At 60.6% G+C, this 57,486-nt stretch carries 55 protein-coding genes (1 of these 55 cut by a window edge); 15 read left to right on the top strand and 40 right to left on the bottom strand.

Translation table 11 applies throughout. The features are described 5' to 3' along the window. Positions 1-163: 163 nt before the first annotated feature. Both GT590_RS02290 and ptcA (GT590_RS02285) read right to left on the bottom strand, forming a co-directional pair. Complete coding sequence (locus GT590_RS02290; RefSeq protein WP_009306488.1) at positions 164-1,666, bottom strand: APC family permease; 1,503 nt, start codon at positions 1,664-1,666, stop codon at positions 164-166. 133 nt (positions 1,667-1,799) lie between these two features. Next, positions 1,800-2,840, bottom strand: coding sequence for a putrescine carbamoyltransferase (gene ptcA / locus GT590_RS02285; protein ID WP_009306489.1), 1,041 nt, complete (start codon positions 2,838-2,840; stop codon positions 1,800-1,802). Between the two features lie 286 nt (positions 2,841-3,126). On the opposite strand from ptcA (GT590_RS02285), the gene GT590_RS02280 reads away from it, so the two are divergent. Next, complete coding sequence (locus GT590_RS02280; protein WP_009306490.1) at positions 3,127-4,086, top strand: helix-turn-helix transcriptional regulator; 960 nt, start codon at positions 3,127-3,129, stop codon at positions 4,084-4,086. A 459-nt stretch (positions 4,087-4,545) separates the two neighbouring features. Beyond that, on the top strand, positions 4,546-5,967 hold the full coding sequence (locus tag GT590_RS02275; protein ID WP_015760089.1) for an MATE family efflux transporter: 1,422 nt from the start codon (positions 4,546-4,548) through the stop codon (positions 5,965-5,967). A 364-nt stretch (positions 5,968-6,331) separates the two neighbouring features. On the opposite strand, the gene arcC is transcribed toward GT590_RS02275, so the two are convergent. The 4 genes from arcC to ptcA (GT590_RS02255) form a co-directional block, all read right to left on the bottom strand. Continuing rightward, positions 6,332-7,285, bottom strand: coding sequence for a carbamate kinase (arcC, locus tag GT590_RS02270; RefSeq protein ID WP_161170872.1), 954 nt, complete (start codon positions 7,283-7,285; stop codon positions 6,332-6,334). A 31-nt stretch (positions 7,286-7,316) separates the two neighbouring features. Next, positions 7,317-8,432 (bottom strand): agmatine deiminase, encoded by a 1,116-nt coding sequence (aguA, locus tag GT590_RS02265; RefSeq protein ID WP_161170871.1) that lies wholly within the window; start codon positions 8,430-8,432, stop codon positions 7,317-7,319. Between the two features lie 154 nt (positions 8,433-8,586). Then, positions 8,587-10,086, bottom strand: coding sequence for an APC family permease (locus GT590_RS02260; RefSeq protein ID WP_021409852.1), 1,500 nt, complete (start codon positions 10,084-10,086; stop codon positions 8,587-8,589). A gap of 27 nt (positions 10,087-10,113) precedes the next feature. Further along, the gene (gene ptcA, locus GT590_RS02255; protein ID WP_161170870.1) at positions 10,114-11,139 is read right to left on the bottom strand and encodes a putrescine carbamoyltransferase; all 1,026 of its coding nucleotides are present in this window, start codon (positions 11,137-11,139) and stop codon (positions 10,114-10,116) included. 211 nt (positions 11,140-11,350) lie between these two features. Here ptcA (GT590_RS02255) and GT590_RS02250 point away from each other — a divergent pair, with 211 nt between their 5' ends. The 4 genes from GT590_RS02250 (at position 11,351) to GT590_RS02235 (ending at position 15,432) form a co-directional block, all read left to right on the top strand. Then, a complete protein-coding gene (locus tag GT590_RS02250; RefSeq protein WP_021409846.1) occupies positions 11,351-12,016 on the top strand; it encodes a hypothetical protein in 666 nt (221 codons plus the stop codon). A gap of 23 nt (positions 12,017-12,039) precedes the next feature. Then, the gene (locus GT590_RS02245) at positions 12,040-12,873 is read left to right on the top strand and encodes a MerR family transcriptional regulator (protein WP_021409847.1); all 834 of its coding nucleotides are present in this window, start codon (positions 12,040-12,042) and stop codon (positions 12,871-12,873) included. Between the two features lie 86 nt (positions 12,874-12,959). Further along, complete coding sequence (locus GT590_RS02240; RefSeq protein ID WP_021409844.1) at positions 12,960-14,252, top strand: MFS transporter; 1,293 nt, start codon at positions 12,960-12,962, stop codon at positions 14,250-14,252. A gap of 148 nt (positions 14,253-14,400) precedes the next feature. Further along, on the top strand, positions 14,401-15,432 hold the full coding sequence (locus GT590_RS02235) for an SDR family oxidoreductase (protein ID WP_161170869.1): 1,032 nt from the start codon (positions 14,401-14,403) through the stop codon (positions 15,430-15,432). Between the two features lie 47 nt (positions 15,433-15,479). On the opposite strand, the gene GT590_RS02230 is transcribed toward GT590_RS02235, so the two are convergent. The 16 genes from GT590_RS02230 to GT590_RS02160 form a co-directional block, all read right to left on the bottom strand. After that, a complete protein-coding gene (locus tag GT590_RS02230; RefSeq protein WP_009306503.1) occupies positions 15,480-16,172 on the bottom strand; it encodes a histidine phosphatase family protein in 693 nt (230 codons plus the stop codon). Next, positions 16,172-16,639 (bottom strand): YbaK/EbsC family protein, encoded by a 468-nt coding sequence (locus GT590_RS02225; protein ID WP_114554841.1) that lies wholly within the window; start codon positions 16,637-16,639, stop codon positions 16,172-16,174. Before GT590_RS02225 ends, GT590_RS02230 begins: the two co-directional genes overlap by 1 nt. A gap of 133 nt (positions 16,640-16,772) precedes the next feature. Next, the gene (locus GT590_RS02220; RefSeq protein ID WP_009306505.1) at positions 16,773-17,549 is read right to left on the bottom strand and encodes an amino acid ABC transporter ATP-binding protein; all 777 of its coding nucleotides are present in this window, start codon (positions 17,547-17,549) and stop codon (positions 16,773-16,775) included. Between the two features lie 88 nt (positions 17,550-17,637). Then, complete coding sequence (locus GT590_RS02215; RefSeq protein WP_009306506.1) at positions 17,638-18,291, bottom strand: amino acid ABC transporter permease; 654 nt, start codon at positions 18,289-18,291, stop codon at positions 17,638-17,640. A gap of 186 nt (positions 18,292-18,477) precedes the next feature. Further along, a complete protein-coding gene (locus tag GT590_RS02210; RefSeq protein ID WP_114526399.1) occupies positions 18,478-19,314 on the bottom strand; it encodes a transporter substrate-binding domain-containing protein in 837 nt (278 codons plus the stop codon). 508 nt (positions 19,315-19,822) lie between these two features. Then, entirely contained in the window at positions 19,823-20,602 is a 780-nt protein-coding gene (locus GT590_RS02205; RefSeq protein ID WP_227110646.1) for a tyrosine-protein phosphatase, read from the bottom strand. After that, positions 20,599-20,874 carry a hypothetical protein gene (locus GT590_RS14450; protein WP_035577904.1) on the bottom strand — a complete coding sequence of 92 codons (276 nt, stop codon included), beginning with the start codon at positions 20,872-20,874 and terminating at the stop codon, positions 20,599-20,601. The genes GT590_RS02205 and GT590_RS14450 overlap by 4 nt, the downstream gene beginning before the upstream one ends. Positions 20,875-21,068: 194 nt before the next feature. Continuing rightward, entirely contained in the window at positions 21,069-22,061 is a 993-nt protein-coding gene (nrfD, locus tag GT590_RS02200) for an NrfD/PsrC family molybdoenzyme membrane anchor subunit (protein WP_114526397.1), read from the bottom strand. 1 nt (position 22,062) lies between these two features. Then, a complete protein-coding gene (locus tag GT590_RS02195) occupies positions 22,063-22,722 on the bottom strand; it encodes a 4Fe-4S dicluster domain-containing protein (protein ID WP_114526395.1) in 660 nt (219 codons plus the stop codon). A gap of 38 nt (positions 22,723-22,760) precedes the next feature. Next, complete coding sequence (locus GT590_RS02190) at positions 22,761-23,768, bottom strand: molybdopterin-dependent oxidoreductase (protein WP_226844143.1); 1,008 nt, start codon at positions 23,766-23,768, stop codon at positions 22,761-22,763. Between the two features lie 25 nt (positions 23,769-23,793). Continuing rightward, positions 23,794-25,413, bottom strand: coding sequence for a molybdopterin-dependent oxidoreductase (locus GT590_RS02185; RefSeq protein ID WP_114526391.1), 1,620 nt, complete (start codon positions 25,411-25,413; stop codon positions 23,794-23,796). A 362-nt stretch (positions 25,414-25,775) separates the two neighbouring features. Further along, the gene (locus GT590_RS02180; protein WP_114526389.1) at positions 25,776-26,711 is read right to left on the bottom strand and encodes a slipin family protein; all 936 of its coding nucleotides are present in this window, start codon (positions 26,709-26,711) and stop codon (positions 25,776-25,778) included. A gap of 9 nt (positions 26,712-26,720) precedes the next feature. Next, positions 26,721-27,107 (bottom strand): GntR family transcriptional regulator, encoded by a 387-nt coding sequence (locus GT590_RS02175; protein ID WP_009306515.1) that lies wholly within the window; start codon positions 27,105-27,107, stop codon positions 26,721-26,723. 238 nt (positions 27,108-27,345) lie between these two features. Beyond that, the gene (locus GT590_RS02170; RefSeq protein WP_035585798.1) at positions 27,346-28,896 is read right to left on the bottom strand and encodes a hydantoinase/oxoprolinase family protein; all 1,551 of its coding nucleotides are present in this window, start codon (positions 28,894-28,896) and stop codon (positions 27,346-27,348) included. After that, a complete protein-coding gene (locus GT590_RS02165; protein WP_035585796.1) occupies positions 28,897-30,000 on the bottom strand; it encodes a DUF917 domain-containing protein in 1,104 nt (367 codons plus the stop codon). Continuing rightward, entirely contained in the window at positions 29,997-31,409 is a 1,413-nt protein-coding gene (locus GT590_RS02160; RefSeq protein WP_035585795.1) for a cytosine permease, read from the bottom strand. The genes GT590_RS02165 and GT590_RS02160 overlap by 4 nt, the downstream gene beginning before the upstream one ends. Before the next feature lie 212 nt (positions 31,410-31,621). Between GT590_RS02160 and GT590_RS02155 the strand changes: the two genes are divergently transcribed. After that, positions 31,622-33,277: an FAD-dependent oxidoreductase gene (locus GT590_RS02155; protein WP_161170868.1), complete on the top strand. Its 1,656-nt coding sequence runs from the start codon at positions 31,622-31,624 to the stop codon at positions 33,275-33,277. A gap of 89 nt (positions 33,278-33,366) precedes the next feature. On the opposite strand, the gene GT590_RS14795 is transcribed toward GT590_RS02155, so the two are convergent. After that, positions 33,367-34,782 carry a helix-turn-helix transcriptional regulator gene (locus tag GT590_RS14795; RefSeq protein ID WP_035585793.1) on the bottom strand — a complete coding sequence of 472 codons (1,416 nt, stop codon included), beginning with the start codon at positions 34,780-34,782 and terminating at the stop codon, positions 33,367-33,369. A 117-nt stretch (positions 34,783-34,899) separates the two neighbouring features. Here GT590_RS14795 and GT590_RS02145 point away from each other — a divergent pair, with 117 nt between their 5' ends. After that, on the top strand, positions 34,900-35,583 hold the full coding sequence (locus tag GT590_RS02145; RefSeq protein WP_035585792.1) for an alpha/beta fold hydrolase: 684 nt from the start codon (positions 34,900-34,902) through the stop codon (positions 35,581-35,583). 1,049 nt (positions 35,584-36,632) lie between these two features. On the opposite strand, the gene GT590_RS02140 is transcribed toward GT590_RS02145, so the two are convergent. From GT590_RS02140 to GT590_RS02075, 14 genes are all read right to left on the bottom strand, one after another. After that, complete coding sequence (locus GT590_RS02140; RefSeq protein ID WP_035585790.1) at positions 36,633-37,844, bottom strand: acetyl-CoA carboxylase biotin carboxylase subunit family protein; 1,212 nt, start codon at positions 37,842-37,844, stop codon at positions 36,633-36,635. Beyond that, positions 37,841-38,917, bottom strand: coding sequence for a hypothetical protein (locus GT590_RS02135; protein WP_035585789.1), 1,077 nt, complete (start codon positions 38,915-38,917; stop codon positions 37,841-37,843). The genes GT590_RS02140 and GT590_RS02135 overlap by 4 nt, the downstream gene beginning before the upstream one ends. Beyond that, positions 38,914-39,576 carry a hypothetical protein gene (locus GT590_RS14735; protein ID WP_035585788.1) on the bottom strand — a complete coding sequence of 221 codons (663 nt, stop codon included), beginning with the start codon at positions 39,574-39,576 and terminating at the stop codon, positions 38,914-38,916. Before GT590_RS14735 ends, GT590_RS02135 begins: the two co-directional genes overlap by 4 nt. Further along, complete coding sequence (locus tag GT590_RS02125; protein WP_147271451.1) at positions 39,573-40,562, bottom strand: hypothetical protein; 990 nt, start codon at positions 40,560-40,562, stop codon at positions 39,573-39,575. Before GT590_RS02125 ends, GT590_RS14735 begins: the two co-directional genes overlap by 4 nt. A gap of 79 nt (positions 40,563-40,641) precedes the next feature. Next, positions 40,642-41,676 carry a pseudaminic acid synthase gene (gene pseI / locus GT590_RS02120; protein ID WP_035585786.1) on the bottom strand — a complete coding sequence of 345 codons (1,035 nt, stop codon included), beginning with the start codon at positions 41,674-41,676 and terminating at the stop codon, positions 40,642-40,644. Then, complete coding sequence (gene pseF / locus GT590_RS02115; protein WP_035585785.1) at positions 41,663-42,376, bottom strand: pseudaminic acid cytidylyltransferase; 714 nt, start codon at positions 42,374-42,376, stop codon at positions 41,663-41,665. Before pseF ends, pseI begins: the two co-directional genes overlap by 14 nt. Beyond that, positions 42,369-43,034 carry a transferase gene (locus GT590_RS02110; protein WP_232330183.1) on the bottom strand — a complete coding sequence of 222 codons (666 nt, stop codon included), beginning with the start codon at positions 43,032-43,034 and terminating at the stop codon, positions 42,369-42,371. The genes pseF and GT590_RS02110 overlap by 8 nt, the downstream gene beginning before the upstream one ends. Positions 43,035-43,048: 14 nt before the next feature. Next, the gene (gene pseC, locus GT590_RS02105) at positions 43,049-44,248 is read right to left on the bottom strand and encodes a UDP-4-amino-4,6-dideoxy-N-acetyl-beta-L-altrosamine transaminase (RefSeq protein ID WP_035585784.1); all 1,200 of its coding nucleotides are present in this window, start codon (positions 44,246-44,248) and stop codon (positions 43,049-43,051) included. Between the two features lie 9 nt (positions 44,249-44,257). Further along, positions 44,258-45,280, bottom strand: coding sequence for a UDP-N-acetylglucosamine 4,6-dehydratase (inverting) (gene pseB, locus GT590_RS02100; protein ID WP_035585783.1), 1,023 nt, complete (start codon positions 45,278-45,280; stop codon positions 44,258-44,260). Positions 45,281-45,318: 38 nt separating this feature from the next. Beyond that, the gene (locus tag GT590_RS02095; protein ID WP_035585782.1) at positions 45,319-46,734 is read right to left on the bottom strand and encodes a lipopolysaccharide biosynthesis protein; all 1,416 of its coding nucleotides are present in this window, start codon (positions 46,732-46,734) and stop codon (positions 45,319-45,321) included. After that, positions 46,734-47,972, bottom strand: coding sequence for a hypothetical protein (locus tag GT590_RS02090; RefSeq protein ID WP_114518647.1), 1,239 nt, complete (start codon positions 47,970-47,972; stop codon positions 46,734-46,736). The genes GT590_RS02095 and GT590_RS02090 overlap by 1 nt, the downstream gene beginning before the upstream one ends. 1 nt (position 47,973) lies before the next feature. Then, positions 47,974-49,374, bottom strand: coding sequence for a hypothetical protein (locus GT590_RS02085; protein WP_035585779.1), 1,401 nt, complete (start codon positions 49,372-49,374; stop codon positions 47,974-47,976). Further along, positions 49,371-50,555, bottom strand: coding sequence for a beta 1-4 rhamnosyltransferase Cps2T (gene cps2T, locus GT590_RS02080; RefSeq protein ID WP_035585778.1), 1,185 nt, complete (start codon positions 50,553-50,555; stop codon positions 49,371-49,373). The genes GT590_RS02085 and cps2T overlap by 4 nt, the downstream gene beginning before the upstream one ends. Continuing rightward, positions 50,556-50,849: a sugar transferase gene (locus GT590_RS02075; protein ID WP_205289521.1), complete on the bottom strand. Its 294-nt coding sequence runs from the start codon at positions 50,847-50,849 to the stop codon at positions 50,556-50,558. Between the two features lie 372 nt (positions 50,850-51,221). On the opposite strand from GT590_RS02075, the gene GT590_RS02070 reads away from it, so the two are divergent. The 3 genes from GT590_RS02070 (at position 51,222) to GT590_RS02060 (ending at position 52,528) form a co-directional block, all read left to right on the top strand. Continuing rightward, a complete protein-coding gene (locus GT590_RS02070) occupies positions 51,222-51,629 on the top strand; it encodes a type II toxin-antitoxin system RelB/DinJ family antitoxin (RefSeq protein ID WP_161170867.1) in 408 nt (135 codons plus the stop codon). Positions 51,630-51,640: 11 nt separating this feature from the next. After that, positions 51,641-52,033 carry a hypothetical protein gene (locus GT590_RS02065; protein ID WP_161170866.1) on the top strand — a complete coding sequence of 131 codons (393 nt, stop codon included), beginning with the start codon at positions 51,641-51,643 and terminating at the stop codon, positions 52,031-52,033. A gap of 102 nt (positions 52,034-52,135) precedes the next feature. Beyond that, a complete protein-coding gene (locus tag GT590_RS02060; protein WP_161170865.1) occupies positions 52,136-52,528 on the top strand; it encodes a type II toxin-antitoxin system RelB/DinJ family antitoxin in 393 nt (130 codons plus the stop codon). A gap of 131 nt (positions 52,529-52,659) precedes the next feature. Here GT590_RS02060 and GT590_RS02055 read toward each other — a convergent pair whose 3' ends face one another. Next, a complete protein-coding gene (locus tag GT590_RS02055; protein WP_161170864.1) occupies positions 52,660-52,935 on the bottom strand; it encodes a type II toxin-antitoxin system YafQ family toxin in 276 nt (91 codons plus the stop codon). Positions 52,936-52,938: 3 nt separating this feature from the next. Next, a complete protein-coding gene (locus tag GT590_RS02050) occupies positions 52,939-53,217 on the bottom strand; it encodes a type II toxin-antitoxin system RelB/DinJ family antitoxin (protein ID WP_192925268.1) in 279 nt (92 codons plus the stop codon). Positions 53,218-53,747: 530 nt separating this feature from the next. Here GT590_RS02050 and GT590_RS02045 point away from each other — a divergent pair. From GT590_RS02045 to GT590_RS02035, 3 genes are all read left to right on the top strand, one after another. Next, a complete protein-coding gene (locus GT590_RS02045) occupies positions 53,748-54,143 on the top strand; it encodes a type II toxin-antitoxin system RelB/DinJ family antitoxin (RefSeq protein WP_161170863.1) in 396 nt (131 codons plus the stop codon). A 311-nt stretch (positions 54,144-54,454) separates the two neighbouring features. Beyond that, the gene (locus GT590_RS02040; RefSeq protein ID WP_161170862.1) at positions 54,455-54,958 is read left to right on the top strand and encodes a Pycsar system effector family protein; all 504 of its coding nucleotides are present in this window, start codon (positions 54,455-54,457) and stop codon (positions 54,956-54,958) included. A 2-nt stretch (positions 54,959-54,960) separates the two neighbouring features. Then, positions 54,961-55,701, top strand: a complete 741-nt coding sequence (locus GT590_RS02035; protein ID WP_161170861.1) for an adenylate cyclase — start codon at positions 54,961-54,963, stop codon at positions 55,699-55,701. A gap of 180 nt (positions 55,702-55,881) precedes the next feature. On the opposite strand, the gene GT590_RS02030 is transcribed toward GT590_RS02035, so the two are convergent. Continuing rightward, on the bottom strand, positions 55,882-56,688 hold the full coding sequence (locus GT590_RS02030; RefSeq protein ID WP_161170860.1) for a sigma-70 family RNA polymerase sigma factor: 807 nt from the start codon (positions 56,686-56,688) through the stop codon (positions 55,882-55,884). 488 nt (positions 56,689-57,176) lie between these two features. Between GT590_RS02030 and GT590_RS02025 the strand changes: the two genes are divergently transcribed. Further along, a protein-coding gene (locus GT590_RS02025; RefSeq protein ID WP_161170859.1) for a hypothetical protein crosses the window boundary here: on the top strand, positions 57,177-57,486 show its 5' end (the start). The gene runs 1,331 nt beyond the window's last position; only the first 310 of its 1,641 coding nucleotides appear in the window; it begins with the start codon at positions 57,177-57,179; the stop codon falls past the right edge of the window.

The following is a 57,486-nucleotide window of genomic DNA, read 5'->3' as shown; positions in this document are numbered from 1 at the left end:
ATGCACACCTTTCTGTTTTGGTTTGCAGTACTTGCTTCAAGCGTTGTTTGTTACTCTGCTGGCGCCGCGCCGGATCCTTCCCTAAAGGACTAGCTTCGCGTCGCGACTCCGCTCAGGATGACAGCCGGGATGACGACCTGCGCGGCGCCAGCTTGGTTCTTGCTTACGCGACCGGCACCGCTTCGGGTTCCGCGTCGCCCTTCGCCTCGGGGGCCTCGGCCTCGTCGGCGGCCTCTTCGGCGGCTTCCTCAGCCAAGCGCTCGGCGGCCAAGGCGGGCGTCAGGCCCTTGTACTCTTCCGTGCGGCCGCGCTTCGACCAGATGCGCACCACTTCGCCCAGCACCACGAACACGATGACGCCGATGAGCATGGGGATCTTCGAAAGCTCTTCCTCCGAGCCGTTCAGCGGCACGATGGTGGCGATAATGGCCAGCACCAGCTCGATGGCGGGAATGGCCAGCATCACGTACATGAGCTTGCCCTTGAAGGGGAACGTGAACACGCGCTTGCGGTTCGGGTCCACCTTGCGCATCTTCAAAAACGCCGGGAACATCGGAATGTAGCTGATCAGCAGGAACACGACGTTCATCGAGAACAGCATCCAGAAGATGCCCTCGGAGATGGCCGGAATCGGGATCAGCTGCAGCATGAGGGCCAGCGAAGCCACCACGCCGTTCACGATAGCCGCGCCGGTGGGCATCTCGGTCTTCGCGTTCTCATGCGAGAACACCTTTGGCATGTTGCCGTGCTTGGCGGCGTAGTCGGCCACGAAGTTCACGCCGAACGACCAGGAGGCCATGTTCGCGAACAGGGTGACCAGGAAGATGATGCAGATGAGCATGAAGATGGGAGACGCCTCGCCCACCATGGTCATCACGGCGTAGATCATGCCGAAGTCCGGGTCGATCTGGTCGGCCGGGATGGCCGCGCCGATGCCGAACGAGCAGAACAGGTAGATGGCGCCGATGGCCAGGCCGCCCAGCACGATGGCCTTGGGGATGTCCTTCGAGGGGTTCTTCATGGCGCCGGCGAAGGTGCAGATGACCTCGAAGCCCATGAAGTTGAACAGGATGATGGACAAGTACGTCAGCGCGTTGGTGTTGGTGAGGTCGGGCATGAACGTGGCCGGCGACATGTCGCTGGCGAAGCCGTTGTTCACGGCGTACCAGATGCCGAGGCCGCCCACGGACACCGCGATGAGCACCTTGAGGACGGCGCCTCCGTTGAGGATCCAAGCGGAGTCCGACACCTTCGAGAAGCTCATGAACACGACGATCCACACGAACGCCAGCTCGATGAGCAGCACGGGAGCCAGCTCGAACTCCACGCCGAACACCATCCCCAGGATGTCGGGGAACAGCGTGGCCAGAGAGGCGATCCACAGCGGGAAGTTGATCCAGTAGTACCACGCCACGCGGCTGCCCCAGCGGTCGCCGAACGCCTCGCGGATCCAGTCGTACAGGCCGCCGTCGGAATCGTAGGTGGTTCCCAGCTCGGCGACGACCATGCCGTAGGGAAGTAGAAACGTGATGATGAGGAAGATCCACCAGAAGAACTGCTGGTTGCCGATGGCGGCAGCGGGGGCGGCGGCCTCGGCCACGAACACCACGCAGATCACGGACAGAATAACGCTGATGAATGAGAACTTCTTGACTTTATTACCCATTGGTTGTCCCCTTTCAGGGGTTCAGCCCCACCGGGCCGCGTCAGCTAACGTCGCGGGCCCGGCCCGGTGGAGCGTTCGATCAGTGCAGGCATCCTGGAGAAGGCCGTCCCCCTCCAGGATGCGCAATCCCCAACTAGGCGATCTTGTTGAGCACCGCGTTCATGCGAGCCTCGGCGGCGTCGGCGGCGTCGGCATCCTCCTTCGTCTTCGGGCAGAGGTAGGCCAGGATGGCACGGATGGAGTGCTTGCGGTTCTCGGCCTCGACCCAGCACAGGCTGCGCTCGGGATGGTCCATGACCTCGTCGGTCACTTCCTCGCCGCGGGTGGCCGGCAGGCAGTGCATGAACTTGGAGTCCGGGCCGGCGAAGTCCATCATCTCCATGGTCACCTGGTACTTGGGATAGAAGACGTCCATGTAGCTCTCGCCGCCCTCTTCCTCGTCGTACAGGCCGTACCACACGTCGGTGTAGACGAAGTCGGCGCCCTTGATGCACTCGATGTCGTCGGACACGGTGACGGTGCCGCCGGACACCTTGCAGTTCTCCTCGGCGATGGCCATGATGTCCACGTCGGAGTCGACCACGAGGCCGCCGTCGGTCACCTGCTTGCCCTTGGGGCCGAAGTGCACGAAGTCCATGCCCATCTTCGAGGCGATGAACATGAGGGAGACGCACACCTGCGTGGCGTCGCCGATGAAGGCGAGCTTGCAGTCCTCGATCTTCTTGCCCTCGGGCAGGTTCTCGATCATGGTCAAGAGGTCGCCCAGCTCCTGCGTGGGATGGTTGAAGTCGGACATGCCGTTGATGACCGGCGCGGCGGAGTGCTTCGCCAGGTTCACCACGTCGGGATGGCGGTTCACGCGGGCCATGAGGATGTCGACGAGCGAGCCCATGACGCGGGCGGTGTCCTCGAGGGTCTCGTGGCCGCCGAGCTGGATGGTGCCCGGGCCGAAGAACTGCGCATGGCCGCCCAGGTCGGTCATGGCCGTCTCGAAGGAGATGCGGGTGCGGGTGGACACCTGCTGGAAGATCATGCCGAGCGTCTGGTTCTTGAGGATCAGCGGGTAGCGGCCGCCCTCCTTGATCATAGCCTTCATGGACTGCGCCAGCTCGATCATGTCGAGCAGCTCTTCCTTGGTGAAGTCGTTGGTGTCGATGTAGTCCTTCACTGCCATGGTTCCTCCTATGGAATCGGTGGTCCGCGACATGCCGTCGGCAGCCGCATCTCTTGGCGCCCACTATGCGACCGGCACCCCGCGTTGTGAAGGAATAATGAAGATTATTTTCACGAAAAGAAATCTATAACCGAAATAATCCCCCGTAACCCATCCTCTGAACAGGCACTATAGTCTCAGTTTACAAAAGCTCTACAACCCCGATACGACTCGCTAAACCCACGAGGTAGAATGGCCGCATGAAGAACGGCCGACCCGCAAACGGGAAAGCGAGGGGGACTAAACCTTGGAGATCGCCTTCTACTTCTACACGATCCTCGTCATGCTCGTCTGTATCGCGGCGGGAACGATCTCCCTTTCCGCGTACTTCGTCTGCCGTAAACGAAGCCATCTGTACATGGTGGCGTTCTTCCTGTTCTACTTCCTCGATCTGGCGCTCATTTTCCAGAACGAATACCTCGGACAGAACACCGAGTTCCCCCTCGAAGTGTTCTACGCCATCGACCAGCCGGCCCTGAGGATATTCTTCGCCCTCGGCATCTTGGAAGCCCTGTGGCTGATCGCCTTGGATTTCCTCGGCGAGAAACGGATGTCGATGCGCATCGCTCCAGCCGTGGGCTTCGTCGTGCTCAGCACCGTCGTGATCGTCGCCCTGCCCGAAGGGCAGTACAAGCAATGGCTGTTCTACAGCATGCGCCAGGTGTTCCTGCTGTGGTGCCTCGGCTACGTGCTCATGCGCTACCGCACCACCAAAAGCGAGATCGAGAAGACGAGACTGCGCCGTCACGAGCCTTTGTTCCTGATCACGTTGGTGCTGACCATGTGCATCATCCTGGAAGACACGTTCATGATGCTAGTGTGGGACCCCACGTCGGTCTCTATGCTGCCCCTCTACATATCCGAGCGCAACTTCTCCGAGAACTTCCTCATGCTGGCGTTCGCGTTCTTCAGCCTGCGCGAAGCCGGAGCCACGTTGCGGCTGCGGTTCAAGGAGCCGCCCGCATCCGAGAACCCCGAGGTGCGACGGCAGATCGACGACCTGCTGCCCGCGTACTGCGAACGCCACGGCATGACCGCACGCGAGCGGGAGATCCTCGCCCTCGTGCTGCAGGGCAAGGACAATCAGAACATCGCGAGCGAGCTGCAGCTGGCGCTGGGAACCGTGAAGGCGCACGTGCACAACATCTTGAAGAAGACCGACCACGCAAGCCGCCAGGATCTCACGCGCGACTTCTGGAAAGAGTGAGACAAAGGGACAGGGTCAATGACTCATCCATCTTTTTTCGCCATCCTGAGGCATCTGTTCCCAGCCAACGCGCCGCTATCGGTTCGCCGCGCATGAACCCACTGCGCGGCGAACCGCAGCAGAATCGGCCCGTTGCGGACAAAAACCCCCGACGTGCGGATTTCGAGACCATTGGCAAACACCTTCGGGACGCCCATCGGAGCCCTTAGCCGCGCGCTGCAACAAACCCATGATCCTGACCAGGCACTTTTCGAACCGTTTAGATCCGTGAAGGACGGCGACGAAAACCAGGGTCCGCACGTCGCGGATTTTTGTCCCCAAACGCCTCACGTGGCGCGCTAATCCCATATAATCCCGCGCTCCCTCGAAACGCGACCGGTATAATCCCCCGCTCGCGTCGGCTTCGCGATAAGGTCGTCACGACGAAAACCGCCACCAGGCTCAAGGAGGCCGACGGCAATGGACGAGCTGCTCATCGAACCCGAACCCACCGAACGCGAGCTGCGCACCGCTCCCATCAAGCCGCTGTTCGCCCGCTACGCCGCCATCACGTTCGCCGGTATGCTGGCGCAGATGGTGATGGTGGTGCTGGAGGGCCTCATCATCGGCAACGGCCTGGGGCCGCTCGGCCTGGCCGCCGTCACCGTCATCCTTCCGCTGGAGCTGCTGAACTTGGCGCTGGGCGGGGCGCTGGGCATGGGTACCGCCGCCGCAGCCGGCCAGCGCCTGGGCAGCGGCGACACGGCGGGCGCGCAGAAGGTGTTCAACCAGGGGTTCTGGCTGGCCGCCTACCTGCTGGTGGCGCTTTCCGCGGCCATCGCCCTGTTCGCGCCGCAGATAGCCACGATGCTGGGCGCCACGCCCGACATCCACGACGACGTGACGGCGTTCATCCGCCTGCTCATGTGCTTCTACCCGTTCTGCACGCTGGGACAGCTGCTGTGCTCGCTGTTGCGCACCGACGAGAAGCCTTCGCTGGCCTCGGCGCTTGCCGTCATCGCCTCCGCCACGTCGCTGCTATGGCTGTATCTGTGCGTGTACGTGCTCGACCTGGGCTTCGCCGCCGCGGGCGCGTACTACGGCATGAGCACGGGGCTGTGGTTCCTCGCCATTCTGTACTTCCAGCTCAACAAGCAGTCCACCTTCAAGTTGACGTTCGGAGGCATGAAGCTGGATCCTGCGATATGCCGCGCGATCCTCTGGCAGGGCTTGCCGCTGTTCCTGGTGCAGGCAGCCAGCCTCGTGTACACCATCGCGATCAACAACTATCTGGGATCGCTGGGCGGCGATGCCGACCTCGCCGCGTTCGCCGTGATCAACGGCTACGTCGTCTACCTCCTGGACATCCTGTGCCTCAGCGCAACCTACGGCCTGCAGCCCATCGCCAGCTTCAACTGCGGCGCGCGCCGCTTCGACCGCCTGAGCGAGCTGGTGAAGGTCAGCCTGGGCGGAACGCTTGCCGTGCTGGCCGTCGTGTGCGGGCTGGTCATCGCGTTCGCTGAGCCCATTTCGGCTTTCTTCATCGGCGACGATCCCCAGCTGATCGAGCTGACCGCCTCGCACTTCCTGCCGCTGCTGGCGTGCGCGCCGTTCGGGTTCCTGGCGCAGGTGGCCTCGGCGTACTTCCAGGCCGTGGGACAGGAGCGCATCTCCATTCTGCTGGGAGTGTGCCGCTACCTGCTGTTCGCCATCCCCATGATCGTGGTGCTGGCGGCCGTCGAGGGCCTGACCGGCGTCTGGTGGTCGCAGCCCCCCGCCGATCTCATGGCCGCCGCCCTGGCCGTGGCGCTGGCCGCGCGGGAATGCGGGAAGCTGAGGCGGGCGGGGGCAGCGCAAACAAAACCCGCACCCGAATCCGAACCGCTGCTCGAAGCGGAGTAAGAACCTCTCACGATGCGGGCGTCGTCTCGCCTTCGGCGCCCGCATCGTACACAATGTCGAGCACCTCCTGACGAGAGCTTACGCCCATGTTGAGCCGCTCCCGCTTGTCACGATTAGCATCGGTTTGTTGGGTTGCGGCTTGAACGTGGGGTGCCTGTTTTTGGCACAAATTTACGGGTAGGGGAATTTGGTTCGGATTGTGGACGATTTCGACCTGAGGTTTCTTGTTTTTCACCCCTATCGTACATGCGAAACAGCGCCGAATCGCTCCCCTACCCGTTATTTTGTGCCAGAATTTCGACTCGCGCCTTCACGATGGAGAAGCGCGTGGCCCGCGCGTCGACGGGCCGCACGCTTTCGGCGCTTACGCCACGATCAGGGTGCCGGGCTCGCCCTCGATGGCTTCGGCGGCGTTCTCGAGGCTGGTGATGATGGCCTTGCCCTCGGGGTAGGCTTGCAGGTACGCGATGCAGGCCTCCACCTTCGGCAGCATGGAGCCGGAAGCGAACTGGCCTTCCTCGATATACTGCGCGGCCTCGGCCACGGTCAGCACGTCGAGGTCCTGCTGGTCCGGCGTGTTGAAGTTGATGGCCACCTTCGGCACCGCGGTGAGGATGACCAGCATGTCGGCCTTGAAGTCGGCCGCCAGCTTGGCGCTGGAACGGTCCTTGTCGATGACGGCCGGCACACCGCGATACCCGCCGTCCTCCTCAATGACGGGCACGCCGCCGCCTCCCGTGGAAACCACGAGGTAGCCGTCGTCCACGAGGTCCTTGATGGCATCGAACTCCACGATGCGCACCGGCGCGGGCGATGCGACCACCTGGCGCCAGCCGCGGCCGGCGTCCTCCTTGAACGTGGCGCCCGTCTCGTTCGCAAGACGCACGGCCTCGTCTTCAGTCAGAAACGCGCCCACGGGCTTCGTGGGATCCTGGAACGCGGGGTCGTTCGCGTCGACCACCGTCTGGGTGATGAGAGCCACCGACGAGCGCATGATGTCGCGACGCTTGAGCTCGTTCAGGATGGCCTGGGACAGCTGGTAGCCGATGTATCCCTGGCTCATGGCGCCGCACTCGGGCAGCGGCATGGCCGGCGTCTTGCCGTCATGGGCGTTCGCGTAGTCGAACGCGTTTTGGATCATGCCGACCTGCGGCCCGTTGCCATGGGACACGACGACGTTCACGCCCTCGCCCACCATGTCGACGATGTGCGAGGCGGTGTTCTTCACCAGCTCGAGCTGCTCTTGCGGCGTGTTGCCCAAGGCGTTGCCGCCGAGGGCGATGACCACGGTCTGGCCGGGTCCTTTCTGATAGGACATGGGAAATCCTTTCTGATTGGGGCTTCGGACTTTACACTCCAACTGGCTGCTGCTGGGTGATGCAGTGGATGTTGCCGCCGCCGTACACCACCTCGCGCGTGGGCACGCCCACGACTTCGCGTTCGGGGAACATCTCCTGCACCTGCTGCAAGGCCTTCTCGTCGTATTCGTCGTCGTACTGGGGCACCAGCACGAAATCGTTGCCGATCAGGAAGTTCATGTACGAGGCGATGCACACGTCCTCGGTGGTGCGCGGGATAGTGCCCTCCACCACGTCGATGGCGTCCACTTCCTCCTGCGTCATGTAGGTAGGCTCCTTCGGCATGGTCAGCTTGTGCACCCTGAGCTGGCGGCCCTTGGCATCGGTGGCGTTCGACAGCGTTTCGTAGGCGGCGTGCGCGGCCTCGTAGAACGGGTTGTCCTCATCGTCGGTCCAGATGCAGGCCACCTCGCCCGGGCGCACGAAACAGGCCACGTCGTCGATGTGCCCGTTCGTCTCCTCGGGGTCGATGCCGTCCTTGATCCAGATCACCTTGTCGACGCCCAGGTACTCGCACAGGTAGTTCTCGATTTGCTCCTTCGAGAGCTCGGGGTTGCGCCCCTCGGACAAGAGGCACATCTCCGTGGTCATCACGGTGCCTTCGCCGTCCACGTGGATGGAGCCGCCCTCCAACACGAACGAGTCCGGACGGTAGCGGTCCACGCCCGCGAGGTCGGCCACCTTCAGGCCCACGAGCGCGTCCTGGTCCCACGGGAAGTACAGGCCGTCCACCAGCCCGCCCCATGCGTTGAAGAGCCAGTGCACCGCGCGCACGTCGCCGTCGTCGTTCACCACGAACGTGGGGCCGCAGTCGCGGATCCACGAGTCGTCGCTGGTCATCTCCACGACCAGGATGTTCTCCTCGCCCGCCAGCACGTAGTGCGCGGCGGCGTAGTCCTCGGGGTTCACGCCCACGATGACCGGCTCGAACCGGGCGATGCCGCGCGCCACGTCGGCGTACGCCTTCTGTGCGGGCTTCGCGCCGTCGCGCCAGTTGTCGGGACGATGCGGCCACAGCATCCAGATGCACTCCTGCGGCTCAAACTCGCCGGGCATGCGGTAGCCGTCCTTCTTCGGGGTCGATTCGTTCTCGTAAATTGTATCCATAAGTACGTCCTTTCGGGGTTGGTTGTCATCCTGAGCGAGCGCAGCGTGTTCGTTGGATCCCGTTTGGCGCCAGCCGCGGCAGCTCCCGCTATCGCCGCACGGGATCCTTCGACTGCGCGCCTTCGGCGCTCCGCCCAGGATGACACGGGTCGCTTTACACCAGATCGCGCGGCTCGCGGCCGATGATCAGATCCTCTTCCACGGCGATCTTCTCGGATTCAGGCATTTCCTCGTAGCCGTGCGCCACATCGAACTCGAACGGGTCGCCGCTCGAGCCCATGCCGCCGTAGTCGTCCTTGCGCCCGCGCGCCGACCAGATGCGCACGAGCTCGCCCAGGATGACGAACGCGATCACGCCGATGAGCATGGGGATCTTGCTCATCTCCTCGGGCGAGCCGTTCAGCGGAACGATAGTGGCGATGATGGCCAGCACCAGCAGGATCACCGGCACCCACGCCACCACCAACGCCACGCCGCGGCCGCCCGGCACCTTGAACACGCGGTTCGCCGCGGGATCTATAGTGCGCAGCTTCAAAAACGCGGGAAACATGGGAATGTAGCTGATCAGCAGGAACACGATGTTCATGGAGAAGAAGATCCAGAAGAAGCCGTCGAAGCCCGCCAGCTCCATAACGGGCGACAGCAGCACCAGCACGCTGGCCACCACGCCGTTGACGATGGCGGCGCCGGTGGGCATCTGGTTCTTTTCGCTCTCGTGCGCGAACACCTTCGGCATGTTCTTCTTGCGCGCCGCGTGCTCGGCCACGAAGTTCACGCCGAACGACCAGCTGACCATGTTGCCGAACAGCGTGATGAGGAACACGACGCCCACCACGATGAACAGCACGCTGCCCACGCCCGCCATGATGCCCACGGCGTCCATGATGCCGGAGTCCAGCGAGATGTCCATGGCCGGGATGGCGGCGCCGATGCCGAACGAGCTGAACAGGTACAGCGCCGCGATGGCGATGCCGCCCGCGATGATGGCGCGGGGAATCTGCTTGTTCGGGTTCTCCATCGAGCCTACGTACGTGGTGATGACCTCGAAGCCCATAAAGTTGAACAGGATGATGGACAAGTACGTCAGGCTGTTCGAGTCGAGCGCCGGCAGGAACGTCTCGGGCGCCATGTCGTTCGCGAAGCCGAAGTTCACGGCGTACCAAATGCCGAGGCCGCCCACCACCAGCGCGATGCCCACCTTGAGCACGGCGGCCATGTTGAGGATCCACGCCGAGTCCGACACCTTCGAGAAGCTGAGGAACACGACGATCCAGATGAACGCCAGCTCGATGATGAGCGAGGGCACCAGCCCGATCTCCATGCCGGTGATCATCGAGATGGTCTCAGGGAACAGGAAGGCGAGCGAGGCCATCCACAGCGGGAAGTTGATCCAGTAGTACCAGCTCACGCGGCTGCCCCACTTGTCGCCGAACGCGCGGCGCACCCAGTCGTACAGGCCGCCCTCGTCGTCGTAGGTGGTGCCCAGCTCGGAAACCACCAATCCGTACGGCAGCAAAAACGCGATGATGAGGAAGATCCACCAGAAGAACTGCGAGTTGCCGATGGCGGCCGCAGGAGCCGCCGCCTCGGCCACGAACACGACGGTGATGACCGACAGGATCGCATCGATCAACCGGAATTTCTTGTTTGCCATGCCAGGCCCCTTTCAGTCAGGCGAGCCTTATTCGATCGGAGCCTTTCCCAAGCCTTCCAGCAGGTAGTTCAGCTGGTCGTGGGCTTCTCCGGCTTCGGGCCGGTCGGTTTCGGCCTGCTTGCAGAAGTACGCCAGCAAACCGCGAATGGAGTGCTTGCGGTTCTCGGCTTCGTCCCAGCAGATGGACTGCGGGCCGTCGATCACCGCGTCGGTCACTTCCTCGCCGCGCGAGGCGGGCAGGCAATGCATGAACTTGGCGTCCGGAGCAGCCATGGCCATAAGCTCCTCGGTGACCTGGTACGTCGGGTAGAAGATGGCCATGCGCTCGTCCTTCGACAGCTCCTTGTCGTACAGGCCGTACCACACGTCGGTGTACACGAAGTCGGCGTCCTTCATGGCCTCCTCGCGGTTGTCGGTGACGCTGACGCTGCCGCCCGACACCTCGCAGTTCTTACGGCCGATCTCCAGCAGGTCCTCGCGAATCTGATGGCCCTCGGGGCCGTACTGCACGAAGGTCATGCCCATCTTCGAGGTGATGAACATCTCCGACACGCACACCTGGGTGGCGTCGCCCACGAACACCATCTTGCAGTTCTCGATGCGCTTGCCCTCGGGCAGATGCTCGATCATGGTGAGGAGGTCGCCCATCTCCTGGGTGGGATGGTTGTAGTCGGACATGCCGTTGATCACGGGGATCGTCGCGTACTTCGCCAGCTCTACCAGGTCCTCGTGACGGTCGACGCGCGCTTCGAGGATGTCCAGCAGGCGGCTCATAACGCGGGCCGAGTCCTCGATGGTCTCGTGCCCGCCCAGCTGGATGGTGCCGGGCGCGTAGAACTGGCCCGTGCCGCCGAGGTCGGCCATGGCGCCCTCGAACGACAGGCGCGTGCGGGTGGACACCTGCTGGAAGATCATGCCCAGCGTCTTATGCTTCAGCAACTCGGGGTAGTACCCGGCCTTCACGCAGCGCTTGAGCACGCGCGACAGCTCGATCATGTCGAGCAGCTGGTCCTTCGTGAAATCGTTGGTATCGAGAAAATCCTTGACGGTCATCGAAAAGCCTCCTTCGAAAGCGAACTGAACGGGCAGCCCGTCGTCGCGGCAGCGCCAGCGCGATGCGGCGAAGACAAACCGGCGCGACCGGATTGCAGTACGGCCGCGCCTTGCCGTCAGTTGTAACCCGAATCGCCGAAGCGCTCGACAAGGCTTGCGGGTCGTGCGAGAATCGAAGACGAACCGAAACCGAATCGCAAAAGGATGCCCTATGAACCTGCCCGGACTCATCACCGTTCAACCCGACCGAACCGAGGAGCTCGACGCGCTCGCCCGCATGGTTGGCACGTGCTTCCTCGAGGAGATGTGGTACGTCACCTGGCTCGAAGCGCTCGACGAGCTGGGCATCGGACGCGATCGCAAGCTGGAGATCACGCGCGCCGTCATCCGGTCGGACTACGAGGTCACCGCACCGTACCAGTGCGTGTACGCGCTGCCCGACCGAGCGGGGGCCGCGAACGTCTACCTGCGCAGCGAGCTGGGCGACGTCGACTGGACCGAGCTCGAGGAGGAATCGGGCACGCTTCTGGCCGAGGTGCTCACCGACGAAGAGATCGACGTGCTGGGACCGCGCATCGAGGCGATGGATCCCATCTCCTCCACGAGCTGGCCGCTCGAGCGTGCGGCGGCCGACGAGGATTTCATCTACTTCATCTCGGCCGGTGTGGATCCCGAGAAGCGTGGCAGCGGAGCATTCCGCCGTCTGTTCACGCCGTTTCTGGAATACGCCGACGAGCACGGGCTGGCCTGCTACCTCGATTGCTACACCGAACGGCTCGAGCAGCTGTACGGCCACTTCGGCTTCGAGACGGTGGAGCGCCGCAGCATCGACGCCTTCCCCATCGAAGAGCGCCTGATGGTCCGCCGGGCGCGGTAGGCGGGAGCGAAGGAGAGTTCCTGGTGAAGTCGAGCGAGATAGCGAAGCTGGCGGGGGTGTCGGTGCGCACGCTGCGGCATTACCACGCCATCGGGCTCTTGCCCGAGCCGCCGCGCGGCGAGAACGGCTACCGCGACTACAGTGCAGGGGATCTCGCGCGCCTGCTGCGCATCAAGCGCCTCGCATCGCTGGGATTCCCGCTTGCGCGCATCGGAGACGTGCTCGACGAGATAGACGCGGGCTTGCAGAACGCCGACGACCTGCGGGGCGGCACCGCGCTTGACGAGCTGGATCGGGAGCTCGCGTGCCAGATAGATCGCCTGCAAGAGCAGCGGCGCACCATCGCCCTGCTCAAGCAGCAGGAACTCGACCCCGATCTTCCGGCTCACCTCGCCCGAACCGCCAAAATCCTTCTCGATGACGAGCGCGTCGCCCTGCCCGCGAACGCCGGGGATCGCGAGGCGCTGCTCATCGTCGGGCACTTGTTCTCGGAAGAAGACGCCGCCAATGTGGAACAGGTTATGGCCGCTCTGGACGAAAACGGCACGCTCGGCCAGCTCGCCGAGAGCCAGGCGTGGTTCGACGCGCTGGACCCTCGCACCCCTCGCGAGGACATCGACCGCATCGTCGAGGAAGCCATCCCCTGCTTCGACCCCCTCATCGACTACTTCGACCAAGTAGACTGGGCCGATTGGGATGGGGAATACGACGCGCAAGCCGAAGCGCTCACCGACGAGGTCATCCGCCGGCACCTCAACGAGGCTCAGGCATACGCGCAGGATCGCCTCGAAGAGGCGCTCAAGCAGCGGGTTATGAAAAAGCGCAACACAGCCCTTGACCCCGACGCAGCGTCGTAGTTTTTACTCCTTTCTAGCAACGATTGTCATCCTGAGCGAAGCGCCACAGGCGCGCAGTCGAAGGATCCCGCAAGAAAGGATCCCTCATGTTCGGCCGCACATCCGTCAGATTCCTCGTATCGAACGCGCTTTCCCTGCTGGGAAACTCCATCGCAGCCGTCGCGCTTCCGCTCATCTTGCTGGCTACCACCGGCGATGCGCTGGCCGCCGGCACGCTGGCGCTCATCTGCGCCGTCCCCCAGATGGCCATCGGCATTGTGGGCGGTGCGGCGCTCGACCGCTTCAACCGCCGCACCATATCCATCGCCTCCGACCTCGTATCCGCCGCCAGCATCGCGCTCATTCCCATTGTCGATATGATATGGGGACTGAACTTCTGGTGGTTCGTCGCACTGGGCTTGCTGGGAGCCGTGGGCGACATCCCCGGCATGACCGCGCGCGACGCGCTGCTGCCAGCCGTCACCAAACACGACGACGTGGACCTCCAACGGTTCATGGGGTTGTCGCAGTCGCTCGATTCGCTGGTCACCATCGTAGGGCCCGCGTTGGCGGCGCTGTCCATCGGCCTGGTCGGCGGCGTGCCGTCGCTGTGGTTCACGGCCGCCCTCTCGTTCTCGGCAGCGCTTGCCACCGCCACCATCCCGCGCTGCGTGGGCGCGGTGCGATCGGGTGCCCCTGCGAACGAAGGCGACGCGACCGCGCAGCGGGGCGTCGTGCCATCGGCCGTTGGCGCGCTGCGCACCGGCATCCGCGTGCTGTTCCGCACCGACGGCGTGCTGACGGTCTCCACCCTGCTCACGTTCGGCATCGTCATGGTCATGGGATCGTTCCAGGGCCTCGTCCTGCCCGTGTTCTTCACGGACAGCGGCCGTCCCGAGCTGCTGGGCTACGTGCTGTCGACCATGTCGCTGGGCCTGCTGGCAAGCTCGCTCGCCTATGCCGCGTTCGCTCCGCGTCTGTCGCGTCGGACATGGTACGTGCTGTCGATGTTCGGCATGCTGTTGGGCGTGGCTATTCTGGGCGCGCTGCCCGCCTACCCGCTCATGCTGCTGGGCGCGCTTGTGCTGGGCGTGAGCGCCGGGCCCGCCTCGGCGCTGCTGGGCTTCTTCATGCTCGATCGCATTCCCGAGGCGTCGCGCGGCAGCGCGCTGGGCACGCAGAACTCGCTTCTGCTGGCGGCGGCGCCCGTTGCCGTGTTCGCCACCTCGGTAGGCGTCAGCGCACTGGGCACCTCGGTGGCCGCCGTCGTGCTCGTAGGCTGCTGGATGGCCATCACGGCCTTCGCCCTGGTCGCGCGCGGCATGCGCAACCTCGACGACGCCGCGCCCGACCTGAAGCGGGAGGAGGGCGCCCTCGAGGAGGCGCGACTCGATTCGTAAGCGTCCTCCTCGCCATTTCAGCCCGATTGCGTGCAAGTCGCACCTTTCCAACGGCCGCGCAGCCGCCCGAACGGCACTCGCCACCCGCTCCTATCATGACGGAAAAACCACTCGGGCGCAGCGCGTCCGGCACGAAAGGAGCGCCATCATGGCACAAACCGCATTGGTCACCGGCGCGACGAGCGGCATCGGAGAGGCTCTCTGCCTGCTGTTCGCCAGCGACGACTTCGATCTGGTCACCGTCGCACGCGACAAGGAGGCTCTGGAAAAGCAGGCCGACGAGCTGCGCAGGCTCGACATCGACGTGCTTCCCATCGCCTGCGACCTCTCCGACCCCGACGCAGCGCGCACCATCTTCAAGCGCGTCCAGGAGGCGGGCAAGGAGATCGAGATCCTCGTCAACGACGCGGGCTACAGCCCCGCCGGCCAGTTCTCCGACCTGCCCATCGCCGACATCCGCTCGATGATCCAGGTCAGCGTCACCAGCCTCGCCGAGCTGACCAGCGTGTTCCTGCATCCCATGCTGGAGCGCGGCCACGGCCGCATCCTCAACATGAGCTCGATGATGGCGAAAACGCCGTGCCCCTACAACGCGCTGTACGGCGCGGCGAAGGTGTTCGTGCTGTCGTTCTCAACCGCGCTGGCGCGCGAGCTCAAGCATACCGGCGTGTCGGTGACCACCGTCTGCCCCGGCGCCACGCGCACGAACTTCCCGAAGAACGCCGGCATCGAGGACGCACCCGCGTGGAAGTACTTCTCCATGGACACCGACGAGACGGCCATCCGCGTGTACCGCGCGCTGATGCGCGGCGAGCGCTGCGCCGTGACGGGCTGGTACAACAAAGTGGGTTCGATCTCGGTGCGGCTCATGCCCATGGGCATGCAGCTGCTAGCCGGCGAGTGGCTGATGGGCGCGCGCAAGCACCCGCTCGACCACGAGGGAACCGAAGAGGGCTCGCACGAGGAGCATCCGCACAGCCGGAAGCAGGGTCAGCCCGGGACGCACGCCTGCGGATGCGGCCATGCGCACGATCACGGGGACGGTCATGAGAACGGGCATCCTCGCGGACGCGAGGACGATCAGGCTCGGAGGTACGACCACCATCAGCACGGCCGGCGCGAACACGGCGGCATGGGCGGCACCGCGCCTGTCTGCCGCATCAGCTGGGATCGCTGGTAGCTCCTTTAGAGGCGGTCGGAGCGGGCCTGCTCCGACCGCCTCCGCGTTCACGGCCGCTGCCAGGCGGTGGAGCCTATCTCGCCCAGGCGGAAATCCGACCCGTCGTAGGAAATGCGCGTGACGCTGGCGTTCGGTATCTTCACCGGATCGTTCACGCGCTCCGGGTCGATGAGGTACACGAGCGTGCGCACGACGAACGAATGCGTCACCACCAGCACGTTACCGCCGCCGCGCTTCAGCCCATCATCGCCGGCCTCGCGGAAGAACCCGCGCAGGCGCCGTTCGATGGCATCGAAGCGCTCGGCGCGGCCAGAGCAATCCGCATCCGCCAGCACGTCGGCCACCTCGGGCAGCCGCCGATTGTGCTCCTCGAACGACAGCGGCGCGCCGAACCCCGCGTCGAGCGTGGCGTGCAGCAACTCGCCCGGCTCGCCCTCGAGGTCGCCGTAGCACCACTCGCGCAGACGCATATCGTCGTAGGGGCCGAACGGCACCCCGCTCCCCCGCGCGCGCAGCAGCTCGTCGAGCGTATGCACGGCGCGGCCGCTGTCGCTCGAGTACGCCGCAGAGAAGTCCACTTCGGCCAGCCCGCGCCCCAGCGACTGCGCGGCGCGCACGCCCTCGTCCGTGAGCGGCGTGTCGCACCAGCCCTGCACCTTGCCCATGACGTTGAACAGCGTCTGCCCGTGACGCACGACGTAGAACGTCATCTCGCCGGAACGGCGCTCCCCCGCCTCCATCAGACGACCTTGCAGACGTCGACCCAGGTGCAGGGCGCGGCGCAGCGTTCCAGCTCGTCGGGTGCCAGGCGCACGGCGCTCGCGGCGTTGCCCGCCGCCGGATACACGGTGTCGAAGCGCCGCAGAGATTCGTCGAGGAACACGTCCACGCCCTCGTTGAGCGCGAACGGGCACACGCCGCCCACGCCGTGGCCGATCAGCGGCTCGGCCTCGTCGGCGGCGAGCATCTTCGCCTTGCAACCGAACTGCGCCTTGTACTTGGGATTGTCGATGCGCGCATCTCCCGCGGCCACCACGAGCGCGACGCGGTCGCCCACGTGGAACGACAGCGTCTTCGCGATGCGCGCCGGCTCGCAGCCCACGGCCTGCGCGGCAAGCTCGACGGTGGCGCTCGACGTCTCGAACTCCAGCACGCGTTCCTCCATGCCCCGCTCGCGCAGAAACGCCTTCACCTTGTCGATAGCCATCGTCGCCTCGCTTTCCGGATAGGTTGCAGCTTCCAGTATAGCGCCGCATCCCGAATCGAAGAAGCCGACAACCGGATGCCGCGATCCCAGTTCGGAAGCAGGCTGGGCGATGTCATCCTGAGCGGAGCCGCGCCTACTCCCCCTCGAACTTCGCTAGGAACGCCTGGGTGCGCTGGTGCTGGGGGTTGTTGATCAGCTGCTCGGCCGGGCCTTCCTCCACGATCACGCCGCCGTCCATGAACACGATGTGGTCGGCCACGTCGCGTGCGAAATTCATCTCGTGCGTCACGATGACCATCGTCATGTTCTCGGCCGCCAGGTCGCGGATGACCTTCAGCACGTCCTTCGTCAGCTCCGGGTCGAGCGCGCTCGTGGGCTCGTCGAAGAACAGCACGTCGGGGTCGAGCGCGAGCGCGCGGGCAATGGCCACGCGCTGCTGCTGGCCGCCCGATAGCTCGCAGGGCACCATGTCTTCTTTGCCCGCGAGCCCCATCTTCGCCAGCAGGCCGCGCGCCGCCGCCAGCACCTCGTCCTTCGGGCGTTTCTGCACGTGGAGGGGCGCATCGGTGATGTTCTTCAGCACCGAGTAGTGCGGGAACAGGTTGAAGTTCTGGAACACCAGGCCAAAGCGGGTCTTCGCTTCCTTGAGCACGGCCTTGGGCGCATAAGCCGCCGCGCCCGCGCCGTCGCTTTCGGCAACCACAAGGTCGCCATAGGCCAAGCGCCCCGCGTCGAGCGTCTCCAGCAGCGTCATGCAGCGCAACAGCGTCGACTTGCCGCCGCCCGACGGCCCGATGACGGCCACCACCTCGCCCGGCTGCACCTTGAGCGAGATGTCCTTGAGCACCGGCGTCCCGCCGAAGCTTTTCTGCGCATGCTCGAGCAGCACGACGGGTTGTTCGTTGGTCATGACATGTGCTCCTTCCAGGTTTGCCAAAGTCAGCGAGGCTTTCTGCAGCGTCGAGCCGTTCCGCTGTTCGCCAGAACAGCGGAACCTATCAATCATGGTAGTAGTTCAGCCGCTTCTCGACGCGGGTGAGGATGATTTCCACGATAAAGTTGAACACCCAGTAGATCACGCCCGCGATGACGTAGGGAAGCATGCTCACCTGCGAGGCGGCGATGGCCTTCGCCTGGCTGAACATCTCCATGATGCCCAGCACGAACGCGAGCGAGGTGTCCTTCACCAGCGTGATGATCTCGTTGCTCATGGCGGGCAGGATGCGCTTGACCACCTGGGGCAGCACGATCTTCATGAACGTCTGGAACCGCGAGTAGCCCAGCACCTCGGCCGCCTCGTACTGCCCGCGCGGGATAGACTGGATGCCGCCGCGGTAGATCTCGCCGAAGTAGGCCGCATAGTTGATGATGAAGCCGATGGAGCACGCCCAGTACTTCCAATCGTTGCCCATCTGCAGGCCGAACAGGTAGTACGGGCCGAACATGAGCGCCATGAGCTGCAGCATGAGGGGCGTGCCGCGCATCACCGAGATGTAGAAGCGCGTAACGAGCGCGACCGGCTTGAACCGGCTCATGCGCCCGAACGCCACCAGCACGCCCAACGGCAGTGAGCCGATGAGCGTGGTGACGAATATCTGCAACGTGAACGCCAAGCCCGAGAGCAGAAGCTCCATCATGGTCGCGAATTCCATGTTCGGCCTTTCTCAAACATAACAGGTCCAGTAACGTCAGCGAGGACCGTTCCCGTGCCGAAGATTCGGGGGATCGCGGAGGCGAAGCGTACTGCGGTACGCGAGCTTCCGGGATCGCGCGAAGATTCGGTGCGCGAACGGCCCGCAGCGTCGAGCAGGTCCGCCGGCCGTCAGGCCAGCGGAACCTTACAGCACCCAGTTGTCGTACGTGATGCCCTGGTCGGCGTACTTGTCGCACAGCTGCTTGACGGTGCCGTCCTCGTTGAGCGCCTTGAGCGCGTCGGTCACCTGCTGGGCCAGCTCGGTGTCGCCCTTCTTGAAGCCCACCGCGTAGTTCTCGGGGGCCAGCACGCCCAGCTTCACGTAGGCGTCGGGCTTGGCGGCCATCTGGTAGCTGGCGATGGACAGGTCGCACGCAACGGCGTCCACCATGCCGGACTCAAGCTGCATGAACGCGTTGTTGTAGTCGCCGATGGTCTGGAGCTCCTTGAACGTGTCGGCGAGGGGCTTCTGGCCCTTCTCGTCCTCCAGGACATGGAGCGCCGCGGAGTCGACCTGCGTCAGCACCGTCTTGCCGGCCAGATCCTCGAGCTTCTTGGCATCGCTGTCCTTCTTCACGACCACCACCTGCTCGTTGTACATGTACGGCTCGGAGAACGTGAACTTGTCTTCACGCCCCTCCATGGTGAAGCCGTTCCAGATGCAGTTGATGGTGCCGCTGCCGATGAGCGCGTCCTTCGCGTCCCAGTCGATCGCCTGGAGGTCGAGATTCCAGCCCATCTTCTCGCACACGGCCTTGGCCAGCTCCAGGTCGAAGCCGGTGAACTGCCCATCATCGCCCACGTAGCCGTAGGGCGGGTAGCCCTGGTCGAAGCCCACCGTCAGCGTGAACGCCCCGTCCGTCGCGCCGGAGTCGCCGCCCTGCTGCTGCGCGTCGCCGCCGCCGGAGCACCCGGCCAGCATCACCGCGGACAGCGCCAGCGTGGCCACGGCGGCCGCGAGCGCTACGAGTTTCTTCTTCATCGTCTCTCCCATCGTCCTGAACCCGGTCGCCGCGCGCCCTTCCCTCATGACGCCTTCGCTTCGACCGCTTTTCTACTTTACTGTACTAAAGCGCGGGGACAGTATAGCACAGCCGTCGAAAAGCGGAACCCCCTGCGATCGGGAACCGGCGACGGACGGCGCAAGCGGAGCGAGCGCGAGCCGGCAGCTGCCCCGAAGCGCAAGCGCGACGACGGACATCACATCGAGGCGGCTCCGAGGTGAGGGCGCAATGGCGGCCCGGCTCGCCATTGCGCCCTGGCGCTTTCCGTATCGCCCCGCCTTTCCCCACGAAGCTGTTGGCAGAGATTGCGCGCTATGAACGATTTGCCGAGCATACAGAAAAAGGCGAGCTGGGAGTTTCTCGAACCATTCCCGAAAAGATGTCCCGAAATCGTGCATACCATGCGATCCGTGCCAGAGCGCTTTCCGGAATGCGCCTGCTTCATGCGGAACCGGTGCGAGCGCGGCGCCCCGCAACGGCCCGCGCTCAGCGAGCCAACAGCGCGCGGAGGCTCGCAACTTGAACGGGCGTCAGGCGCAGCGCGTCACGCACGTATGCCGGAAACCCGCCGACGCACCCCTCGACTTCGTCGAAGAACGCACGCAAGTACGTCGGCCGCGCCTCTAAAAACGACGCCAGCACCGCGCGCTCGTCATCCGACATCCCCTGCGACAACTGAGCCGTCTCGTGAGCCGTCGTCTCGGCGTTCGCCTCGTTGGTGGCCAGGTACGCAGCCATTATGTCGTCTTCGGGGCATCCGGCTATGCGTTGCAGCACGGCGCACAGCACGCCCGTGCGATCTTTGCCGTGCTCGCAGTGCACGAGGGCAGGCAGGCGTTCCGCGGCCATCGTGCGCAGAACGGTTCCCATAAGGGGAAACTCGCGCGCATAACGCCGGTAATTGCAGATCATGCGCTCTTCCGGACGGCCGTACTCGCCGATGACGCCGGCCACCAGACGGCGAGACGCGTCCGAACGTTCACGATCGGTGGAAGGTTCGAATGCGAGCGTTTTAGCGCCGACGATACGCGGTTCGGGACTGGACGCCACCTCCCAACGGTTACGCAGGTCGTAGATAGAGCGAACGCCCAAACCGCCCACGACGAACGCCGCCTCGTGCTCGGTGATGCGCGAAAGCGAAGCCGACCGGAACAGGCGCGCGCCCTCAAGCGGCCCCCCGTCGATGGCGCGCAAGCGGATGCCGCCGAACGACGCGACGCCCGGCGCGCCCGCGCCCGCAGGCGCGCCCGCCCTCGCGTCCGTCACGACTCTACCTCGAAAGCGTATTCCGCGACGATATCCGATACCGTGCCGTCGCCGTCGACCGCGCGCACCTTCAGCAGATAGCGGCCGGGCCGTTCCGGACGATACACGAAATGCCAGTTCACGCCTTTGTCGATGACCGCGCCTGCCGTCTGATAGGTCGTCCAGGTTGCACCGCCATCCAACGAGAACTGCATCGCGGACACATTGCGCTCGAAATCGTCCACGTACCCGTCGAACTCGAGAGGCTCCCCCACCCGATGCGCCACCGCCATCCCCTTTCACCGGCAAACTCCACCTCGTCCGCGCGAACGATGCGCGCCCGTCCACCCTACCACAAGCAAACACCCCGCGCAAAACCAAACAGGCCGCCCCCTTGCAGCAGCGGGCGACCTCGAAAACACGGGCCGGCAGCCAAGGGCTGCCGGCCCGCTTGCGAAAGACGGCGAGGGAGGGCCGTCTTTCGCATCTATCCGATCAGGCTCATCACCGTTTCGGCAACCAGGTCGGCATGCATGCCGGCAGCGAGGATCAGGAAGCGGAGCGCACACCCGCCTATCAGAGCGCCCACGGCGCCCGCCGCCATCAGCGCGCCGCCATGCTGCTTCATACCGGGCTTCTTCTTGCCGCGCTTGTGTAGCACAAGCCCTGACACGGCCATGGCCAACGGTATCGCCAACCCGCACGCTGCCACCAGAGCCCAAAAGCAGGCTGCGAGATCGCCCGTCAGCAGCAGCGCCGCAGAAGCCGCAGCCGTCGCGCCCACCGCCGTCTGGACGTCGCCTCCCAGCATGACCGCAAAGAACGCCGCCAACACCGCTATCTCGACCAGCACAAGCACCACGACGATCCGCTCCATGAGCACGCGCGCCTTGGGAGCAAGGGCATCCTTCTTCGACAGCGCGAGCGCCACCAGCTCCACCAACGCCACGCCCGTATCGAAGGCCGACACCGTGAACAGCGCCGGCAGCAACGGAGTGCTCCACAGAGGAACGCTGCCGGCCGCCATAAGCAGCATGCCCGTGTACACCGCCACGAACGCGCCCAGTACGATGCCGATCACCGCGAGCACCCGCCGCAGCGCGACGCCCCGCTTCTCGAACCACTTCCACTTCTTCGCCAGCCACACGCCCACCGGGCGCGTCGCCAACAACGCCGACACCGCGAACACCGCCATCGCCGCGAACGCGCCCCAGGCGCCGTAGGTCATCCACGAGGTGAAGTGGCCGAAACTCTGCCACATCATCAGGCCTCGCAGCGGCGTGACGAGCTCGGAAAGCAGCAACAGCAGACCCACCGCAAGGCTGGCTAGCGCAGCCCACATCGACACGCACACGATCAGGCGATGACGCGTCCGGTCGATCAGGAACAGCACCGCCGCCATCACGAACGCGCCGGCGCCCATGCCGCCCAAGAACAGGTACAGGGCGGGTTGCCAACTCCATATCGTTTGCAGCTCCATACTACTTCTCCGTTCCCAGCACCAGGCAAGAGGGACCGTTCGCTTGCGCGACGGGAACCGCGGAATGGTTCGTAAGCTCCATCAGCTCATCCAAAGGCCCGAATTGCAAGGCGCCGAATTTGCACACGCGCACGCAATAAGGATCCTCCCCTATTGCAACCCCCGACCCTTGGCAGCAATCGCATTTGTCCATGGAAACGGAGTTGTACTTCGGCACTTCGTACGGGCACGCCTGGAAACAGTACTTGCATCCTATGCACACGTCCGGATTCACCTTCACGATCCCATGGGCGTCCTTCGAGATGGCGCCGGCCGGGCATACCTTCATGCAGCTCGGATCCTCGCAATGCATGCACGAAGTCGAGATGAAGAAGCTCCTCCCTCTTCGGCGCTTGAACGAAGATACCGTTCTCCTGTCAGGGGTATCGTCGGATAGATTGTTTTCCTTCCTGCACGCCTCGACGCATCGTCCGCATCCGGAACACCGCGCAAGGGCGACGAGGAAGCCGTACGCCGCGCCGTCGCCGTCTTGCCGTTGGTCGGCCTCGCGGGCATGCGCCTCGCCGCCGGAAGCGGCAACGCCGCCGAGGACGAGCGCGCAGGTTCCCGCAGCCGATGCCTGCAACAGCGTGCGGCGCGTCACGCTCACATGTTCTCCCATTTCAAACACTCGCTTTCAAGATCGAAGTGACGACGAGCCTACGCTTCAACGTCGAACACCACGCTGGAGGCGAGGGGAGAGACCGTGCCGTCCTCCGTGACCGCGCGGACGTCGAGCTTGAAGGTGCCCGCCGTCTCGGCCACGTAGTCGAAGTGCCAGTACACCCAGTCCTCGGCGTTCGAGGAGGAAGCGTCGAACGAAGTCCACGTCTCCCCTCCGTCCATCGAGAACTCAACGGAGGCAACCTTGACGCCGCAATCGTCGGCGTAGCCCTCGAAGGAGACCATGTCGCCCACCTTGAAGCCGCCGTCGACCGTGCTGAGGATGTTCACTTTGGCGCGGTACTCGTCGTCCGGGCCCTGCACCTCGGGCACCTCGTCGGAAACGGATAGCTCGATGTCGGTGACCGCGCGGGTGAAGTACTTGGCCACGGTGTCGGGCATCCACACCTGCAGGCGCTCGCCCTCGGACAGCTTCTGCTCGTCGATCTGGTACACCAGCAGCGCTTCCTTCTCCAGCACGTACGACAGGGGCATGGGCAGGCCGTAGCCGTCCTTGTCCTTGAACGTGATGGTGTTCACCTCGGGGGCGATGTCGGTCATGGACAGCATGTCGGACACCTTGACGCCCTTGACGCTGGCCATGGCGAGGGCGGGGCTCATGCCGCACGTGCAGCGCATCTTCTGGATCTTGGAGTCCATGCGCTCGATCTCGTCGAGACCCACCGTGTACACCTTCTCGACGTTGCCGCCGATGTTGAGGTAATAGCTTTCATGGGTGACCGCATCGAAGGCGTAGCCCGGCTTTGCGCACAGGGCCGTGGTCGCCGTGCCGAACAGGTTGAACACCTCGTCGGCCGGAGTAACCACGTCCTGGCAGAAGGTGAAGTCGCCCGAGACGTTCGCAACCTTGTCGTAGTCCACCGCGTTGCGCTGCATCGTCTCGACGGGAAGCAGGCTGCTTTGGGCCATCGCCATGTCGAGCCCTCCCAGAGCGCCCGCGCCTCCCAGCAGAAGGGTCGCGCCCACCACGGTACAACCCAGCATCTTTGCCCCAGTAGCGTATCTCATTCTATCCCTCCACATTGCTCTTGGCGGTCACCATCACCTTTTGAATGTTGGTTCCCACGAGGCCGGTATCGGTGGTGCCCCGCACCATCAGCACGTAGCTGCCGTCGCTTTCAGGAGTCCACGTGTAGTGCCAGTACACCCACTTGCTAGGATCGGTCTGGCCCAGGTCGTACGGCGTCCAGGTCTTGCCGTTGTCCATGGAGAACTCCAGCTTGACCACCGCCTCGTCGTAGGCGTCCGCATATCCCTCGAAGGTGAAGGGCTTGCCGGTCTCGATGATCATGCCCTCGGGGACCTTGAGCACCGTCGCATTCGGCTTGTTGATGTAGGGGCCCTCGCCGTACGAATTGAAACCGTTCATCATCCAGTCTTCCCACGGCTTTTCCTCGTCGGTCAGCTTGTAGCCCACGCACTGCTTGACGTACGACTGGGCGTCGCACTTCTCGACCCAGTTGATGCAGGGGCTGCCCTGGCTGGGATCGAGCGGCTTGCCGCCGATCTCGTAAACGAGGTACACGTCTTCGAACGAAGCCTCGGGGACGCCGCGGTTGCTGTGCGTCTGGGCGCCGTTGGTGCGGAACTCCTGACGATCGAACAGCACGCCGGTGATGTCCTTGCTCGCGCCGCCCGCCTTCTCGATAAGCCAGGTCAGCGGGATGCCCGTGATCTCAACGTTCGAGATGCCGCCGCCACCGGGCATGTTGTCGACGCAGTGGATCTTCGAAAGCTTCGTCACGGTGACCCCGGCCGCCTCGGCTTCGGAGATCAGGTCGGCCAGCTTCGCCGTGAACGGCTTGTTCACCAGGCCGTCCATGGTGATCTCGAAATTGTCGACGAAGTCCTTCGGAAGCTCCGTATCCAGCACGTTCTTGCCCATGATGTGGATCAGGCTGTCGTAGCGGGAATGGATCCAGTCGTAGGTGAACATGTCCTCGGGGGCCACGACGGTGTCCTGATCGAACACGAACTCGCCCTGGACGTCGGGAACCTTGACGATGCCGTCAAGATGGTCGTACTTGACCACGTCCCAAAGCTCGGCGCCCTGCTCGTTCTCCGTCATGTTGTGGCAGCTGATGCATTTGCCGCCACGCTCCTCGAAGTTCTCGCCGTTGCGTTCGCCGTAGTGGACGCCGTGCATGACGGTGCCCATCTCGTAGCCGTCGTCTGCGCTATGGCAGAGCATGCACTGGTCGACCGTGATCTTGCTGCCGAGAGCGTCGTTCCAGACGGTCGGATGGCTGTACTCCATGTTGGCCAGGGCGTCGCCGAGATCTTCATGGCAAGCCCCGCAACCGCGGTTGTCGGCATCAAGATAGTAGTTGTTGTACGACGTGCCGCCTTCGTACGGACGGTTCCAGTGGTAGCACTGGTACTCGGTCGGCGTGCGCTGAACCTTCGTGCCGTCTTCCAAGGTGCGGATTTCGGGAGCGTACTCCTTGTTCAGCTCGTCCTGACGCTCGTTCACCCCGTCAAGATACGCTTCGGCCTCCTCGATGCTGTTCTGATATTGAACCTCGGTCGAAGAGCTCTCCCCTTCCGCGGCTCCTTGCTGCGCGCAACCGGCGGCGAACAGCGATCCCGCCATCAGCATCGCGGTCGCCACCATCAGCTTCTTTCTCATTCCCCTTCCTTTCTTTCGCTCGTTTCGTGCGGATCAACGCGGAAATCCCCGCGCGCCGCTTTCACCGTAAAGGCTTGCTCGCCTTCTGCCTTCAAAACGGTAATGAACGGAATATCGCCCCCTCCCTTGACAGGAACGCTGCACGATACGACCCTCCCCCGTCGCCCGTATCGTATCATAAATCATACAAATTTGTGATACTTGTCTTACATGTTTATGATTCTTTTTCGAGTATAGATACCCGGCACCGTTGCCGGGCACAGATGGAACCGTGGTCAACCGGCATGCGTCGAGCTCGCACACGCGAAAGGGGCTCCGCGACGGCGGAGCCCCTTCAGGCAAACGGATGCGCAGACGGCGCGCTAGGCTTTCTTCGCGATGTTCTCCAACCCCTCGAACGCCTCGGACAGGGCGCTGGGGATGACCACGAGACCGCCCTTCTCGCGCACGCTGTCGGACACGAAGCTCATCGCGCGCAGCTGGAGGGCCGCATCCTCGCGCCCGTACGTGCGCGCGGCATCCACGAACATCTCCGAGATCTCCTTCTCCACCTCGGCCAGGATGATGCGCGCGTTGTACTCGCGCTCGGCGCGCGCCTCGGCCGACAGCGATTCCTGCAGGTCGTCGGGGATCTCGATGTCGCGGATTTCCACCGACACCACGGTGATGCCCCACTCGTTCGTCTTGCGCTCGAGAATGTCGGCCACTTCGCGGTCGATCTGCTCGCGGCGCGTGCTCAGCTGGGCGATGTTCACCGCGCCCATCACGTCGCGCAGGGTGGTCTGCGCCGCCCAGTACACCAGGCGGACGTAGTTCTTCACCTCGGAGCACGCCTTCCCGGCATCCCACACCGTCCAGAACAGCACGGCGTCCACGTTCACGGGTACGAGGTCAGCGGTCAGCACGTGCTCAGCTTTGAACGCCGTCGAGCGCATGCGCATGTCCACGGTGGCCGCCGAGTATTCCACGAGCGGGATCATGAAGATGAGGCCGGGGCCGGCCACGCGGTTGAACTTGCCGAAGCGCAAAACCACCGAGCGCTCCCACTCCAGCACCACGTGCATGCAGCTGAACAGCACGGCGCTGGCCAACGCGCCCACGACGACAGGCGCAAGCGACCATGTAAGCCACCCCATGCCTGCGAACAGGAAGAACACGATCAGCGTCAGCACCCACCGAAGCGCTGTCGCGCCCGTGCGGCTGGTCGTCGTCTCGTCGAACTGCGCTTCGGTCGCAATCACGACGTCGTCGGCGCTCACGTCGTCCAACTCGTCGAAGTACGGCTTCTTCTCGCCCATGGCTCTCCCCTATCGATCCTCGAGCTTCGCGAACGCTTCCTCGATTCGCGTCATCGCGTCCGCGCGGGAAACCCCCGTCTCCCGCACCACGCGAACCAATTCCTCGATCACCACGTCTACAGGCGAATCGGGCAGGCTGAGCGCTTCCCGATCGATTTCCGCGATGGTCGAGCGTTTTCCACGTCCCGACAAGATCAGCCCGTCGGTCTCCAGATCCTGATACACCTTATGGATGGTGTTGTAGTTTACCCCCAGCTGAATGGCCAGCTCGCGCACCGTAGGCAGCGTATCCCCCGGCCTCAAGTGCCCTGACCTGATGAGGAAGATCATGTGGTTGCGGATTTGGATCCACACGGGAACGCCCGACGTATCGTTCACCCGCAACGTCTCGAACACGCGCCCCAACCTTCCTGCCAAAGTATCATCTAGTCGTATGATAACACAAGCGAACGCCAACGGATCGCCTCAACGAAAGACGAGTGCATCGATCAGATGCCCGCGTTCGCCCCAAACAACCGCCTCATGTACGCGAGGCGTGTGTTTGGGGCGAACGCGGGGTCGAGAAAAGAAGAGCGCGGCCGTCGCGTTGACGGCCGCGCTCGATCGGCGCGCTTCCGGGAGCCTGGAAGCCGGGCTACCCCAGATCGCCTGCGGCTTTTACCTTCACGCGGTTCGTGTGGCCCGGGTAGTACGCGAGCGGCACGTCCTCGGCGTCGATGATCTCCACGGTGTCGCGGACCGCACCCGCCTCAACCGCGGCGTCCACGGCGGCGGCACGTGCGATGGCCAGCGCTTCGTCGCGCGGGGTGACGTCGTAGTCCACGAGAGCTTCGTACGTGCCGCTCACCTTCGAGATGGCCGAGCCGATAGCGTTCGCGCAGCCCGCGTGCTCGGGCGCGTCCACCTCGGCGGTTCCGGCCAGCTCATGCGGCAGCACGATGGCGCCGCCGCCCACCAGCACCACGTCGATGTCGTCGCTCGACACCTTCATCACGTCGATGGCGTCCTCCACGAGCGCGCGAATGGCGTCCATGGCGCGCTCGGCGACCTCCTGCGGGATGTCGGCCACGAGCGCCGCATCCCCCACTTCGGCCATGCCCAGACGCACGGCGATGTCGGTGGCCGTCATCGTATCGCCGCCGAACACGAGCGCCTTGCGCGCGATCTCGTAGCCCACCGAGTCGGGGCCCACGCACACGGTGCCGTCGTCGGCCACGCGCACGATGGAGCCGCCGCCCAGGCCGATGGACACAACGTCGGGCATGCGGAAGTTCGTGCGCACGCCGCCGATGGTCACCGCCACGCCGCTCTCGCGCGGGAAGCCGTGCGCCAGCACGCCCAGGTCGGTGGTGGTGCCGCCCACGTCGATGACGATGGCGTCGTCGCGGCGCGACAGGTAGCTGGCACCGCGGATGGAGTTCGTCGGCCCGCACGCGATGGTGAGGATGGGATAGCGGCGCGCGTGCTCCATGGTCATGAGGGTGCCGTCGTTCTGCGACAGGTACACCTCGGCGTTCACCACGCCCTTGTCGGCCAGGCTCTGAGCGAAGCCCTCGGTGAAGCGGCGCGCCACATCGTACAGCGCCGCGTTCAGGATGGTGGCGTTCTCGCGCTCGATCAGGCCCATCGAGCCGATTTCGCTCGAGATGGACACGTGCACGTCCTCGCCCAGCACCTCGCGCGCAATCTCTGCGGCGCGCAGCTCGTCGTCGTTGCGCACGGTGGAGAATACGCTGGACACGGCCACCGCCTCCACGCGCCCGCGCACGCCCTCGAAGAACGCGCGGCACGCGGCCTCGTCGAACTCCGCCAGGCGCTTGCCGTCGTACTCGAAGCCGCCCTCGATGATGAGCGCGTCCACGCACACTGCCGCGATGTCGTCTGCCCAGTCCACCATCGGCGGGATGCCCACCGTGGCCGGCGCGCCGATGCGCAGGATGGCGATGGGCGCGAGGCCCTTGCGCTCCACGATGGCGTTCGTGCACTGGGTGGTGCCCAGCATGGCCTGCCCGATGAGTGTGCGGTCGACGCCGCTCTCGTCGAGCACGGCGTCCACCGCGCCCATGATGCCCATGTAGATGTCGCCCGAGGTGGGGTTCTTTACCGCGGCCACCACCTGCAGGTTCTCGTCGATCAGGACGGCGTCGGTGTTCGTCCCGCCCACGTCGATGCCCAACTTGTACATTTACGCTCCCTTCCGCGCCGAGCGCTCTTCCACGGGGATGTAGTCGGTGTCGATGCCGAAGTACCGCGGTCCCACGAGGTCGAGGCCCGCCGACGTGCGCCACATATCGAAGCACTCGAGGCCCACCACCAACACGCGCTTGCCGTACTTGAGCGCATCGGTGGGCACGGGAATGAACGTGTCGGGGTCCACGAGGCAGATGAGGTCGGGCACCGTAGCCACGATCTCGCCGTCCACCGTGCAGCTGAGATTCTCGTTCTGGAACTCGACGAACGCCTGGGATCCCTTGTCGTCGGCGATGCCCTCGAGCATCACCTTGCCGAAGTTGAACGCGCCGCGCGTCTCGCGCAGCACGTCGGAGATCTTGCCCTTGAACAGCTTGTGGCCGCCCGTGAACTTCAAGAAGAACTCCTCAGGGGAAAGACCGGCCGCAGCCGCCTCGTCTTTCGCCGTACGGATGGCGCGACCCAGCTCCTCCGAGCGCGTCACGATGCCGTGCACGCCGTAGTTCTTGCACGTGTCGGCATCCATGCAGAACAGCGCGATGGTCAGCGTGCCGCCGCAGGTCATGGTAGCTGCGCGGGCGATGTCCTCGGTCCACTTGTTCGTGATGGTGTCGAGGATGCCCGAGTTGCCTTTCTCGTCGATGAACGCCATGGGCGTGGCCGACGCGCCGCCGATGGTGAACGTGACCATCTGCAGCTCGGGGAACGCGCGGCCCATGCCGTCGGCGTCCACCATGGGGATGCCGAGGCGCGCGGCCGCGGCGATGGGCAGCATGGAGTTCACGCCGCCGGCCTCCATGGGCATGGTGGCGTACACGGGCTTGCCGTAGTAACGCGAAACCATGTCGAACAGCTTGGCGAACTCGTTGGCGCCCACGCCCTTCTCGGCGAGGATGGTGGGGGCTCCCATGGAGGCCGCCGGCATGATGAACGCGCCCTCGGGCACCTCGTCGGCGCCGATGAGCTCCACTTCCCCGCACTCCTTCACGGCTCCGATGGCCGTGAGCTTGCCGATGTAGGGGTCGCCGCCCCCGCCTGCGCCGAGAAGCGCCGCGCCCAGCGCGATGTCCTCGATTTCCTGGATGCCGATCTTCCTCATGCTCGTCCTTCCTGTATACCGTCCGTCGCATCGGGTGCGACCTGGTTCATGATAGTCGATTCCGCGGGCCGCTTGAACGCGATGGGCCCCGCGAACCGCATCCCGCCCGCCAAACGGTAGGCCGCCACGTATGCCGCCATCGCCACGACGATGCCGTTGACCGGCCCGACGAAGAACGGCACGTCGAGCGCCTCGAGCCCCGGCACGAGCGCGAACGTGCCGCCCGTGACGAGCGCTGTCGCGATGCCGCACGCGAGCCCCGCCACGCCCGCCGCGGACACGCCGTCGATCACGAGGATGTTCGCCGGACGGCCTTTCCGCACCAGCCAGTAGTCCGACACCATCACGCCGGCCAACGCGGGGCCGCAGGCGGACAGCACGGTGAGGAACGCCTCGAACTGCCCGAGGATGCCGCCCACCGCCAGCGCGATGCCCGCGATGCCGGAGACGGCCGTGGTCCATTTGGATCCTCCCTCGTCGCGGCCCAGCATGACGGCGAAGCCGAGGCCTGCGGAGTACACGTTGCTCGCGTTCACCGTCCACGCCGACAGCACGAGCGCGATGAGGCCGACCGCCGGCAGCCCGATGGAGTTCATGATGACGGCGATGTCGCCTTGGCCGGAGACGATGGCCAGCGCCGCGCCGGCGAGCAGCGCCACGAGCGCCGCGGGGATGACGCCGACCACGCACGACAGCACGGCGTCCTTGCGCGTGCGCGCAAAGCGGGCGAAGTCGCCGGCCGTGGCGCCCGCGAACGCGAACAGGCCCACCGCCATGTTCACGCCGGCGATGAGGCCGATGGCGTCGGCCGGCAGCGGCACGTAGCCCAAGAGCGCGTCGAGGCTTCCCGTCTGCGCCACCGACGCGCCCACGCCGTACAGGCAGATGGCGACGAGCAGCGGCGCGGCGACGGAGCTCACCCATTTGAGGCCGTCGAACCCGATGAGCGCCGTGGCCAGCATAAGCGCGCCGAGCGCCACCGAGCATGCCCACACGGGCACGGCCAGGCCGAACACGTCGGCCAACATGAGCGCGAGCGACGCCCCGCACACGGCCGTCTGCACGCCGAACCAGCCGATGGTCACGATGCCCACGATGAGCGACACGATGTAGCGGGCGCCGGCGCGCCCGAGCGCGGGGGCCGCAAGCGACGCCGTGGGCAGCCCCAGGTCGGAAGCTTGCATGGACACGAAGCACATGTAGGCCACGATGAAGCCGAAGCCTGCGAGCGTGGCGAGCGCCGCGCCGCTGAGCGCAAGCCCCAACCCCAGCGCCGCGCCTACCATGAGCGTCGGTGCGCTGAACATGCCACCCGCGCGGATGAACGCGATGCTCGCCCAGCTCTTGCGTTCGGATTCGTCGATGCGCAGGTTGTCGCCGCCGCGCTCCGCTTCTTGATGCCCCGCCATGGCCCCGCTTTCTCGTTTGTCGTTTTTTCGGGTGCCAGTGTAGCACAGCAGCCCCAAATCCACCTTTCCGGAGGATGCATGCGCGCAATCGTGCCCGAATGATCGGATGCGCGTGCGGCGCGGCCGACGCATGATGATGCCAGCGGTCGATCGCTGGCATCGCAGCCAAAGGGAAGGTCGGCCGAAACGCACGAAAAGGGAGGATGAGCATCATGATGAAGACCAACCGCACGGATGCCGCGAACGCGCCGACCACGGAGGCTCGCGGGCTCTCGCGCCGCGGCTTTCTCGGAGTGGGTGCCGCAGCCGTTGGGGCCGCGGCGTTCGGGCTCGCCGGATGCGCGCCGCAGAACGACAACTCCAAAACAGCCGCCGCGCCAGACGGCGGTGGCGAGCCCGCGGCCGCGAGCGTCGAAGACCCGTGGGCCGGGTTCCGCGCAGAGGAGTACGCGGGCAAGGCGGACGAGACGGTGGACGTCGATTTCTGCATCGTCGGCTCCGGCGCGTCGGGCATGGTGGCGGCGGTCGAGGCCGCGCAAAGCGGCAAGAGCGTGCTCGTGCTGGAGTCGCAGGACAATCCCGGCGGCAACGGCATGTTCACCGACTGCTGCTTCAGTTTCGGCTCGCCGCAGATGGAGGAAGGATGCGCGAAGTACGGCCTCACCGTCACGCCCTCCGAGATCATCCGCAGCGAGATCGAGCTGTACGATTACATGGTGAACCCGCTGCTGTGGGCCGACACCATCGCCCATTCCGCCGACAACACCTCGTGGATGGTCGACAACGGCGTGCGCTTCGCCCCGACCACCGACTACTATTCCGGAACGCTGGGCAAGACGCCGACGGCGCTCATGTGGGAGGACAGCTTCTTCAGCGGCGGCGAGTGCATGATGAAGCCGCTATTCGCCGCAGCTGAGAAGCTCGGCGTCGAGACCCGCACCAAGACGCGCGCCAGGGCGCTGAAGACGGTCGACGACGGAAGCGTGTCCGGCGTGTTCGCCGAGACGAAGGACGGGGTGCTCGAGGTGAATGCCAAGGCGGTCGTCCTCGCCGGCGGCGGATGGGCTGCGAACCTCGACATGCTCGCCGAATACGGCGGCTACGACATGGACATCACGAAGACGTCGTGTGCGCCCGGCTCGGTGGGCGACACGCTCAAGATGGCCGCGGCCATCGGTGGACGCGAGGAAGCGAAAGCTCGCGGCTACATGTTCGGCAACCTCATCGACGGCATCTCGTCGTACTCGCTTCCGCAGTACTACCCGGCCATCTGGGTGAACGAGAACGGCGAGCGCTTCGCGAACGAGGATTGCGGGGAGCCGTGCCACGACTACACCGGCACGGCCGTCGGCGCGCAGGATCGCGTGTACATCGTCTTGAACGACGCGATGGTCGACGAAGCCGAGGCCCAGGGCAACAAGGATCTGCGCAAGGAGATAGAAGCGGCAGCGGGCGGCGCGTCCAAGGCCGTGTTCAAGGGCGCCGACGCCGCCGACCTGGCGAAGCAGGCTGGATGGACGGGCGACTTCGCCGAGACGCTGGCCACCTACGAAGGATACGTCGCCCAGCAGAACGACGACGAGTTCGGCAAGAACCCGAAGTACCTCGCCTCGTTCGGCGAAGGGCCGCTGTACGCCCTCATGATCCATCAGGAGATCGCGCTGTCGCTGGGCGGCATCATCACGAACCGCCAGTGGCAGGTGGTGGGCGAAGGCAAGCAGCCCATCAAGAACCTCTACGCCATCGGCGCCGATGGGCAGATGGTGTACCTGGGCCTGTACAACCTCAACACGTCGGGCGGCCACATGGCAACGAACGTAGAGTCCGGCCGCTACGCGGTGAAGCACGCGTTGAAGACCTGCTTCTAGCGCCCTCCCCGGCAGCGCACGCGCGCTCCTTCCTTCCGCTCCCCGATGGCCCTCCCGTCGGGGAGCATTCTCGGTTCCGAGCCCGTCGGCTATCCACCGAACCCGTCGAGCAGCTTCAGTAGATCCTGGCGGTTGCTCACGCCCGCCTTCTCGTAGATATGGCCGATGTGGGTTTTCACGGTGCTGTGCGCCACGAACAGCTCGTCGGCGGCCGCCTGGACGCTGCGCCCGCGAGCGATGAGGCCGAGCACCTCGATTTCCCGCGTCGACAAGCCGAACATATAGGCGAACGCCTCGATGCGGCCGTCGAGCGGTTCGTCCCCGGCATCGCGCGGTATGCCGTCCGCGCCCGCCGCGAGCAGGTTCTTCCCCGGCACGTCGAACGAACCCGCCAGGATGAACACGAACACGAGGCCGAGCGCGATGGCAGTTGCCCACGTGCTTGCCGCCTTCGCCAGAACCAGGCCGCCGAAGAACGCCGCGAGCAACGACGCTTGCACCACGGCGCCCCCGAAGCCGAAGATGCGCCAGGGGCTCTCGCGCGCAGCGAGCGTAATGCGCGCGAACGCGACCATAATGAACATCTCGAACAGGATGGTGCCGGCGAGCACCATGGCCGATGCGAGCACCTGGTCTTCGGCCCGTGCAAGCGCGAGCAGGATGAGGCCGATCGAGATGATGGGCACGACGAACCGGTAGAGCAGCGCCGAGTAACGCTCGTGGCGCGCCAGAGCGTAGTCGGCCCCGGCGACGATGGCCATGATCACCGTGTAGATGCCGTAGGTTTGGAACAGAGCGCCGCCCGACGCGTCCGACGCTGCGATGCTCGCGGAGCCCGTGACGAACCCCATGGGCAGCTCGTAGACGAGCAGGCCGACGACGAACGCGAGCGGGAACAGCTTGCCGAGCGGCAGCCGCTGCTTGCGCGCGCACGGTCGAAGCACACGGGCGGGTTCGCGACTTTCAGGAGGAAGGCCGAGCATGGCGGCACCCGAGAGCATGGGCAGCGCCACGAGAGAGACGGTTGCTACGGTCGCATCGATGTGCGTGGTCACGAACCACATGACCGTGCCCAGCACCGTGGCGACAAGGAAGACCGATCCCGGCCTCTTATGGCCTATCAGAACCGTGAACGGCGACATCCAACACAAGAACAGCAAAGCCCCGCCGCACGCTGCGACGGCTCGCGCAGCCATGACGCACGGCACGGGAAGCCCGAAGAACAAGGCGGCCAGCAGGCCTGCCGTGCCAGCGGCGCACAGCCCCGCCGAGAGGGCGAACGTACGTCTTTGCGCGTAACCCAGCATGAACCGCAACGCCGCGATAACGCAGGCGATTTGCACGAGCAGGTACGCTGCATGGACGACGAGCGAGGCGCTCCCGGCATCGAGGGACGAGGACGACCAGACGAACGGGCTCGACGTCATCGACAGCCACCAGGCGCTCGACGCGCCCAGCCCCAAGCAGAAGAACGCCTCCGACAGCAGTGCGGTGCGCTGGTTCACGGCAACCCCCCCACTCTCCCCTTGCAGCGCTACCCGGCCATTGTACGCCCGTCGATGCTCCAAGCTGGTATGATATCCCGCATCGGGGCGAAACGCCCGCAAAGGGAGGGAGCGGCGATGGACGTCGAGCTGCACTACCGCGAGCAGGGATCGGGCGAGACGCTCATCCTGCTGCACGGCAACGGCGAGGACGGCTCGTACTTCGAGCATCAGATGAGCGCATTCGCGCCGCGTTTTCGCGTAATAGCTCTCGACACGCGCGGGCACGGGAAGTCGCCGCGCGGGAAGGCGCCCTTCACCATCCGCCAGTTCGCCGACGACCTGTTGGAATTCATGGACGAGCGCGGCATCGAGCGCGCTCACTTGCTGGGATTCTCCGACGGAGGGAACATCGCCCTCGTGTTCGCGCTCGCGCATCCCGAGCGCGTGGGCAAGCTGGTGCTCAACGGCGCGAACCTCGACGCGCACGGCGTGAAGCCGTCGGTGCAGCTGCCCATCGAGGCGGGCTATCGCGTGGCGTCGTTCTTCGGGAGGCGGAGCGGGCGGGCGCGCCGCAACGCCGAGATGCTCGGCCTCATGGTGAACGACCCGAACATCGCGCCTGAGGAGCTAGCCGCCCTGAGCATGCCGACGCTGGTGGTGGCCGGCACGAGGGACATGATTAAGGAAGAGCACACCAGGTTTATAGCGAGCAGCATCCCGGATGCAAGGCTCGCCTTCGTGGAGGGGGATCACTTCGTGGCGAGGAAGAACCGGGCGGAGTTCAACGAGGCGGCAGAGGGGTTTCTGCTGGGCAGATGAAACCAGCGATGAAACTGCGGTTTCATGCACAATGCATGCTTATTGCAATTCTGCTGTTTGCTGCTAACGAGGAATGACGGCTTTCGCTGGATCCAATTCTCGGAGTGCGGCAGTCTGCGCCCGGAAACGTTTGATTCTTCTTCTAACAAGGCTTTCGCACCAGTACAGTGCGACTCCCACAACAACGCAAACGAGAACGCTGCCGGCGACTACTTCCCACAAGGGTAGCGCGGCGAGCTTTTGCTACAAGTGGGCGTTCAAGAAATTGAAGTACAGCATCTGGAACAGGTAGACATGGAGCTGCCTTGCTGAGGTATTCCACGCAGCGCGAAACCCTGCCGGGTTGCCGGCTTCTTCCGTCTGCCAGCTCGGCGTACGCGGCAAGAAGCACGTAAAAGACAGAACCGGAGTACAGCGCCGTGATCCGTCAAAAGCGGCTTCTTTCTGAAGCCGCATACATGAACGGGAAGAGGGCGTACATCTGAAAGAGGATGGACACGTAATAGCCTTCCGGCCCGACCCCTCCTGCAAGCCACAGGATCGCAGTCGATGCGACCTCGTCCAATTGGCAGCATTCGACGCCTATTAGATGCGATGCCAAGCTCGAAAGATCCGATCCTCTGCACAAAACTATCGCGAGCATCAGTGCGAAGATCGCCGTATAGGTAATCGCCACGCGGGACAGGCGGGGCGCGGGAACGCTTCGCGCGAGCTCGTCTCGCGCCCGAGTCGACCCGTGCCGCTCGAAAGCCGCCGCGAGCAGAAAGGAGCTGATCACCCAGAGAGGCGGAACGGCTTGATCGATTCAGAAGGGAAACAGAAGGTCTTGCCACATGGAGGCGGTTATCAAGCCCACATGCGTGACGATGATGAACACCTTCAGCGTGACTTTGATCCAGTCAAAACCACAATCCGGGTCATAGATCCAACCTTCGTGTTAATTTGCGTCACTTCTCCACCAACATCAAGGAGTACGGCCGTTTGGACTGCCTAGGCGGCAAGACCGCACCTCTCCCGCACCTTCTTGAATCACAACTCCCTTGAGGTCATCAATGAATTTTGGGGCGACACATAGCAGGAAGTCTCGCAGAAAGAGCTCCAGGATCGCTTTCGCTCGGAAAATGCAAAAGACTCACGCCAATGGAGTCAGAAATGCTTTCTAGCGGTTCAACATGCGAGCCCAGCTCTTTGTAAAGGTGAGTCTCAACATGCGCTCCCTCATACTCTTTTGTGAATTCAAATCCGTTGAAGATGCCCGATGTCTGGGCGTAATGCATGAATTGCACCCAGAGGCCATCCTTTGATTGCTCGAAATGCTTAAGCCCGGATGGGTCACCGACCGCTATCCTAAGCGTAGCTTCAACAATATCGTCACCAGAGATGTAGGAGAAAAAACGCGGAAGGTAGTTACCTCCGTTACGGGGACCAACATCAATGATATAAATGTCGCCTGACTTATTGGCAATTAGCTCAATGTTCATAGCACCCTGAACGATGCCCGCACGAGCGACAAGAGCGGAGAGGACCTCGTGAACAGAGGCATTAACTCTGCTACATTCATCCATCGGATGAATGTAGCACGAAGGAACGACTCCATTTAAAGACAAATCCCGATAGGCACTCATAAGACCCCAGGAGATTATTTTTCCACCCTCAACGAATAGCTCAGCCTCGATAACGCGACCTGCAGTGGCGGTCTCAATATAGCTTTCCATAACCACTTCACCCTTGCGCGAGAATTCGCAAGCACGGTTAAACGCGGCAACGAGCTCGGAAAAATCGCGCACGACAGAAACGCCACGGCTTCCCGCGGAGTCGACAGGCTTGACCACGAGCGGAAGACCAATCATTTGAGCAGCAGACTTAGCAGCCGATCTATCGCCACTGTTAGCAACAACGTTATCTGGCACAGCAAAACCGTTCTCGGCCAAAAAGGCACGGAATCGCCCTTTGTCGCACAGCATGGCAACCGATTCGCAAGGGTTACCAGGTAACCCGAGCCGCTCCGAAACCCATGCCGCGACGGGTGCCGAAGCATCCGAGGCATAGGAAACAACGCCGTCTACGCTCTCGGCACGCGCAACCCTCAGCACCGCTTCACGGTCTATAGTACTCACTTCGTAGAACGAATCGGCCAGTTCCCGTCCCGGGCAATTTGGATCCCAATCGCAAAGCACAGTGCGGTACCCTAAGCGCCGCGCCGCCTCAAAAGAATCGAGCTGCTGAGCCGACCCGCCTAAAAGAAGGACAGCTTTTGTCATTTGACAACCCTTTTCAAACACTCGCTCAGAATACGAAGCATATCGCCAACGTCTGCCGCATCGTAACGCTGATCGCAAGGCAGACACAGCATTCTTCCGACGAATTCATCCACGAATCCAGAACAACCTTCGGCGCTCCTAGGAATGGGCCACAAATACGGGCAATACAAACCCCGCTCGCTCATGCTTGCCTGAAGTTCGTCGCGATCGCAGCAGGGGACGAAAGGCATCCAAAGGGGAGCCGAGCCCTCTTGGTAAAAGCAGGTTACACCCATATCTTGAAGTCCTTTGGCAAGCAGCTTTGCATTCTCGCGTCGTGCCGTCTTCACGGCCTGCCAGCCCACCCCTCCGCAAAGAGCCCTCGATCTCTCCCCCATACCGGACGTTTCCCGGAACGAGTCGAGAAGCTCGTTGCATTCGCGAAGCTCAGAGAGGTACTGCGGCTTGAGTCGCGCATCCATCCCATAAAGATACTCGCGCTTGAGATCCATGGCCGATTCTCTTCGAGACTCGAAATCCTTGCTCACAACCGGGACGACGGGTAGTCGATGTTTGGCAGAAAACGCAATACCACCCTCCGGCAGCCCCGCCCATTTGCGAAGGCTCAGCACCGTGTAGTCGTCTAAATCCGACTTGTCCTCGAAATCATAATCGAGCCAATCGTGAGTAGCGTCTTTAACGATCGTCAACGAGTGCTTCTTTTTGATTTCTTCCAATTCGACGTCGCTGGCAGACGGCAACCCAAAATAATGCATATAGAGAAGGGCGACACGCCCTCTTTTAGCAGCCATCGCATCAACGTCGTCTAAATCGATCCTGAACTCCTCCAAAACGCGGTAATAATGCACATCGAGCCCTTCGTCGAGGAAAGGCCACTCCATGCACTCGCAGCAATAACAAGGCAGCAAGACCTCGTCGGTGCCCGCATTTTTCAGGAAGGAGGCCACGAGACGCAGAGCATCGCGACCCGACCTCGTGTACACATAGCCGCCGCCATCAACGCAGGGCGCTCCTACCACGGTTTCCAAAGGAAACTCACTCCCGTACTCCACGGCTTTCCAATCGTCTTTCATGCGAACTCTATTCCCTTCCTGCCATCCAGGACATAACTTCGAGGCGGCACGAGCACGGCCTCAGTCGGAACATCTTCACGTGCGTATGCCCCGGCTCCTACGAGCGCCCAATCATTGACGACAACGAAGTTGTTGAGCTGCGCCCCGTTCCCAATAAGACAATGGCTTCCCGCCCTGGCATATCCGGAGAAAGACGCCGTGGGCGATATGTTGTTGAAGTCTCCGATCTCGTTATCATGCGAAAGCACGCAGTTCTGCCACAGGATGTTGCAATCGGCGATGCTGCATCTAGGCCCAACCACCGCCCCGGCCATAACAATGTTGCCCTTTCCCAGCATTCCGGACACATGCGCCCCAGGCTGCACCACATTGGGAAAACGATATCCCTTGTTCAACATCTCGCAGTACTTCTCCTCGCGGGTTTTCTGGAGATCCTTTCCGATGAAGCCCATGGCCATGTCGTACTGTTCCGGAGGAAACTCCTTCGCCAAATCTGATTTGGCCACAAAAGGCGGTAACTCCGTATCCATGCGGGCGTCGAGCGCGTCGGACGTAAATGCGGCCACCTCGATGCCCGCCTCGATCGCAATGGAGTATACGAGCGTTGCAGTATCGCCAGTTCCATATATGACAAGCGGTCTGACCCCACCTTTATTCACTTGGGCCCCCTTTGCGCAATGTCGAGAATCTGCTTCGCAATGCGCTCTGCGCCCCTGCCGTCAACCCCCAGAGTAGAAGCTGCGCTGATCTGGGCGGCGCGCCGCGATGCGTCGACCACAAGGCTATGCGCAGATGCGCATATTTTATCCGTGCCAGCATCCAAATCGGACCTGATGTCTCCAATGAATTCCATGATGCCGGGCACAAAACCGTTCTCGGCCTGATCGGCCGATGTTGCGTATGCGACCATGGGTACCCTGCATAGCGCAAGTTCGTAGACCGAATGACCGCATGCCGTGATCGCGATGTCGCATTCCGACATAAGGGACGCCATATCCCTCACCGATTCGTGAACGAAAACGCTGGCGTCATCCTCGGCCAATGAAAGAACCTTGTTGCGACAACCGGATGTCGGCCCCACTACGACGTGCTTTTCGATCGCACTCCAGAAAGAGTCGCCCTGAAGTTTTTCAAGGATGCGCGCGCACATTCCTAGCTGGTCAGAGCCTCCTGCTACGATCAACACGCTCTTAACGTAATTGGCAAAGCTGCGTTTATTCATATCAAGAAACTCTCTTCTCGCCGGAACGTAACGCGCACCGAACAGAAGAGCTATTCCATCACGGCCGAAACGGTCCTTCAGCCATTGCTCATCTGAGCTAGGAAGATACGACACGACGAGATCGAGGCCTCGTGTGAACTTCCTTCCAAATGCGAAGCTTCCCACCGGGCACAAGGCTCGAACGGACTCGAAGTAGGAATCCGTTGCATCGAAGCTATCCACGAAAACGAATTGCGCATCTATATCGCGCAGTACAAGGGAGAGCCTTTGAAACTCGCCCATGAGATTAGCGGGATCCGTTTCGAGCACCAGAACCTCAAAACCGCGTGATTCGATGATCTCTTTTGGCTGTTTGTCGGCGCAAACATAAAGCACATGGGCGCCGGCGACTCGAAGTGCCTCCGCAATGGAAAGCGTTCTCATCACGTGCCCCATGCCGACGGACCTGGAACCGTCGGCGCGAATGGCAATCGTAGGACAGCTTGCGAGCTTCGCCTTCACTCTATGAGTCCAGATCCTCTTGCCTAATTGGCGAACCAAAGGGGATATCCCGCCGCGCCGTCTTGCCGAGTAGTTTCGGAAGGTGCTTCGAGGCCAGACCGTGGGCAGGGCGAATGCTGCGAATGTTTTCGTTTGTAAAAGTATCCCCTATATGAATAGGCGCTACGGCATAGAGGGATCGACGACCCGCGATGTTCTCTTCCTCGCGTGGGGTGCGCTCATAAGTGACATGCCCCACCGCGTCGCGCGCACAGCGTACAGCTTCGATCATGCTCTTGAATTCTTCGCAATCCATGGAGAAAGCGGAATCCACCGTCTCTTCAGCGCGAGTGATACAGAAATGCTTTTCGATCACGCTTGCGCCAAGAGCTGCGGCGGCGACGTCCACCGTCCAGCCCATTGAATGATCGGACAGGCCCACCGTGCAGCCAAAGCGCTCACGCATATCCGCCATAGTCGCAATATTCATATCCGCATAAACGGCGGGATACTCGCTCGTGCACTTGAGAAGCACTATCTGATCGTTGTTCATGCGATGGCAGGCGTCGACCGCATCTTGGATCTCCTCGACCGTGCCCATGCCGCAGGAGATGACCATGGGCTTGCCTTTTGAGGCCGCGTACTCGATAAGGGGAATGTCCACCAGCTCGGGCGACGCGATTTTATACGCTTCGCAGCCGATGGACTCAAGAAAATCGACAGATGTAGGATCGAACACCGAGCTAAGGAAGTCCATACCCAATCGCTCGCACTCGCTCTTGATTTCTCCCTGCCACTCCCAAGGCGTATACGCTTCCTTGTAGAGGTCGTAGAGAGTGCGCCCCTGCCAGAGGCCCTTCAAGGTTTGGAAATCCGAACTGTCGCAGTCGATGGTTATCGTATCGGCTGTGTAAGTCTGAAGCTTCAAGCAGTCTGCCCCAGCGACCGAAGCGGCCGCCACTATCTCCATGGCCTTTTCAAGACTTCCACCATGATTGCCGCTCATCTCGGCGATGAAGTAAACGTCTCCGTTGCTAATAATGTCAAATAGTTTCATTTTCGCTCTCTCCATCTTTCCACATGAGATATTTCATCTCGGCCATTCGCCAGTCGCTCGGAGTGTCTATATCCTGAACAAGGGCGGGATCTATATAGTACCCCCTGCAATTGGGCATCATAAAGGAACGGAACCGTTCCCACGATGCCGTACGCGCAAAATAAAAGCGACCGCAATCATGAGCGGTTCTCGGCAGATCCTGACTCCGCGTAAGCGCATTCTCCGGACGCTCCCAAGTGAGATTGCCGTCGTCGCTCAACAAGAAGGCCCGTTGAGGAGGAAAGTCGAAATCCGTCACTGCAACAACGGAGGACGTGTCCGTGTTCGTAAGCAGCTTGGCCGCGTTGCGCAACTCTTCCGCCGTGATAAAAGGTGCCGTCGGGTAAATACAGGCGAGAATATCGAACTCGCTATCACGCGAACGATACTCGAAAAGAACTTCAGACAAGACATCGGCACTCGTTGCATGGTCATCGCTATTATTTTCGCTGCGAAGGAACGGCACGCTCGCGCCATATTCCTTAGCGATCTCCGCGATCTCCTCATCGTCGGTCGATACCATCACTTCGTCGAAAAGCCCGCTCTCGAGCGCCGCCTCGATAGAATATGCGATGATGGGCTTACCGCAAAACTCTTTGATGTTCTTGCGCGGTATGCGCTTCGAACCGCCGCGAGCCGTGATAACGGCGATGCTACTCATAGCGAAACACCTCCTCGACATACGATCGAACCGCATCCGCGCGATTCTCTTTGATCACGAGATTCGGGCTTTGTCCGAAAACGAGTGAATTGCTGGGGATATCCACATCTTTCACGTACGCATTGGCGCCGATAATCACGTTGCTGCCTATCTCGCAATCGCCGATTACCTTACTGTCCGACAGCATGAAAACCGATTGGCCGAACCGAGGGTAGATACCCCGGTTGTTCCCGACCGTGCATCCCTGCGAAAACGTGAAATAATCCGAATAGCTTGCACGCCCCATAACGGATCCCAGCGGATGGTCGAACGTGAAGATGTCGGGCAACTCTACCTGGTAGAACAAATCAACGGAAGCCATCGCCTTGTTAAGAGCGTACAGCTTGTCACTCACAGACGCACCCCCCCCCCCAAGGAATATACAGCGAGCCAGCTCGTAGAGAAAGCGCGACCATTGACGCCCATGAAGAGGATCGAATTTGGTTACACCCGCTTCGCTGTAATACTTGTTCCTGGTTTTCGAAAAGGATCTCTCGCATTTATCCAGCGCGCAGGGGACGCTTTGCTCAACTGCCTTCTTGTCGTCTTCGCTTAAAACGAAGAACGAGCTGAGCTGCCTTAACAACAGTACGTTGATCTCGCTTATCGATTGCGTCATCAACATATAGATCCTTAACCCTGAGCCTTGCACCAATCTATCAACTTACGAACGGCTTTCACTACGTCTTGCATGTCGTCGTCCGTCATGCAACAGTGTAGCGGAAGCGTGACCGCCTCGTCGTAGTAGCGGTTGGCCTCGGGACAGCACTCGGGATCGTAGCCGAGCTTTTCGTAGTAAGGCAGGCGATAGACCGGCAAGTAGTGCACGTTCACGCCGATCCCCTCAGCGCGCAGAGCATCGAAAATGAATCGCCGCGTGACTCCAAGCGCTTCCACGCCAAAACGCAGAACATAGAGATGACGCGTCGTATCGCTGGGTGCTGGATCGAGCTGGAAGGAAACCTCGGGGATATCCGCGAACGCTTCGTTATAGTACTTCACGATCTCGCGGCGTCGCTTGGAAAAGCCTTCGAGGCGCTTCATTTGCGAAACGCCCAGCGCCGCCTGGATATCACTCATCCGATAGTTGTAGCCCAGCTCGAGCTGCTCGTAGCACCAGCCTCCCTCATCGGGATTTTGCATCTGCGCGCGATCCCTCGTGATGCCGTGCTTCGAGAACAGGACGATGCTCCTGGCGAGCTCGGGGTCGTTCGTCGTCACCGCGCCGCCCTCGCCGGTGGTGATGGTTTTGACAGGATGGAAGCTGAACGTGGTCAGATCCGCCACGCTGCCCACCGGACGCCCCTCCCAGGAGGATCCGAGAGAATGCGCGGCGTCTTCGACAAGCACGAGATTGAACTCGTCGCAGATCGCCCGTATCGCGCCCAGGTCGACGGGCACGCCGCCGAAATCGACCGCGATGACGGCCTTCGTGCGCGGTGTGATCTTAGACCTAATAGACTCGGGGGAAATGTTCCACGTGCGAGGATCTATGTCGGCGAAAACCGGCGTCCCGCCGCAGTACAGCACGCAGTTCGCCGAGGCTGCGAACGTGATGGGCGACACGATCGCCTCGTCGCCCCCGCCGACCCCCGCCGCAAGGCATGCCACGTGCAGCGCCGCCGTGCCGTTGGCCACGGCGGCTGCGTAGCGGGCACCCGTCGCTTCTCGGATCGCGTCCTCGAACCGCTCGGTGGCCGGCCCGCAGGTCAAGTAATCGCTCTTGAGGGTCGAGACGACGGCTTGGACGTCGTCGTCGGATATGCTCTGATGCCCATAGCCCAACAGCGGCTCTCGAACCGGTCCGCCCCCGTTGATCGCTAGCTCTTCCACGCCGGCCTCCTAGTACTTGATCTCCATGCCGGACACGAGCTTCCGCAACTCCTCGACCGACAGCCACTCGTCGTTCGTCCCCGAGTCGTACACGAACCCCGACTCCACCTTCTTGCCGCCTCGCAAATCGACCTTCGACAGGTCGCACCACTCCATATGAGGGTAGATGACGTAGTTCTTCTCGTACTCGTAAGTGGTCATGCTGTCCGCCGCCGGCACCATGCACTCGTGCAGCTTCTCGCCCTCGCGGATGCCCACCTCCACCTGCTTGAGGTTCGGAGCCATGGCCGTCGCGAGGTCGGTCACCCTGAAGGAGGGAATCTTGGAGATGAACGTCTCGCCGCCCTGGGCCTCGGCGAGCGCCTTCACCACGAGCCCGATGCCCTCGGCGAGCGAGATCCAGAAGCGCGTCATGCGCAGGTCGGTTATCGGGAGCTCCTTCGTGCCGCTTTTGACAAGGTTGTCGAAGAACGGGATGACCGAGCCGCGCGACCCGGCGACGTTGCCGTAGCGCACGACGGAGAACGTCGTACCCGAGCGGCCGCGGTAGGCGTTGGCGGCGACGAACAGCTTGTCGGAGACGAGCTTGGTGCCGCCGTAGAGGTTCACGGGGTTTACGGCCTTGTCCGTGGAGAGCGCCACGACCTTCTCGACGCCCGTGTCGAGCGCCGCGTTGATGACGTTGGTGGCGCCGTCGATGTTGGTCCTGATGGCCTCGATGGGGTTGTACTCGCATGCCGGCACCTGCTTGAGGGCGGCGGCGTGGACGACGTAGTCGACGCCCGCGCACGCGCGGCGCAGCCGGGCCTCGTCGCGCACGTCGCCGATGAAGAATCGCAGCTTGGAGTCGTAGTCGGCGCCGGCCTCCTTGCCGAGCGCGATAAATTTGTTGCGCATGACGAACTGCTTGTACTCGTCGCGCGAGTAGACGATGACCTTCTCGGGGTCGTAGTTCTCGAGCACGTAGCGGGCGAACGCGTTCCCGAACGACCCGGTTCCTCCGGTGATGAGTATTGTCTTGTTTGTTAACATGGGTTTCCTTTCCGAGCCTTATCTAATCATTTCTGAAGTTATCGATCTCCAAATAGCGTTCGCACTTTGCCAATTTCGCGTCTGTAGCAAAACGCGAGTACGCAGCTTGTAAGTACTATCGAGATGGCTTTGTATCCCCATGAATCGTAAAAAAGGCAATTTCCTAAACAGAGGAGCAAGATAGCGCCTGCGGATATGGAAGAACGGGCAATGCTATTGATGCAAGGGTAGAAAAGCTGGCCGGTTATAGATTTTGCAAGACATATAAAAATCGATGAAACGCATACCGCGACTCCCGCAGCAAAACCCCCGAAGACTGATGCCAGAACAAACGTAAGCAAAGCATTGATGATTATTCCGATTATGGATATAACGCTAACGTATATAGGCTTGTTGGCGAGCATTGTTCCGTAGCCCGTTGTCTCGCATATAAGGGTTGCTATAGGCGCGGTCATTAGAAGCATGAAATAGGATTGCGATGAAGCGTATCCTGGGCCTACCAGCATATAGAGTGCATCTTGACCCACCACGATTACGCACGTGGCTACGAGCGCGGCAGCCATGACGTAGTCGTGCATCTCGCGTATTCTCGCATGTTCTGCAGCATGATTCTTGTATACAAAAGGAGACCAATAGAGCGAAAACGCCTGTGGAAGTAGGGAAAAGGCAGAAGCGATAGTCATAGCTATTGCCAGAACGCCAGCGTCTTCAAAAAGCCCTAGCCAACCAAGGATGATTTTTCCGATAGATGTTGAGAGTATGAGGACAAGCCCGTTTATGCAACATGGTATCCCAAAAGCAAATAGCAGCTTAATATCTGATCTACTTGGGTGGCTGCCGTCTAGACCGAAGTTCTCTCTTTGTTTAGTCAAAAAATATGTCGAAACAGCAATAGTGCCGAGCGCCATAACCACGATCGACGGAAAGAAATTCGTTGAAACCAGCACTGCAATTGCAAAAAGAAATTTTGATATTAGATTTTGAAGAATCTGCTGCAGGTTGTAATCGCGCACCTCCGACCGCATGCGAGCAATCGTGTTTGACATTCTAAATGCGATTGAACCCGCGATGTAGACACCCAGCACAATCAGCGCGGGGGTATTGCTTTCCCCAAACAGCAAAACCGCTGCCATCTTGGGGCAGGTCAGCAAAATAATAAAGATCAGCGTGCAATTAACTACAGTAGCGACGCATAGCGCCAATAGCGCCATCGTCTTATTACTTAACGATTTCGGCGGGTCGTAAAAGAATCGAATGAACGAACTGTCCAGTCCGAGAAAGGCAAAGTTTGAGACTACGGCGCCAACGGAATAGAAAATGCTTATTTTCGCGTATTCTTCTGCAGGGTAAAAATTCGAAATCAACGGGATGGCCAGTATAGTCATTAATGCGGTTGCTATTGGGGTTAACGAATAACCCGCCAGCCCTTTGATGATCTCTTTTCCCTTGATCATCAGATGTTGTCATTCGTGTTTTGAGACGCGCGGAGTATCTCTTCGATTTTTTCATATATTGTATTCACTCCACCATTTAACTCGTTCTCCAGGAAGCGTTTCTTCATGGCAACAAACGCTTCCTGATCGAAGTCCCGAAGAACCTTTTCGATATCCTTAGCATCATGCGCCGTAGGTACAGCATCGTTAAGCCTGAAATACGAGTCATCGACCTCATCGAATAGAATAAACGGAACATTCATGCAAGCGAAATCAAGGAGAGATGTTGATTGCTCGCTTATGGCGAAATCAAAATCAAGATCAGCGATCGCTTCGTCTTTATACAAATTCACTATTCTTCCCTGCGCCGCCTCAATGAGTTCATCCATGGAGAATTGGCTTCCGGGATGCGTTTTTATCAACAGGTCGAACTTCAAGCGGTTTTGAAGCTCAAATATGGGTTTGAGCGTATGCTCAATGGCTTCCTTGCTGCGACTCGTTGCCAAGCAAACAAGAACTTTCTTTGGCGGACTTTTGATAGCTGATCTTTGCACCCTTAGGCATTCGTCGAATTTGTTTGTACCTGTGATAAAAACCTTTCTCTTATCACCAATCAAATTCGAACTTGCTTTGCCCCATGCGAAAAAATAATCTGCCCGAATGGGTTCGAAAAAGGCTTTATCTTGAATGAGTCCATGTTGCAGCACACATGACTTCTCTGGATACTGCAGTGCGACGATGGAAGAAAAGAAGTGATGATCGCTCATGAGAAGGTATAACTTCGCCTGAGCATCCAGTTTGTTCAGAAAATTACTAAAAGCGTTTGTTAAATATCTGAGCATGCTGTATTCGTACTTGCTGTTTTCTTTCCTGATCGACAAAACCACAGCAAAAGCAGCTCCCGCGAACACAGTTTGGAAGAGCTGGATGACGGGCCATAATATTCCGATCCTTATGTGCTTCGAGCGGCATACTTTTCTTAAAGATAAGGTGCGCGTCTCTTCGTGCTTGTCCAGATCGCTTTTCGTAGCGTGCAAATTCTTAAACATGTTTGAGTTGTTAACCTCGTCCACAAAGACGAGCGCATTGCTTTCTTTCGTCCCAATGGAATTGAATAGCACGATGCCGTATTTGATAAACAGATCGAATCCGGTGCGCTTAATAAAAGAGTCGAGAACTCCGAGTTTCGCAAGCCTTTTACGATCGACCATGAGCTCATGCACTACGCGATCAATCGTGCAACTCTTTCGATTCGACATGCTAGTTCGCTTTCGCCTCAACGCGACAAGAGGGGGCGCCGGCTATCTTTTGGCGCGCTTTAGAATTGTCGCGAATTGACAAGACTCCCCCAGCAAGCACTAGTCCAAGAAACGTAGACGATATGCTTTCAAACATTACATGTCCTCCCAAGCAGCTAAAAACGAATAGGACACCGAAAGCGATTAGATAGAAACCGGCTTGGCTTCTTTTGGAACTTTGCACAATTTTCATCAACCACGTAAGAAGAAAGCCATACACGAAAAACGTCATGATGAAGCCATAAGACACGAACAAATCAGCCCAGTCAAACTCAATCGGTCGCACTATCGACGTACTCAGATACCCCGATATCTCGGAGAGAACATTATGGAAGCAATAATATCCGTTTCCGAATAGAAGTTGAAAAACACCCAGCGGATCTGCCATGTCGGAGGAGAGGAGCGTAATCGCATGGCCCAGCATCCACGTTCGTCCGCTGGTTAAATAGTCGATAAAGTTTCTATTTTCAAAAAGATAGGCCTGTCTTTCCGAAACGGAAGCAAGTAAAGCCTGCAAATAGTCAACCTGAAGAAAAAGGAAGTAGAATACTGCAGAAATCAGCAAACCCAATATGAAGTTTCTCGTTCGATTCCTTTTTGGTGCAATTAGATAAAAGAGAAAAAGAACCAAGACGAAAACAATACTTGACTTAGTGCCCAGCATAAAAAGAGAAACAGCATTAAGCAATGCTACCGGTGCCCATGCAGCCTTTCTCTCTGCAAAGCATTTCTCAAGGCAAAACGCATAAAGAAGGAGCATGGCAATATTTATGCTATTAAGGGAGAGGAATACGCTCTTAAATCCCTGTCCTCCCGAATAGCTTGAAACGCCTATGCCCAATATGGATGTACCCAAATATAGAATTGGAACATAAATCGCGGATACTTTAAAAACACTGTCGATAAACGAAACAGGAATATAGCCGCACTCGTTAAGCTTGGTAACAACTCTGAATATCGAGAAGAACAGCAATAACTTGACAATCACGCCAATCTCGTAAGTTAAGGAGCTGAGCCCTATTGTGCCGTCGGCCATAAACGATGCAAGCATGACGAAAACGCAATACAACAACGCCGCAAGAATTACGAAAAATCCCTTTTTGTCGATACGCAGTTCTACGTACAACAACAAAATGAAAAAGGCTACGCGAATCAGTTGCCCTAAGATATCTATACTCGTGAGCCCATTTAGAAAATCGATACCAACGGTTGCAATCAGTATGAAGAAGATGATCTTACTGCAAATAGCGAGATCTCTGTCTTTGCCACTTGCCTTTAGCACATGCGATCCAGTCCCGGTACTCGGGATACCGACGCCGGCCCTCGCGCAAATTCGATCTTCTGCTAAAGAATCAATTCTCAAACCGAGGTTCCTCCCAAAAAAAATATTTCATAGGAGGCGACGATCGAGCACCAAGAATAATTATCGTGAATGATCATCGAGGTTTTTTGATCGAATCGCCTTAGCTCGTCAATTGAAAGTCGCTCGGCTCTCTCGATCAGCCTCGCCAGCGACCCCTCCCCCTTCGTCCAGTACAGCGCGGCGCCCTGGGCCACCTCGCGGTTGAAGCCGACGTCGAGCAGCAGGTTCAACTGGGTTGAGGCGAGCGCCTCGAGCAGGCTCGGGTTCGTGCCGCCCACCTCGTGGCCGTGCAGGTAGGCGAAGGCGTTCTCGCGGATCTTCTTGAGCAGCTCCTGGTCGTAGACCGTGCCGACGAATTTGATGCGGGGATCGCCCCGGAATCCCGTGCGCCTCTGCAGCTCGTCGAGGAACCCCTCGTCGACTCCCGTGACGAGGATGAAGGCCCTCTTCGTGCCGGACGCCATGAACTCGCGAATCATCGTCTCGTAGTTGTTCTCGGGGACGAAGCGGCCCACGACGAGGTAGTAGCCGTTCGGCTCCAGGCCGTTCTTCTCGAGCCATCCCGCGAAGGCGGGGTCGTCGTCGGCGAGCTTGGAGGGGGCCGCGTCGGCGCCGTAGGCGATGTAGGTGGTCTCGGGCGAGAAGCGCGCGTACTCCTCCCGGACGTACTTCTCGATGGTCCTGCTGTCGCAGACGAGCAGGTCGGCGTGCTTCACCATGCCCGCCTCGGAGAGCTTCCAGTACCTGCGCACCGGCGCGCTCCACTTGGCGCGCATCCATTCGTGGCCGTCGGGGTTGACGAGGAGGGTCCCGCCCATCCTGCGTATCCTGCGGGCGAAGCGTCCGACGAAGGGGCCTATCCTGCAGGCGAGCACGTAGAAGACAGGCCGCTCGGCGCCGGTGCGCTCGGCGTGGCGGATCGCCCACCAAAGCGCGTCGAGGTCGTAGGCGATCGCCCGCGCGGCCCCTATCGGGCGCCAGCGGATGCAGAAGCAGTGGGCGCCGTTGTGCTCGTACTCGGGCTCATGCGGCATCTCGTCGACGGCGCAGGCAACGTGATACCTGATGCGGTCGGAGACGCGGTTCTCGGTGAGCTTCTCCACGAACGTCTCGAAGCCCCCGTAACGGGCCGGGATGCCCTTGCATCCGACGATGTATACGTGCTTGATCCCGTCGCCCATCTAGCACGCCCCCTTGCCGTCGAACATCGTGATTACCGTCTTCGCGATCACCCGCAGGTCGGTCGAAAACGAGCGCTCCTCTATGTAGGCGAGGTCCATGTCCACCATGTCGTCGAAGGTCGTGTCGCTCCTGCCCCTCACCTGCCAGTAGCCGGTGAGACCGGGCTTGACGGAGAGGCGGCGCATGGCGCGCTCGTCGTACTGGGCGACCTCGGAGGGCAGCGGCGGGCGCGGGCCCACGCAGGAGAGCTGGCCCATGAGGCAGTTCAGGAACTGGGGCAGCTCGTCTAGCACTTCACATTAGGAAGGTGTTACAGAGGTTGCAGCACAATGTAAACCCAACGAACACCCGATTTGAACTGGCTAAATAGGAACACATAAGGCACGCGGAGTCCTGTCCGAGGCACATGGAAAGTGTCTCAAAAGGGTGCGTGCGAGATGAGTCACTTCTTCACAACTCCTGCGTTCGCAGGAGATCCAAGGTGCAACGGAGCACCTCCCCTCCCCCATCGAAAACGAAATATCGCAGAGCGCCGAAGCGGACCAGATCCTCCGCTCCTTTTCGCATGCCCAGATTCTTCCCGACTATTTTTTAGGTTTCCTCGAAATTACCGCGTTCTCCCGACCGCATACATAGAGGGAATCCCCCACGAGATAGGAGCAATGATGCTGGACCCACGCAGCAGCCGCGCCTCCATCCATATCAGGATAGACGGCGGGATCAAGGAGCGAGCAGTGAAGGTGCTCACCGCGAACGGCATGACCATGTCGGGCGCCGTCACGGCGATGGCGAGAACCGGAATCGAGGAGATGAGGCTCCCCTTCGAGATCAGCAGGGAGCCCGAGATCGCAGGATGCGGGATGTCCGACGAGGAGGCGGCGGAGCTGGAAATCAAGAAGGACGGCACCGACGGCCGAAACGGCACCCCCGACAGGGCCATGATCAGGATGAGCCCCGAGGAGAAGCGGGACATGCGCAGGTGGTGCAAGGCCATGGCGATCACCCCGAACGCGGCGGTTCTCGCCTACATGGCGCAGGTCGCCTTCGAGCTTCGCGAACCCGTCGGGTTCTAGGAGGCTGCGAGATGAAAACCTCCACCTTCGACTTCACCATCGACAAGGGCGTCCGGGAAAGGGCGAACGCGGTCCTTGCGGCCAAGGGGATGACGATGGCAAGGGCACTGCGGGCGATGATGGCGATCGGCATGAGGGAGCGCCGCCTCCCATTCGGCATCTCCAGGGCGCACGCGCTGGCCGGCGTCGGCATGAGCCGCGAGGCGGCCAGGAAGCTCGGGGTCCCAAAGGACGGCACCGATGGGAGCACCGGGATCACCTGCGGCATGACGCTCAAGGTCGCGCCGGAGGAAAGGGAGCGGATCCTGGAATGGTGCGATTCGCTCTGCATCACCCCCAACGCCCTGGTGCGCGCCTACACGGCGCAGATCTCGTACGAGCTGCGAATCCCCCTCAACAACTGAACGGCAAGCCCGAATCGAGAAAGGGGAAAGGCGCTACTCGAAATGATTGAGCTTTCCCGACCCCATACATAGAGGAAGAGCCTTTGAGAGATAGGAGCAAAAATGAGCAGCAGAGAGACCCAACTCGCCTTGCAGATTGACACGGGAGTCAAGGAAATGGCGAAGGTGATCTTAAAGGCGAGCGGCCTGACAGTAAGAGACGCAGGCAACGACCTCCTCACCCGTGTCATCTCAAGCGACGATATTCCCTTTGTCGTGAGCAGGGATCCCGAACTCAGAGCGATCGGCATAACCGAGACGATGCGGCGCCATTTCGGACTCGACGGGAAGGAATGGCCGATTGCATCCGGCGAGACGAAGCCGATGTGCATCCACTTGGACAAAGGTCTGTTCGAAGCGGCCCAGAAGAAGCTCGACGACTACGGCGTCCCTCCCGCCACCCTCTTCCGCGCCTTCCTGAGCCAGTGCGCCTACGAAATGCGTCTCCCTTATTAGCACGCAGATACGCAACGACGATGAAATCCAACGTTGATGCCGGGAAAGCGAAAAACGCGGCGGCTTCCCGACCCAGTATGCAGACCAGGAAACCGCAGCATTGCAAAGGACGGATTGGAATGAAGATGCCCTCAGTCGAACAGTTCCGTATGGCTCCCCAATCTTGTTGCCGTCAGCGTCAGCCTGTCGCCCTCGATACGGTATATCAGAAGCCAATCGGGGGCGAGGTGGCATTCCCTATGCCCCTTGTAGTTGCCAACGAGCTCGTGATCGTGAAGCTGCTCGGGAAGCTCCTCTTCTCGTTGGAGGGTTTCGAGCACATTCTCGAGCACCCGCATGTTATGGCCCTGCTTCTTCGCCCGTTTATAGTCTTTTTTGAACTTAGCCGTGAACTCGAGCTTCAGCATGGGTTAGTCCTCGTCGAGGGCAGCGATCATGTCGGATACCGTATCGTACGGCCCGCTCACGCGGCCCGCCGCAGCGTCATCCATGGCGGCGAGGGTCTCGGCATTGAACCCGTAGGGGTTGGAGGGGTCGAAGGGAAAGCCGCCGCGCCTGTTGAACGCGGAGACGAACATGCGCAGGGCGTTGCTCGGGGAAGTGCCGATGCTCTCGCACGTTTCGAGGAACGCCCGCTTCTCCTCGGGACGCAGCTTCGTAGACACCGGTTCCATCGTCTGAGTGGCCATTTTTCCTCCTTGGTTTACTTGGTATTTCAGAGTTTACCATATTTTATGATTCCCTGCGTGCCTATGTCCTATACGAAACCTCAATTTCCGTTGAGGTAACCTCAACGGAAATTGAGAAAACTCAGCAAGCACTTCAGTGTCGTGACGTTCATTACACTTGTATGAGTAAAGTATGAAAAGTTTTATCGACGCTGAACTGCGAAAATAGGAGCAGATCAGGCACTCGGAGTCCTAGCTGAGACACATTGAAAGCGTCTCAAAAGGATGGTGCCGCAATGAGACACTTCTTCATAGCGCAAATTCTTGCCTATAGTCAAAGAAGCATCCCTTCCATACACAAGTGCCTCTCCCACGGCAACGCGATTCTCGATTCAAGCGTTTCCTCACCTGGAGCCTTAGTTGTCGGTAAACGCTATCCGATTCGCCCAAGTCCATTTTCAATTCCCCACTTTCTCGAAACCACCCACTCTCAATGAACCATATAGGTAAGAGAGAACCTCCGATGAATCGATAGCAAAGGAGTGATGAAAATGGCACGATACGAAACCGTTCTCGGCGTCGAAGTCGACGAGGAGATCAAAAAGCGAGCCCATGCAGTAATGAAGGCTAACGGGATGACAATAGGCGGGGCGGTACGCCGCATGGTGAACCTCGGCATTATGGAGCACCGTATCCCCTTCGAAGTAACAAGGGGCCCGGCGTTTAAGGATGTCGGCATGAGCGACCAAGTGGCAGAGTTCTACGGCATCTCTAAGGGAGATTTCCATTTCAGCGGCATCCGAGTGGGAGTCAACATCCGCATGGACACGGCGTTTAAAGCAGAGATGCGGGCATTTTGCAGAACGATGTGCACCAACCCCAACAACCTAGTCAGCATGTTTCTGGGGCAGGTCGCGTTCGAACTGCGCATGCCCTTCGTCGATTAAGCCGACATATCAATAGCTAACGAGAAAACCGTGGACGGAATTTCCGACGAACCCCTACGAGAATCAAGCGTCTGTCCGTATCAAAACGGGACAGTGAACCCTAGCTAGCTTTGGGCAGCCAACGACAGGGAATACAAACCCAGGAGATACAAAAACCGTGCGCAAGCGATGATAGTCGCACCTCATTTCGCACTTACGCCGAACGCAAGAATGAGGTTTTCCACAACCTGCTAAACTCTAAATTAAGATTTCTTTTCTTTCAGCCACGACGAAATTGCACCCCTCCCGACAGAGGCAAAGGATTTTCGAGAATGAACAAAGATGAGCAAGATTACAAGTGGATCCTGGAGCGGACCACCGAAGCGGTCAGAAACATAGACAGCAAAAATGGAATTGTCACGGCAATCCTAGCGGTAATCGCCGCCATTCTCTTCTCAAACGAAGCCTTCATAGACTGCGCTTACTCCGCGTTCGTTGACAAGAAAACCGTAAGCATAGTCGCAATAGGAATCGCTGCAACTTCAACGGTGGTGGTTGTATTTTCATTGTTCGCTTCAATCTTCCCTCGAACGAAATGCGAGGATGAATCGCTAATCTATGCAGGAGGCATTGCGGCCTGCAAAAACATTGACAAGTTCAAAGAGCGACTTTCAGATAACCACTACAGTCTAGAAGACGATCTCGTTTCCCAAATATACGTGAATGCAAAGATCTACAAAACAAAAGCCAAATGGAACAGAATAGCAACAGGAGCTCTTTATGTGCTCATTACCTCGATCGTCGTCTTCTCGATTCTCGCTACGATGGGAGTATAGCCATGAATTACGACTACAAAGCCGGCAAGAAAAGAGTGGAAGAAATTTTAGACAGCAGCCTAGAAGTAATCGAGTCGCCAAAGCTGCCGGCTGGCGACGAATTCACCTTCACCAACGCCTACGAGTCATGGGTTATGGCTGTATTCGTTGACCTCAGAGATTCAACAACCCTTATGTCCGGATCCGACCAAGCGTACGTAGCAAAAGTAGTGAGATCATTTACCTCTGAAATCATCGAGATTCTCAGAGGCGACAACAGGGAGCGCGAGCTAGGCATCCGAGGAGATTGCGTTTACGCGATATATACCACCCCACTGCAAACCGACACATATGACGTTTTCGAAAAGGCGGTTTGGATAAATACTTACCTCAAGATGCTCAACGCCATATTGAAGAACAAAGGATTCGACACCATCAAGGCGGGCATAGGCGTCGCGCTAGGAAAAGACCATGTGATAAAAGCGGGACGAAAAGGCGTTGGCATAAACGCAACGGTATGGATGGGCAATGCGGTCTCAAAAGCGGCAAAACTCTCAGGATACGGCCAAAAAGAAGTGCCCAGCTCGATAGTCCTCTCTAATCTTGTATACGACAACATAATTGATCAATACAAGAAGAACATCCACAATGAAAATCCAGAAGATTGGTTCAAAACATCTCGTAATCTTCCACCTAGATCTAAGTACTGCAACATCATAAAAATCGATATGAACGAATGGATCAAAGAAGGCATGCCCGACTAGCTTACTCCAATAGCTACCAACCCTAACCTGCCCAAACACCCGAGCCGGGAACAAGGAACAAACCGCAAGAATGAAAAAATTCGTGCCAGCGCCCTCAAAAATAGGCACTGGCACGAATCAATAGGGATAAGGCTCGACTAACCGATAAGGCAATGTCCTAAACCTTCGGAGGGTCTATATCTAGTACCCGAACTCCTTCAAACGCTCGCGCATCAGCGGCAAAAGCTTGGACATCAAATAAGTCATGGAGCTACACGCCTTGTTCAAATCCCTCGCGATGTCTTTATAATCCCTGTCTTCAAAAAAGTGTTCACGGAACACGTACGCCTGATCCTCAGGCACGCCCGACAGAATGCTCTCAATGGCATCAACGAGTTCCACGAATGCGAAGCCCGCATCAACAGAGGCGTCAATCGGCAGTTTCACCCCATCCTTAACGGCTTTTTTGTAGGGAGACCGTTCGACCCCAATATCGGCAACGATAGTCCCGAGGTCGGATTCTCCGTCGCAGATCACACGCTTTTCGGAATTGCGCTTTTCGTTGAGGCGTTCGCCGAGAAACAACTCCCACCAAGCTAACCGCCAGTAAAAGGAGCCCTTTCCGGATTCGTCAGCAGGAACAACTCCCCCCACGAATTCACCGTCCGCATCAGCGATTGATTCCGATTGCGCCTTCCGAAGGATATCGCGCTTCACTTCACTCAAAGCACCAGTCACTTCAACCGGAAGAAGAGAAGACAACCCACGAAACCCGCGATCGGCGAACTCGACAACAATGGGGTAATCGAGAATGTCGAGAGGGACAAGAGTACGATATCCACCCATGCAGTGAAGCGCATATGTCTCATGGATATAGGTCACGCTGCCGTCCGGATAATCGACAATCTCGCGGATCGGCTCTGCCGCCCTCTGGGAGCGAGCCTTTGCAGAATTATTGGCACCTTTGAGCGAATCGCTATAGGAGTAGCGTCCATCCTTTGCCGTCATGAAAATCACCTGAGCTTTCGAAATTGCCCAGGCGGATCGGCTCCGTAAGGATTGACGAGGGTAGGCGAGCGCAGCCAAGTAACCCGAAATCCGCCTGATAGGAATGAATGCAACGGCGGAATCGCCGACGGGGCCTCCAACAAGAAGGCTGCACACGCCTACCAGCCAGGTCTCGAGCTCTCGAGCGCTTAAGCCTAGCCTTATGTGAATCTGACTACTATGGGCCCATGAGCCCCCCTCACCGAATCGCCTACGCTGAGTCCCCGACAAGGAAGGGAGTCATCTCAGCAGCATATTTCTCCATTGTTAGAATCGAAGAGGTAGCATCTAGCTTGGAATCGACGGAACACCTCGATCCCAAACCATCCAATTCCCTAATCGATTGATTAAATCTTAGCTGCGGCAATTCATCGACGCAGTTCCATAGCCGTACCCAAGGGGGACAAAACCCAGTACCAAATCGGTTCCAAACGACAAGGAGGATTCTTATGGACAAGGAGACGAAGGAGCTAAACGACACCGCCAGAGTCTTAAACGACCTCCTGAAGGCATGCTTTGGAACAACTATGATCGAGCCGGGAAAATGGCAGGTCGTGAGCACGGCTCTCCCCTCCAGAAGGTTTTTTCGAAACTTCATCTTGTCGGGAAGCCCAGCATTTTGCGACAGCACCATCGAGGTGCTGAAGGTGCTGCTTAACGCTGCGTTTCGGATCGGAGAAGACTCTTCTTCGTACGACGGGGATCGTGTCGCCCGATCGCTGGCGGAGCATTTGAAGGACAAGGGCTGGGGTGATTTTG

The sequence above is a fragment of the Eggerthella sp. BIOML-A1 genome, from assembly GCF_009875595.1.
In the GTDB taxonomy this organism is placed as follows: Bacteria; Actinomycetota; Coriobacteriia; order Coriobacteriales; family Eggerthellaceae; genus Eggerthella; species Eggerthella lenta.
Note: the sequence above shows the minus strand (reverse complement) of the source record. Positions and strands in the feature narration are given on the sequence as shown.

Excerpts from the sequence above, each read along its gene's own strand:
- GT590_RS02290 (WP_009306488.1), bottom strand. The coding sequence starts at position 1,666 with ATGGGTAATAAAGTCAAGAAGTTCTCATTCATCAGCGTTATTCTGTCC.
- ptcA (WP_009306489.1), bottom strand. The coding sequence starts at position 2,840 with ATGGCAGTGAAGGACTACATCGACACCAACGACTTCACCAAGGAAGAG.
- GT590_RS02275 (WP_015760089.1), top strand. The coding sequence starts at position 4,546 with ATGGACGAGCTGCTCATCGAACCCGAACCCACCGAACGCGAGCTGCGC.
- arcC (WP_161170872.1), bottom strand. The coding sequence starts at position 7,285 with ATGTCCTATCAGAAAGGACCCGGCCAGACCGTGGTCATCGCCCTCGGC.
- aguA (WP_161170871.1), bottom strand. The coding sequence starts at position 8,432 with ATGGATACAATTTACGAGAACGAATCGACCCCGAAGAAGGACGGCTAC.
- GT590_RS02260 (WP_021409852.1), bottom strand. The coding sequence starts at position 10,086 with ATGGCAAACAAGAAATTCCGGTTGATCGATGCGATCCTGTCGGTCATC.
- ptcA (WP_161170870.1), bottom strand. The coding sequence starts at position 11,139 with ATGACCGTCAAGGATTTTCTCGATACCAACGATTTCACGAAGGACCAG.
- GT590_RS02250 (WP_021409846.1), top strand. The coding sequence starts at position 11,351 with ATGAACCTGCCCGGACTCATCACCGTTCAACCCGACCGAACCGAGGAG.
- GT590_RS02240 (WP_021409844.1), top strand. The coding sequence starts at position 12,960 with ATGTTCGGCCGCACATCCGTCAGATTCCTCGTATCGAACGCGCTTTCC.
- GT590_RS02235 (WP_161170869.1), top strand. The coding sequence starts at position 14,401 with ATGGCACAAACCGCATTGGTCACCGGCGCGACGAGCGGCATCGGAGAG.
- GT590_RS02230 (WP_009306503.1), bottom strand. The coding sequence starts at position 16,172 with ATGGAGGCGGGGGAGCGCCGTTCCGGCGAGATGACGTTCTACGTCGTG.
- GT590_RS02225 (WP_114554841.1), bottom strand. The coding sequence starts at position 16,639 with ATGGCTATCGACAAGGTGAAGGCGTTTCTGCGCGAGCGGGGCATGGAG.
- GT590_RS02220 (WP_009306505.1), bottom strand. The coding sequence starts at position 17,549 with ATGACCAACGAACAACCCGTCGTGCTGCTCGAGCATGCGCAGAAAAGC.
- GT590_RS02215 (WP_009306506.1), bottom strand. The coding sequence starts at position 18,291 with ATGGAATTCGCGACCATGATGGAGCTTCTGCTCTCGGGCTTGGCGTTC.
- GT590_RS02210 (WP_114526399.1), bottom strand. The coding sequence starts at position 19,314 with ATGAAGAAGAAACTCGTAGCGCTCGCGGCCGCCGTGGCCACGCTGGCG.
- GT590_RS14450 (WP_035577904.1), bottom strand. The coding sequence starts at position 20,874 with ATGGCGGTGGCGCATCGGGTGGGGGAGCCTCTCGAGTTCGACGGGTAC.
- nrfD (WP_114526397.1), bottom strand. The coding sequence starts at position 22,061 with ATGGAGCTGCAAACGATATGGAGTTGGCAACCCGCCCTGTACCTGTTC.
- GT590_RS02195 (WP_114526395.1), bottom strand. The coding sequence starts at position 22,722 with ATGGGAGAACATGTGAGCGTGACGCGCCGCACGCTGTTGCAGGCATCG.
- GT590_RS02190 (WP_226844143.1), bottom strand. The coding sequence starts at position 23,768 with ATGCTGGGTTGTACCGTGGTGGGCGCGACCCTTCTGCTGGGAGGCGCG.
- GT590_RS02185 (WP_114526391.1), bottom strand. The coding sequence starts at position 25,413 with ATGAGAAAGAAGCTGATGGTGGCGACCGCGATGCTGATGGCGGGATCG.
- GT590_RS02180 (WP_114526389.1), bottom strand. The coding sequence starts at position 26,711 with ATGGGCGAGAAGAAGCCGTACTTCGACGAGTTGGACGACGTGAGCGCC.
- GT590_RS02170 (WP_035585798.1), bottom strand. The coding sequence starts at position 28,896 with ATGTACAAGTTGGGCATCGACGTGGGCGGGACGAACACCGACGCCGTC.
- GT590_RS02165 (WP_035585796.1), bottom strand. The coding sequence starts at position 30,000 with ATGAGGAAGATCGGCATCCAGGAAATCGAGGACATCGCGCTGGGCGCG.
- GT590_RS02160 (WP_035585795.1), bottom strand. The coding sequence starts at position 31,409 with ATGGCGGGGCATCAAGAAGCGGAGCGCGGCGGCGACAACCTGCGCATC.
- GT590_RS02155 (WP_161170868.1), top strand. The coding sequence starts at position 31,622 with ATGATGAAGACCAACCGCACGGATGCCGCGAACGCGCCGACCACGGAG.
- GT590_RS02145 (WP_035585792.1), top strand. The coding sequence starts at position 34,900 with ATGGACGTCGAGCTGCACTACCGCGAGCAGGGATCGGGCGAGACGCTC.
- GT590_RS02140 (WP_035585790.1), bottom strand. The coding sequence starts at position 37,844 with ATGACAAAAGCTGTCCTTCTTTTAGGCGGGTCGGCTCAGCAGCTCGAT.
- GT590_RS02135 (WP_035585789.1), bottom strand. The coding sequence starts at position 38,917 with ATGAAAGACGATTGGAAAGCCGTGGAGTACGGGAGTGAGTTTCCTTTG.
- GT590_RS02125 (WP_147271451.1), bottom strand. The coding sequence starts at position 40,562 with ATGAGAACGCTTTCCATTGCGGAGGCACTTCGAGTCGCCGGCGCCCAT.
- pseI (WP_035585786.1), bottom strand. The coding sequence starts at position 41,676 with ATGAAACTATTTGACATTATTAGCAACGGAGACGTTTACTTCATCGCC.
- pseF (WP_035585785.1), bottom strand. The coding sequence starts at position 42,376 with ATGAGTAGCATCGCCGTTATCACGGCTCGCGGCGGTTCGAAGCGCATA.
- GT590_RS02110 (WP_232330183.1), bottom strand. The coding sequence starts at position 43,034 with ATGACGCAATCGATAAGCGAGATCAACGTACTGTTGTTAAGGCAGCTC.
- pseB (WP_035585783.1), bottom strand. The coding sequence starts at position 45,280 with ATGTTAACAAACAAGACAATACTCATCACCGGAGGAACCGGGTCGTTC.
- GT590_RS02095 (WP_035585782.1), bottom strand. The coding sequence starts at position 46,734 with ATGATCAAGGGAAAAGAGATCATCAAAGGGCTGGCGGGTTATTCGTTA.
- GT590_RS02090 (WP_114518647.1), bottom strand. The coding sequence starts at position 47,972 with ATGTCGAATCGAAAGAGTTGCACGATTGATCGCGTAGTGCATGAGCTC.
- cps2T (WP_035585778.1), bottom strand. The coding sequence starts at position 50,555 with ATGGGCGACGGGATCAAGCACGTATACATCGTCGGATGCAAGGGCATC.
- GT590_RS02070 (WP_161170867.1), top strand. The coding sequence starts at position 51,222 with ATGCTGGACCCACGCAGCAGCCGCGCCTCCATCCATATCAGGATAGAC.
- GT590_RS02065 (WP_161170866.1), top strand. The coding sequence starts at position 51,641 with ATGAAAACCTCCACCTTCGACTTCACCATCGACAAGGGCGTCCGGGAA.
- GT590_RS02060 (WP_161170865.1), top strand. The coding sequence starts at position 52,136 with ATGAGCAGCAGAGAGACCCAACTCGCCTTGCAGATTGACACGGGAGTC.
- GT590_RS02055 (WP_161170864.1), bottom strand. The coding sequence starts at position 52,935 with ATGCTGAAGCTCGAGTTCACGGCTAAGTTCAAAAAAGACTATAAACGG.
- GT590_RS02050 (WP_192925268.1), bottom strand. The coding sequence starts at position 53,217 with ATGGCCACTCAGACGATGGAACCGGTGTCTACGAAGCTGCGTCCCGAG.
- GT590_RS02045 (WP_161170863.1), top strand. The coding sequence starts at position 53,748 with ATGGCACGATACGAAACCGTTCTCGGCGTCGAAGTCGACGAGGAGATC.
- GT590_RS02040 (WP_161170862.1), top strand. The coding sequence starts at position 54,455 with ATGAACAAAGATGAGCAAGATTACAAGTGGATCCTGGAGCGGACCACC.
- GT590_RS02035 (WP_161170861.1), top strand. The coding sequence starts at position 54,961 with ATGAATTACGACTACAAAGCCGGCAAGAAAAGAGTGGAAGAAATTTTA.
- GT590_RS02030 (WP_161170860.1), bottom strand. The coding sequence starts at position 56,688 with ATGACGGCAAAGGATGGACGCTACTCCTATAGCGATTCGCTCAAAGGT.